The sequence below is a fragment of the Empedobacter sp. R132-2 genome, from assembly GCF_030324375.1.
Classification (GTDB): domain Bacteria; phylum Bacteroidota; class Bacteroidia; order Flavobacteriales; family Weeksellaceae; genus Empedobacter; species Empedobacter falsenii_B.
In genome coordinates this window covers 1-46791 of sequence record NZ_JACAGG010000023.1, presented here as the reverse complement: position 1 = coordinate 46791, position 46791 = coordinate 1, and the positions used below count along the sequence as shown (strand labels likewise).

At 31.2% G+C, this 46791-nt stretch carries 45 protein-coding genes, 7 tRNA genes and 1 pseudogene; 27 read left to right on the top strand and 26 right to left on the bottom strand.

Features of this window, described 5'->3' with window-relative positions:
- Positions 1–94 precede the first annotated feature (94 nt).
- Positions 95–235 carry a hypothetical protein gene (locus HXZ69_RS10945; RefSeq protein WP_219034750.1) on the top strand — a complete coding sequence of 47 codons (141 nt, stop codon included), beginning with the start codon at positions 95–97 and terminating at the stop codon, positions 233–235.
- Between the two features lie 67 nt (positions 236–302).
- Here HXZ69_RS10945 and HXZ69_RS10940 read toward each other — a convergent pair whose 3' ends face one another.
- From HXZ69_RS10940 to rlmH, 4 genes are read right to left on the bottom strand one after another with little or no spacing between them, the layout of a single operon-like run.
- On the bottom strand, positions 303–1223 hold the full coding sequence (locus HXZ69_RS10940; RefSeq protein WP_219034751.1) for a ribonuclease Z: 921 nt from the start codon (positions 1221–1223) through the stop codon (positions 303–305).
- A complete protein-coding gene (gene rdgB / locus HXZ69_RS10935) occupies positions 1220–1801 on the bottom strand; it encodes an RdgB/HAM1 family non-canonical purine NTP pyrophosphatase (protein WP_219034752.1) in 582 nt (193 codons plus the stop codon). The genes HXZ69_RS10940 and rdgB overlap by 4 nt, the downstream gene beginning before the upstream one ends.
- The gene (locus HXZ69_RS10930; RefSeq protein ID WP_219034753.1) at positions 1802–2635 is read right to left on the bottom strand and encodes a CPBP family intramembrane glutamic endopeptidase; all 834 of its coding nucleotides are present in this window, start codon (positions 2633–2635) and stop codon (positions 1802–1804) included. It lies immediately after the preceding gene.
- Positions 2628–3101: a 23S rRNA (pseudouridine(1915)-N(3))-methyltransferase RlmH gene (gene rlmH / locus HXZ69_RS10925; protein ID WP_115001348.1), complete on the bottom strand. Its 474-nt coding sequence runs from the start codon at positions 3099–3101 to the stop codon at positions 2628–2630. Before rlmH ends, HXZ69_RS10930 begins: the two co-directional genes overlap by 8 nt.
- Before the next feature lie 26 nt (positions 3102–3127).
- On the opposite strand from rlmH, the gene HXZ69_RS10920 reads away from it, so the two are divergent.
- Positions 3128–4099, top strand: coding sequence for a YihY/virulence factor BrkB family protein (locus HXZ69_RS10920; RefSeq protein WP_219034754.1), 972 nt, complete (start codon positions 3128–3130; stop codon positions 4097–4099).
- Here HXZ69_RS10920 and HXZ69_RS10915 read toward each other — a convergent pair.
- The gene (locus tag HXZ69_RS10915) at positions 4096–4971 is read right to left on the bottom strand and encodes an ion transporter (protein ID WP_286495960.1); all 876 of its coding nucleotides are present in this window, start codon (positions 4969–4971) and stop codon (positions 4096–4098) included. The genes HXZ69_RS10920 and HXZ69_RS10915 overlap by 4 nt on opposite strands.
- A gap of 45 nt (positions 4972–5016) precedes the next feature.
- Here HXZ69_RS10915 and HXZ69_RS10910 point away from each other — a divergent pair, with 45 nt between their 5' ends.
- The 3 genes from HXZ69_RS10910 (at position 5017) to HXZ69_RS10900 (ending at position 7846) form a co-directional block, all read left to right on the top strand.
- Positions 5017–5907, top strand: coding sequence for a TIGR01777 family oxidoreductase (locus tag HXZ69_RS10910; protein WP_221856027.1), 891 nt, complete (start codon positions 5017–5019; stop codon positions 5905–5907).
- A 70-nt stretch (positions 5908–5977) separates the two neighbouring features.
- The gene (locus HXZ69_RS10905; RefSeq protein WP_286495958.1) at positions 5978–6733 is read left to right on the top strand and encodes a DUF3857 domain-containing protein; all 756 of its coding nucleotides are present in this window, start codon (positions 5978–5980) and stop codon (positions 6731–6733) included.
- A gap of 6 nt (positions 6734–6739) precedes the next feature.
- Entirely contained in the window at positions 6740–7846 is a 1107-nt protein-coding gene (locus HXZ69_RS10900; RefSeq protein WP_219034758.1) for a DUF3858 domain-containing protein, read from the top strand.
- A 42-nt stretch (positions 7847–7888) separates the two neighbouring features.
- Here HXZ69_RS10900 and HXZ69_RS10895 read toward each other — a convergent pair whose 3' ends face one another.
- The 3 genes from HXZ69_RS10895 to HXZ69_RS10885 all read right to left on the bottom strand — a co-directional run bounded on the left by HXZ69_RS10895 (position 7889) and on the right by HXZ69_RS10885 (position 11146).
- The gene (locus tag HXZ69_RS10895; protein WP_286495957.1) at positions 7889–8872 is read right to left on the bottom strand and encodes a LuxE/PaaK family acyltransferase; all 984 of its coding nucleotides are present in this window, start codon (positions 8870–8872) and stop codon (positions 7889–7891) included.
- A gap of 208 nt (positions 8873–9080) precedes the next feature.
- Positions 9081–9470 carry a hypothetical protein gene (locus HXZ69_RS10890; RefSeq protein ID WP_115001331.1) on the bottom strand — a complete coding sequence of 130 codons (390 nt, stop codon included), beginning with the start codon at positions 9468–9470 and terminating at the stop codon, positions 9081–9083.
- A gap of 29 nt (positions 9471–9499) precedes the next feature.
- Positions 9500–11146, bottom strand: coding sequence for a Na/Pi cotransporter family protein (locus HXZ69_RS10885; RefSeq protein ID WP_219034760.1), 1647 nt, complete (start codon positions 11144–11146; stop codon positions 9500–9502).
- Between the two features lie 277 nt (positions 11147–11423).
- On the opposite strand from HXZ69_RS10885, the gene HXZ69_RS10880 reads away from it, so the two are divergent.
- From HXZ69_RS10880 to HXZ69_RS10860, 5 genes are all read left to right on the top strand, one after another.
- Positions 11424–11497 (top strand) — tRNA-Thr (locus HXZ69_RS10880).
- A gap of 17 nt (positions 11498–11514) precedes the next feature.
- Positions 11515–11595: transfer RNA gene (locus HXZ69_RS10875), tRNA-Tyr, on the top strand.
- Positions 11596–11602: 7 nt separating this feature from the next.
- A tRNA-Thr gene (locus HXZ69_RS10870) sits at positions 11603–11679 on the top strand.
- A gap of 41 nt (positions 11680–11720) precedes the next feature.
- Positions 11721–11794: transfer RNA gene (locus tag HXZ69_RS10865), tRNA-Thr, on the top strand.
- Positions 11795–11826: 32 nt separating this feature from the next.
- Positions 11827–11907: transfer RNA gene (locus tag HXZ69_RS10860), tRNA-Tyr, on the top strand.
- A gap of 98 nt (positions 11908–12005) precedes the next feature.
- Here HXZ69_RS10860 and HXZ69_RS10855 read toward each other — a convergent pair.
- Complete coding sequence (locus tag HXZ69_RS10855; RefSeq protein WP_280063251.1) at positions 12006–12764, bottom strand: 5'-methylthioadenosine/adenosylhomocysteine nucleosidase; 759 nt, start codon at positions 12762–12764, stop codon at positions 12006–12008.
- A gap of 218 nt (positions 12765–12982) precedes the next feature.
- Between HXZ69_RS10855 and HXZ69_RS10850 the strand changes: the two genes are divergently transcribed.
- The 3 genes from HXZ69_RS10850 to HXZ69_RS10840 all read left to right on the top strand — a co-directional run bounded on the left by HXZ69_RS10850 (position 12983) and on the right by HXZ69_RS10840 (position 14881).
- Positions 12983–13636, top strand: coding sequence for a hypothetical protein (locus HXZ69_RS10850; protein ID WP_286495955.1), 654 nt, complete (start codon positions 12983–12985; stop codon positions 13634–13636).
- Between the two features lie 74 nt (positions 13637–13710).
- Positions 13711–14037: a DMT family transporter gene (locus tag HXZ69_RS10845; protein WP_280051706.1), complete on the top strand. Its 327-nt coding sequence runs from the start codon at positions 13711–13713 to the stop codon at positions 14035–14037.
- Between the two features lie 19 nt (positions 14038–14056).
- Positions 14057–14881, top strand: coding sequence for a helix-turn-helix domain-containing protein (locus HXZ69_RS10840; protein WP_286495953.1), 825 nt, complete (start codon positions 14057–14059; stop codon positions 14879–14881).
- Positions 14882–15273: 392 nt separating this feature from the next.
- On the opposite strand, the gene HXZ69_RS10835 is transcribed toward HXZ69_RS10840, so the two are convergent.
- Genes HXZ69_RS10835 through HXZ69_RS10825 form a run of 3 tightly spaced genes read right to left on the bottom strand, consistent with a single transcriptional unit; the run spans position 15274 to position 18193 of the window.
- A complete protein-coding gene (locus HXZ69_RS10835; protein WP_115001321.1) occupies positions 15274–16626 on the bottom strand; it encodes a UDP-N-acetylmuramate--L-alanine ligase in 1353 nt (450 codons plus the stop codon).
- An 18-nt stretch (positions 16627–16644) separates the two neighbouring features.
- On the bottom strand, positions 16645–17529 hold the full coding sequence (locus tag HXZ69_RS10830; RefSeq protein WP_038334575.1) for a lysophospholipid acyltransferase family protein: 885 nt from the start codon (positions 17527–17529) through the stop codon (positions 16645–16647).
- A gap of 19 nt (positions 17530–17548) precedes the next feature.
- On the bottom strand, positions 17549–18193 hold the full coding sequence (locus tag HXZ69_RS10825) for an NUDIX hydrolase (RefSeq protein ID WP_115001319.1): 645 nt from the start codon (positions 18191–18193) through the stop codon (positions 17549–17551).
- Positions 18194–18418: 225 nt separating this feature from the next.
- Between HXZ69_RS10825 and HXZ69_RS10820 the strand changes: the two genes are divergently transcribed.
- The 4 genes from HXZ69_RS10820 to HXZ69_RS10805 all read left to right on the top strand — a co-directional run bounded on the left by HXZ69_RS10820 (position 18419) and on the right by HXZ69_RS10805 (position 22063).
- The gene (locus tag HXZ69_RS10820) at positions 18419–20527 is read left to right on the top strand and encodes a M3 family metallopeptidase (RefSeq protein WP_219034767.1); all 2109 of its coding nucleotides are present in this window, start codon (positions 18419–18421) and stop codon (positions 20525–20527) included.
- 95 nt (positions 20528–20622) lie between these two features.
- Positions 20623–21354, top strand: coding sequence for a YebC/PmpR family DNA-binding transcriptional regulator (locus tag HXZ69_RS10815; protein WP_219034768.1), 732 nt, complete (start codon positions 20623–20625; stop codon positions 21352–21354).
- Positions 21355–21439: 85 nt separating this feature from the next.
- Positions 21440–21847: a hypothetical protein gene (locus tag HXZ69_RS10810; RefSeq protein ID WP_219034769.1), complete on the top strand. Its 408-nt coding sequence runs from the start codon at positions 21440–21442 to the stop codon at positions 21845–21847.
- A 131-nt stretch (positions 21848–21978) separates the two neighbouring features.
- A tRNA-Ser gene (locus HXZ69_RS10805) sits at positions 21979–22063 on the top strand.
- 95 nt (positions 22064–22158) lie between these two features.
- Here the strand turns inward: HXZ69_RS10805 and HXZ69_RS10800 are convergent.
- The 5 genes from HXZ69_RS10800 to HXZ69_RS10780 all read right to left on the bottom strand — a co-directional run bounded on the left by HXZ69_RS10800 (position 22159) and on the right by HXZ69_RS10780 (position 27167).
- Positions 22159–23046 carry a Ppx/GppA phosphatase family protein gene (locus HXZ69_RS10800; protein WP_219034770.1) on the bottom strand — a complete coding sequence of 296 codons (888 nt, stop codon included), beginning with the start codon at positions 23044–23046 and terminating at the stop codon, positions 22159–22161.
- Positions 23036–25102 (bottom strand): polyphosphate kinase 1, encoded by a 2067-nt coding sequence (ppk1, locus tag HXZ69_RS10795; protein ID WP_286495951.1) that lies wholly within the window; start codon positions 25100–25102, stop codon positions 23036–23038. Before ppk1 ends, HXZ69_RS10800 begins: the two co-directional genes overlap by 11 nt.
- Entirely contained in the window at positions 25099–25584 is a 486-nt protein-coding gene (locus tag HXZ69_RS10790) for a SixA phosphatase family protein (protein ID WP_038336593.1), read from the bottom strand. The genes ppk1 and HXZ69_RS10790 overlap by 4 nt, the downstream gene beginning before the upstream one ends.
- A 93-nt stretch (positions 25585–25677) precedes the next feature.
- On the bottom strand, positions 25678–26109 hold the full coding sequence (locus HXZ69_RS10785) for an acyl-CoA thioesterase (protein WP_286495950.1): 432 nt from the start codon (positions 26107–26109) through the stop codon (positions 25678–25680).
- A gap of 23 nt (positions 26110–26132) precedes the next feature.
- Positions 26133–27167, bottom strand: coding sequence for an AI-2E family transporter (locus HXZ69_RS10780; protein ID WP_286495949.1), 1035 nt, complete (start codon positions 27165–27167; stop codon positions 26133–26135).
- Positions 27168–27281: 114 nt separating this feature from the next.
- On the opposite strand from HXZ69_RS10780, the gene HXZ69_RS10775 reads away from it, so the two are divergent.
- From HXZ69_RS10775 to HXZ69_RS10765, 3 genes are all read left to right on the top strand, one after another.
- Entirely contained in the window at positions 27282–28301 is a 1020-nt protein-coding gene (locus HXZ69_RS10775; RefSeq protein ID WP_286495944.1) for an isoaspartyl peptidase/L-asparaginase family protein, read from the top strand.
- A 36-nt stretch (positions 28302–28337) separates the two neighbouring features.
- The gene (locus tag HXZ69_RS10770) at positions 28338–29120 is read left to right on the top strand and encodes a hypothetical protein (RefSeq protein ID WP_280049999.1); all 783 of its coding nucleotides are present in this window, start codon (positions 28338–28340) and stop codon (positions 29118–29120) included.
- A gap of 84 nt (positions 29121–29204) precedes the next feature.
- Positions 29205–29780, top strand: a complete 576-nt coding sequence (locus HXZ69_RS10765) for a hypothetical protein (protein WP_125348839.1) — start codon at positions 29205–29207, stop codon at positions 29778–29780.
- A gap of 69 nt (positions 29781–29849) precedes the next feature.
- On the opposite strand, the gene HXZ69_RS10760 is transcribed toward HXZ69_RS10765, so the two are convergent.
- Complete coding sequence (locus tag HXZ69_RS10760; RefSeq protein ID WP_038333605.1) at positions 29850–30731, bottom strand: NifU family protein; 882 nt, start codon at positions 30729–30731, stop codon at positions 29850–29852.
- A 59-nt stretch (positions 30732–30790) separates the two neighbouring features.
- Here HXZ69_RS10760 and HXZ69_RS10755 point away from each other — a divergent pair, with 59 nt between their 5' ends.
- Together HXZ69_RS10755 and HXZ69_RS10750 are read left to right on the top strand one after the other, a co-directional pair.
- A complete protein-coding gene (locus tag HXZ69_RS10755) occupies positions 30791–31303 on the top strand; it encodes a gamma carbonic anhydrase family protein (RefSeq protein ID WP_286495943.1) in 513 nt (170 codons plus the stop codon).
- A gap of 442 nt (positions 31304–31745) precedes the next feature.
- Positions 31746–33002, top strand: a complete 1257-nt coding sequence (locus tag HXZ69_RS10750; RefSeq protein WP_286495942.1) for a DUF3748 domain-containing protein — start codon at positions 31746–31748, stop codon at positions 33000–33002.
- Positions 33003–33174: 172 nt separating this feature from the next.
- On the opposite strand, the gene HXZ69_RS10745 is transcribed toward HXZ69_RS10750, so the two are convergent.
- On the bottom strand, positions 33175–34686 hold the full coding sequence (locus HXZ69_RS10745) for a carbon-nitrogen hydrolase family protein (protein WP_219034775.1): 1512 nt from the start codon (positions 34684–34686) through the stop codon (positions 33175–33177).
- Positions 34687–34790: 104 nt separating this feature from the next.
- Between HXZ69_RS10745 and HXZ69_RS10740 the strand changes: the two genes are divergently transcribed.
- Entirely contained in the window at positions 34791–35828 is a 1038-nt protein-coding gene (locus HXZ69_RS10740; RefSeq protein WP_180904915.1) for a hypothetical protein, read from the top strand.
- 51 nt (positions 35829–35879) lie between these two features.
- On the opposite strand, the gene HXZ69_RS10735 is transcribed toward HXZ69_RS10740, so the two are convergent.
- The 3 genes from HXZ69_RS10735 to HXZ69_RS10725 form a co-directional block, all read right to left on the bottom strand.
- Positions 35880–36134 (bottom strand): hypothetical protein, encoded by a 255-nt coding sequence (locus HXZ69_RS10735; protein ID WP_180904914.1) that lies wholly within the window; start codon positions 36132–36134, stop codon positions 35880–35882.
- A gap of 26 nt (positions 36135–36160) precedes the next feature.
- The gene (locus tag HXZ69_RS10730; RefSeq protein WP_286495941.1) at positions 36161–39160 is read right to left on the bottom strand and encodes a RemA C-terminal-like gliding motility protein; all 3000 of its coding nucleotides are present in this window, start codon (positions 39158–39160) and stop codon (positions 36161–36163) included.
- Between the two features lie 181 nt (positions 39161–39341).
- The gene (locus HXZ69_RS10725) at positions 39342–40781 is read right to left on the bottom strand and encodes a glyceraldehyde-3-phosphate dehydrogenase (RefSeq protein WP_286495940.1); all 1440 of its coding nucleotides are present in this window, start codon (positions 40779–40781) and stop codon (positions 39342–39344) included.
- Positions 40782–41120: 339 nt separating this feature from the next.
- Here HXZ69_RS10725 and HXZ69_RS10720 point away from each other — a divergent pair.
- Positions 41121–41205 (top strand) — tRNA-Ser (locus tag HXZ69_RS10720).
- Between the two features lie 342 nt (positions 41206–41547).
- Here the strand turns inward: HXZ69_RS10720 and HXZ69_RS10715 are convergent.
- Positions 41548–42129, bottom strand: a pseudogene (locus HXZ69_RS10715) (DDE-type integrase/transposase/recombinase); the annotation flags it as partial.
- A gap of 44 nt (positions 42130–42173) precedes the next feature.
- A complete protein-coding gene (locus tag HXZ69_RS10710) occupies positions 42174–42365 on the bottom strand; it encodes a helix-turn-helix domain-containing protein (protein WP_286495961.1) in 192 nt (63 codons plus the stop codon).
- 662 nt (positions 42366–43027) lie between these two features.
- Between HXZ69_RS10710 and HXZ69_RS10705 the strand changes: the two genes are divergently transcribed.
- Positions 43028–44755: a M14 family metallopeptidase gene (locus HXZ69_RS10705; protein WP_286495938.1), complete on the top strand. Its 1728-nt coding sequence runs from the start codon at positions 43028–43030 to the stop codon at positions 44753–44755.
- Between the two features lie 171 nt (positions 44756–44926).
- Here the strand turns inward: HXZ69_RS10705 and HXZ69_RS10700 are convergent, their stop codons facing one another.
- Complete coding sequence (locus HXZ69_RS10700) at positions 44927–45130, bottom strand: YwbE family protein (RefSeq protein WP_286495937.1); 204 nt, start codon at positions 45128–45130, stop codon at positions 44927–44929.
- Between the two features lie 443 nt (positions 45131–45573).
- On the opposite strand from HXZ69_RS10700, the gene HXZ69_RS10695 reads away from it, so the two are divergent.
- Both HXZ69_RS10695 and HXZ69_RS10690 read left to right on the top strand, forming a co-directional pair.
- Positions 45574–45873 (top strand): cupin domain-containing protein, encoded by a 300-nt coding sequence (locus HXZ69_RS10695; protein ID WP_286495936.1) that lies wholly within the window; start codon positions 45574–45576, stop codon positions 45871–45873.
- 33 nt (positions 45874–45906) lie between these two features.
- A complete protein-coding gene (locus HXZ69_RS10690) occupies positions 45907–46359 on the top strand; it encodes a CopD family protein (RefSeq protein ID WP_286495935.1) in 453 nt (150 codons plus the stop codon).
- Positions 46360–46437: 78 nt separating this feature from the next.
- Here the strand turns inward: HXZ69_RS10690 and HXZ69_RS10685 are convergent, their stop codons facing one another.
- Complete coding sequence (locus HXZ69_RS10685) at positions 46438–46701, bottom strand: Lrp/AsnC ligand binding domain-containing protein (protein WP_502875745.1); 264 nt, start codon at positions 46699–46701, stop codon at positions 46438–46440.
- Between the last annotated feature and the right edge of the window lie 90 nt (positions 46702–46791).

The following is a 46791-nucleotide window of genomic DNA, read 5'->3' as shown; positions in this document are numbered from 1 at the left end:
CTTTTGTCTTTTTAATCATCATAAAGCTATATTAGTTTTTTACTAATTTAGTCTACGAGGATATGACGTACCCACATATAGAAATGGGTTGACAATGGATAGACGCTACCCTGGTACACATTTATCAGGAAGTAATCCATTATACACTATTCTTGCTACAGCAAATGAAGTAATTGAATATATTCCTGAACAACAAATTATTGTTTCTAAAGGAGTTTTAGTTCAAAATCCATAGGATTGAGAAACATTTGTAAAACTAAAATCCGTTCGACTATCGAACGGATTTTTTTATATTTTGATTACTAACTTTCTATTTTTATTGTTTTCAACAATTCTGGTAAAACGGTATTCGTAAATTCTTCTTGGGCTTCGATTAACAAAGGTTTATAATCGTGATAACGATTAGAAAAATGACCTAAAATTAATTTCTTTACATTGGCTTGTTTCGCAATCATTCCAGCTTCTTTTGCAGTTGTATGCCCTGTGTAAACCGCTAAATCTTTCAATTCGTGTAAAAATGTTGATTCGTGATATAACAAATCGACATCTTTTATAATTGGAACAATATCTGGTTTATATTTTGTGTCCGAACAAAACGCGTAACTCAAGGACTTTTGAGCATCAAATGTTAAATAATCATTCGGAATTATTTTTCCAGATTCTAACGTAAAATCTTTTCCATTTTTCAAATTTTGATAATCGCAGATTTCAATTTCTGGAAATTCCTCGATCGTATCCATATTCAATTTTCGAGGTTTTGGCTTTTCTCGAAAAAGATAACCATTTGTATAAACTCGGTGATTTAGCGGAATAGAATAAACTTCAACTTTATCATCTTCAAAAACTAAAACAGATTCTTTTGTATGCAATTCGTTGAAAATAATCTCGAATGAGTTATTAGATTCTGTTAAACGTAATTGTGTTGTAATAAATTCCTCAATTCCTTTCGGACCATGGATATGCAAAGGCATATCGCGACCAAGCAATTGAAGTGTAGAAATTAATCCAATCAATCCAAAAACATGATCGCCGTGCAAATGCGATATAAAAATGTGATTTATTCGGTTGAATTTTGCCTTCGCTTTTCGCAATTGTACTTGTGTTCCTTCTCCGCAATCAATCAAAAAATAGCGTTCTGCGATGTTTAATAATTGAGCGGTCGGATGCGTAAAAGCTGTTGGTAATGCTGAATTAAATCCTAATATTGTTAGTTGTAAACTCAATTTACGTTTAGATTAGTTAAAAAATCGTTTAATTTTTCGACAGCTTTTCCTCGGTGGCTAATTGCATTTTTTTCTTCAGGAGACATTTGTGCAAAAGATTTTGAAAAACCATCAGGAATAAAAATCGGATCGTAGCCAAAACCATTGTCACCCATAATTTCAGTTGCAATAGTTCCATTCACTCGTCCTTCGAAAAAATATTCCTTTCCATCCAAAATTAAACAGAAAATAGAAATAAAATACGCTTTTCGATTTGTTTTTCCTTCCAATTCTTTCAACGCTTTTGCAATATTATCTTCGTCTTTTCCTGTGCCAGCATATCGAGCAGAATATACACCAGGTGCTCCATTTAACGCTTCTATCACTAATCCAGAATCATCTGCAAAGATATTTTTCCCAGTTTTATCGAAAATAGTTTTCGCTTTTAATTGCGCATTTTCTTCGAAAGTTGTACCAGTTTCTTCAATTTCATCAAAGAAATTAATATCAGTCAATGATTTCATCGATAGGTAAGAAGGTAACATTTTTGTAACTTCTTTTACTTTATTGTTGTTATGTGTGGCAAAAATTAATTCCATTTATATTGTTTTTTGTTCTGTTTTTTTGATTAATAAATAGACAGATAAAATTCCGATAAGTGTCATTCCTCCAATTAATAAATAATCTCTTTGCGCAAAAACTTCGCCTTCCATATCGCCCTGCATTAGCATTAACGAGTACGAAAGAGTGTTGTTTAGGAAATGTAATAACATAGGTAAAAACAACGATTTTGTGCGATAATAAACTATTCCAAAAATGATTCCTAAAAGTCCAGCGCCTATAAATTGCCAAGGATTCATATGTGCACATCCAAAAATAAATCCATTGATTAAGATTGCAGTTGTAGGATTTACATTGAAATTTAGCATTCCTTTCAAGATTATTCCTCTGAAAATAATTTCTTCGAAAATTGGAGCCAAAATACAAATCATAATAAATCCAGCGATTTTGTAATCTAACATCATTTCAAAAGAAGCTTGAAAGATTTTATAGATTTCTTCTAAAGGTCCAGTTGTTGGAATTAAACTTGTTGCAACCTCGGCTAAAGGCAAAAGAAATAACCAACAAGCTATTGATAATATGAGCTGAATTGGAGTAAAAGAATGTTTGATATCTTTTAAAATTGATGCAAATTTAGTTTGTGTCAACATCAATAAAATAACAATTGCGCAAACCGTTCCTGTTAAAAATCCTAACGGTAAAAGTAAGTGATTAAGCGGTTTGTAAAAAAGTGCTGGAGCAGAAACAAGTCCGCCAGCAAACTGCATTATAATCACTGCAATTGCGCTATACAAAAGAGCTTTTCCAATACCAAAACTTAGTTTATTTTCTTGCTTAGGAACAAATTCTTCAAATGGAGAGGTGTTATTCATGATGATAAGGTTTACCCTGCAATATACTAAATCCTCGGTAAATTTGCTCAGTCAAAAATAGACGAACCATTTGATGCGTAAATGTCATATTGGATAAAGACATTTTTTTATTTCCACGATTGTAAACAGATTCGTCAAAACCATAAGGACCACCAATCACAAAGACAAGATTTTTGACAGATTGATTCATGTAATTCTGAATATCATCTGCAAATTGCTTCGAAGTAGGTTGTTTTCCTTTTTCATCCAAAATAATAACAAAATCTGTATTGATGATTTTATTCAAAATTTGCTCAGCTTCTTTTTGTTTTTGTTGAATTTCGGACAAATTTTTACGATTTTTGATGTCAGGAATTTCAATTCTTTGATAATTAATGTGCGAAGGCAATCGATTTTCATACTTTTGTAATAGCATTTCGATGGCTTTTTCGTCTGTTTTACCGATACAAATGGTCGTAATATTCATTCAAAATTATTTATTGAGACAAAAATATGCGCATTCTACAAGATTTTAAAACATATACAGGAATAAATTATTTTCGAGATTGGTCGAAAACAAAATTGATGAACAAAAATACGGGCATCACGGTATATGATTTCTTGAAAGTTTTTTGGATTCGCGTCATGAAAGGTAATTTTCCGTTGCGTTCGGCGGCAGTTTCGTGGATTTTATTTTTTAGTATGTTTCCATTTTTGCTTTTTTTGTTTAGTATTTTACCGCATTTGGTTTATTACCAAGAAATAAAAAACTTGCTATTTACACAACTTCTTCCTCAACTTTTACCTAAACATGTGAGCAATGAAGTGATTTCGTATATTGATAAAACGACGGCTGTACAAGGAAAACGTAAAGTGAATTATTTCTTGATTTTGATTACAATTTTTATGTCATCCAACGGAATACAAGGGATTATAAATGGATTTAATGTTTCGTATCAAGATGTTTATGTAAAGCGAAAAAACTCAAAATCGAGAATGATTTCGATAATTTTAACCTTGTTTTTTACAGTTTTTATTGTGTTACAAGTGTTTTTATCTTATTCGACATCAATTATTTGGAAATACTTAACCAACGTTTCATTTTTAAGTAAACTTGGACAATTTTCGTATTTAATCAACTATTTTTCGGTATTTATTTTTTATTTTGTTTCGATGTGTATGTTGTATTATTTCGGACCAAATCACAAAAAATCGCGTAGTACAGTTATTCCAGGGGCATTGTTAACTTCTGTTTTGTTCTTGTTAACTGTGATTGGTTTTAATTCGTATTTAAGTTATTTTACAAATATTGATTTGTTTTATGGATCGCTTGGATTAGTGATGATTATGATGATTTTTGTTTACATCAATGTTATTTTGATGTTAGTTGGTTATGAATTGAATATGTCAATTAATTACACCAAAAATTACGAATACGTTAATCATATTGACAATAATCGATTCATTAATTTGGATAAATTTTAAGGTTCATTTAAAAGATGCCCGCAGGTTTTGCAATAAATAGCACCATCTAGGTGGTAATCATCGCCACAATTGCGACATCTTTGCGTGTTTGTAGGAATATCTTCCTTATGTTTAGCCGCTTTATTCATTTCCATAGTTACAATACTTGTGGGAACAGCAATTACACCATAACCTATAATCATTACAACAGAAGCTAAGAATTGTCCTAAACCAGTGACAGGTGAAATATCACCATAACCTACTGTTGTTAAAGTAACAATTGCCCAATAAATACTAATTGGTATACTTGTGAAACCAGATTCGGGATGATCGTGTTCAACCATATACATAATCGAGCCAATTACAACAACAATTAATACTACAAATGATAAGAAAACGATGATTTTATCTTTACTTTCTTTCAGTCCTAACACCAACACATTTTTCCCACGAGTAAATCGAGTAAGGTTAAAAATTCTGAAAATACGTAGTAATCTTAAAATACGAATACTTGCTAGGTACTTACTTGTAGGTAAAACTAAACCAAGATAAAATGGTAAAATAGACAATAAATCAATAACTCCATAAAAACTAAAAATATATCGCCAACGATTTTTAACGCAATAGATTCTTAATAAATATTCTATAGTAAACAAAAAGGTTAAAATCCATTCTAAAGATACTAAAACTGTATGGTGTCTTGCGTTAATTGCCGGAATAGACTCCAACATAACTAAGCCAACACTCAATAAAATTAAAAGTAATAAAGAGATGTCAAAAAGTTTTCCATAAGGTGTATCAGCTTCAAAAACTATATCGAATATTTTTTGTTTTAGCTTCTTTTCTTCATCAGCTCCCATTCTTTTTAGATAAGGAAATCTACCTTTAAACATTAGTTTATATTTTTGGAATGAGCTAAATTAGGAAAAAATTTTAGTATGAATATTCTATTGACTGGTGGAAGTGGATTAATTGGTTCAGAATTAACAAAGATTTTAATTAAAAATGGACATCAAGTTCGTATTTTGACAAGAGAAAAAGAGATTGAACATCCTTTTTATCATTGGGAGAAAGATACAATTGATGAAAAAGTTTTTGAAAATTTGGATGGAATTATTCATTTGGCTGGAAGCTTAATTGCGAAAAGATGGACAAATTCTTACAAAAAAGAAATTTTTTCGAGTAGAGTTGATACAGCGAATTTACTTTTTGAGTATGTCAAAAAATTGAATATTGATTTGAAATTTTTTATCTCCGCGTCTGGAACTGCTTATTATGGACAAATTACTTCGAACAAAATTTTCAAAGAATCTGATGAACCGAATATTGATTTTTTAGGTAAAGTTTGTGTCGCATGGGAAAATGCTGCTTATCAGTTCGAAAAAATAGGTGCAAGAGTGGTTTGTCTTAGAACTTCTTTTGTTTTGTCTAAAAACGGCGAAGGTTTCAAATTATTAAAAAAACCTATTCAACTTGGTGTAGGAGCAAATCTAGGTAACGGAAAACAATGGATGCCTTGGATACATATTACAGATTTGATACAAATGTATGCGGAAGCTGTAGATAATGATAAAATAAAAGGAAGTTATAACGCATCTTCACCGCAATATATAAATCATTCGGAATTCAATCATACGCTAGCGAGAAAAATGAATAAACCTTTTTTTATTCCTAATATTCCTGCTTTTGTTATGAAATTAGCATTAGGTGAGATGAGTAGTTTAGTCCTAAATGGATCTAGAATTGACGCAACTAAAATTCAAGAAACAGGTTTCAAATTTCAATATCCTACTTTAGAAAAAGCGTTAGAAGAATTGATAGAAAAGTAACGAAAATTTTATTTAGATTATTCTTTATGTATTGTTGTGTATTGTACTTTTGCAGGAATTACAAATTGAAATGAAATTAAAAATTACTTTACTCTTTTTATTTATTGCATTATATACAAATGCGCAATCGAAAGATTTAAAATTCGGAAAAATTTCGGAGCAAGAAATTAACTTAACTCAAGTTCCTTTCGAGAAAAATGCAGATGCTGTTATTCTTTCGGAAGAAGGAAAAATGGATTTAACTTCGTCTAATTATTATTTGACTGTAAAACGAAGAATCAAAATACTGACTGATAAAGGACTTGATGAAGCAAATATACAACTGAATTATTACAGCAAGAATAGAAATGAATCTATAAGCGGAATTAAGGGAGGTACAATTAATATTGTAAATGGAGTAGAGCAAATGACTCCGATTGATGAAAAAGAGATTTTTGATGTTTCTATAAATGAATTGTATGCTGCAAAACGTTTTACTTTTCCAAATGTAAAAGTTGGTTCTATTATCGAATATACTTATATCAAAAGTAGCGAACACAATTTTTCTATTGATGCGTGGAATTTTCAACATGATATACCAACGCTTTCGAGCAAGTTTCGATTAAATAATCAGGCTTATGGTACATATTCGATTATTACAATTGGTGATGGTTTGAATACAAAGTATAAAGGTAAATCTAGTTCAACGGAATGGTTATTACATAATATCCAAAGTTATAATCAATTAAAATACGTTTATAATCCTGAAGATCAAAGTGAACGAATTAAAATTCAGGCAGCTAATTATCATACAGATGGAGCAAAGAAAACTACGATGAGCGCGTAGATAGATTTGATTCAAGATATAAATGCACAATATGATTTGTATCGAAATCCTTCTGCAATCAGAGATGTTGCGCAAAATATTCCGAATGGAAAAGATGAGGTAGAAACTTTGAAAAATGTGATTGAATATATTGATTCAAATGTAAAATGGAATAGATTTTATGGAATTATTCCAACGCGTTCGAACAAAACTTTATTGAAAGAAAAGTCTGGTTCTACGGCAGATATGAATCTTTTATTGAATGAAATTTTAACAGCTAAAGGTTTCGAAACTTCGATGGTTATGTTTAGTAGTCGTCATCATGGACAAATTTTGTTTTCTTATCCAATTGTCAATCAATTCAATTCTGTTTTAACAGTTGTGAAATTAAATAATGGTGCTTCAAATATTATCTTAGATGCTTCAAAATTAAATAAAGAACAAATCGAATTTGGACCTTTAGATGTGTTTAATTATCATGGAATTGTCATCAAAAAAGGTGAAGCTTCGTTTGTAAAGTTGAATCAAAAATTGTCTTATTACGAATCATCATTAAAGTATGATTTTATGAGTAATGGAAATTTAATTCTTTATCGTAAAGACAAATTCAATGATTATTTTTATGATGATGCTGCAGACGAAGAAAATGTTTTGAATAGATATTTGACTGAATCTTTAGATGTGCGTTTAGACGAAGAAATTAATGATAAAACGGTTTTTGATACTGATTCTTACGTTAAAAATTATAAAGCAAAAGCTGTAATTCCGAATGCTCCATTTTATACATTTATAAATCCTTTGCGCGAATTTCTAAAACAATATACTTTTGAAGATAAAAATCGTCAGCGCAAAATAGAATTTAATTATCCTTATTTGTTTAATATTCAGGTGAAATCTAAAATTCCAGATGGTTACGAAGTGATAATTGATGAAAAATACAAAGCACATCACAAAACTGAGCTTGGTTTAGAGTATTATCAGGAAGCAAAAGTGAAAGATGGACAATTGATACTAGCAATTCAATTTTTATTGCCAGAAGGTGTTTATGAAGCGGATAAATACAATGAATTGAAACAATTTTTTGAGAAAATAAAAACAGAATCTCTGAAAGAAGTTTTAATGAAAAAGAAATAAATAAAATCCCGCACTGAATTTTTCAGTGCGGGATTTTATTTATTATTCAATCACCATCAAATTACAACCTCGCACATCCGAATGATCGAAACGTCCTAAGATTTCAAATTGATTGTGAGTTATTTTTTTACCTAAATCATCAGTTGCAATAAAACTAATCGAATTGTAATTTGCCAAATCAATCACATTCACGCCACCTGTTTTTCCCTCTTCAACATATTGGAAAGGATCTTCGGTTTCTCTGATCAAAATTCGCATCCAATTTGGCGATTTAAACGTCAAATCTCCTCGAGAATAACCTTGCGAAAGCAATTCCGTCATTCCATATTCCGAATGAATTTCATTTGTTCCGAAACCATTTTTCAAAATTGAATGCAATTCTTCGCGCGTAATTTCTTTCTTGCGACCTTTCATTCCGCCAGTTTCCATCACAATTGTGTGCTGCAAATTCATTTTATAATTTTCGACAAAATCTAATAAAGCAAATGAAACACCAATCAAAATTGCTTTCTTGCCCGTTTTTTCGTGCGCAATAAGATTTTCGTACAATTCATCGTGATTATACAAATAGAAACCACTTTTATCGCTACCAGATTTCTCAATCCAATACTCCACCATATCAATCAAAGACGAACCTGTACGCTCCAAATACGAAGGCAAAAGCGCGAAAATAGTATAATCGGGAAGTGGACCATAAAATTGTTCGAAACATTTTTCTAAACTGTAATGATACAATGCCAAATCCGTTACCAAATGTTTACTTGTCGCCATTCCAGTTGTTCCCGAACTTGTAAAAACCTTTTCCACTTCACGATTTCCCGAAATCAATTTAAATTTCTTAAAAAACTGAATCGGTAAAAAAGGAATTTCGTTGGTGTGTTTTACAGTAGAATAATCAACGTTCAAGAAATTTAAGAAGTTTTTGTACACCTCATTTTCTTGCGCTTGATAACGGAAAACTTCCAATGCAACGTTTTGGAAATCTTCTTCGGATTGAATAGAAAAAATTTGCTTTGAATCAAACATTTTGCAAAATTACAAAATAGAGTAGAAGTGAGCGAAGTAATTATATTATTTTATAAATAAAACCGTCAATTCGAGTGAAATTCGTTTAGAATTTTGTGTCGAGAATAAGGTTTTAGAAGATAAAATTCATCTTAATTCTCGATACAATTTTTAGAAATATATTTCTAAAAATCACTCGAATTGACGAATTTTAATTCAAGACAAGTTATTATTTAAAATATTCATCAAAATGATGTTTGAATAAAGTTGACATCGTTTCAGATTCTAAACCATATAAAGTAATTTCAAATTCAAATACGTCATCAGAAATTTCAATTCCAGAAATAGAACTTCCCCAACTTTTTAATTCTTCTTTAAAATCATTATAATAAATTCTAAGATTTGGAATAATCGCTGTGTCTATCAATCTTTCTTTTTCAGAATCATAATTTATATGGATGTTATTTGCTAAACAATAATTTTTGAATAATAAATAAGGAGATTCAATATCTATAAAATTTATTTTGCCATAAACAACTCCCATCGGAACATCTGCAAATTCAAATTCTGTAGTTCCAATAATTTGTTCTTCAAGCTTTATTGTAAATGTAGTAGCCATGCAATAAATTTCTTTAAACTTACAAAAATCTACTGATTTTTTAGCTTAACAATTGTTGCATTGGCTTTGTAAAGATGATCGCCAAGAATTTCGTAATTCTGAATTAGATCTTTGTAGAAAAGCGCACTTGTAGTCAAAAGTTTCTCTTTTTCGATCGTCTTCATTAAATTTGCTTCGGCTTCTTTGTAAATTGTATTAATCGTTTTTTCGATAAACTCCGCTTGTTTGATAGAAACTTCTTCTTGTGTTTCGTTCAAATTTTGATTTAGAATACGCGTTGTTTGATCCAAATTATTTTGAAATTCGACCAAATACGTTCTCATTTTTGGTGTAAAATAACTATTTGTCATTCTACGACGACGATGAATAGAAGAAATCTTAATCGCAATATCGCCCACACTTTCCAGATGATGACAAAGTGTAATTAGTTGATGAATCGCAATTGTATTTTCGTTTGGTAAATCTAAATCAGCAATTTCATTCAAAAATTCATTGACTTCTCTCTCCAATTGATCACCTTCTTTTTCCAGTTCCAAAATTCGTTCACGAAAAACCAAAATCTTTTCTTCATCACTTTCAGTAATCATTCGCCCAAGCGTATAAATCGTTTGTTTCGTTGTAGAAGCGAGTTTCAGAAGTTTTTTGTTGGCTTCATTTTTATATAGGTCAGAATTTGTTCCGAATGGAATTGCATAAAATTCTAATTTATTGTCTGCTGATTTTACAGAGAAATATTTTTTCTGACAATAGAAAGCTATTTTATTGATAAAAGGCGTAAACAAAATGACCCCGACGAAATTACTAATAGTATCAAAAGTAATCAGTTGAACAGCGATATTTGATGAAATTGTTGTTCCAATAAATTTTAAAACAAAATTTGCAATCAACATAAAAATCAACGCAATTACAATATTGAAAAATGTATGAAATGCTGCGACAACTTTCGTGTATTTATCTCCAATTGCGGCAACTAAATGCGCTGTAAAAGTTGTTCCTATATTTGCTCCCAAAACAATCATTGCAGCTAATTCGATAGGTAAACCTTTGCTCGCTAATAAAATTGCAATCGTAATTGATGCTGATGAAAAGTGGACTAAAACCGTTAGTAATATTCCAAATAGAATAAATAACAAATTAGTCAAAAAACCATAATGCGATAATTGCTGAAAGAATTCTTGTAACTTCTGATGACTTTCGATAGAAGGTAAAAAAGTTTTCAGGAAATAAAGCGAAAGAAAAAGTAAGGAAAGCGAAAATAAAATTCCACCTACTTTTCTTTGGTTACGTTTTTTCGATAAATAAAATGGAAAAGCCACCAGTATAAGAGGCAATGCAATTTGTACCAAATCGAATTTCATTCCGAAATAGACCAACCACAATGTAAGCGTAGTTCCGATATTTGCGCCTAATATTAAGCCAAATGCTTTTCGCAAATTAATCAATCCAGCATTTACAAATCCCAATATAAACACACTTGCAGCCGAGGAAGATTGTATGGCTGTTGTAAAAAAAGTACCTGTAACAATTGTCGATAAATTGTTTTTGGTTAATTTGTTTAGAGTACGTTTAAAATTCGATCCAGATAACGCTTGTAAATTTTCGCTTAATAGTTTTATCGCAAAAATGAACAAAGCAATTGCTCCGAAAAGTTGCAAAATTTGTATGATAAGATGCATTAATGATTAATTGACTACAAAAATAGGGACTCTAATGTAAATAGAATATTATCTTTTTTACTTTTATTGAAAAAAAGTTTAATTTTTTTTTGAATTCTAAAATTCTGATTTTCAAAATTGAAGTAAATTTTTAGAAAAAACTTCTACTTTTTTTTGAAAAAACATTTGCGAGTTTCGAAAAACTGCCCTAATATTGCACCACGAAAAAGGAACAACACTTCTTTCGAGAAATGAATCTCCTGTTTTCAATTTGAAATATTCAAATAATAATATTTTTGCCGATGTAGCTCAGCTGGCTAGAGCAGCTGATTTGTAATCAGCAGGTCGTGGGTTCGAGTCCCTCTATCGGCTCAACAAAAATATAGGTCGGGGAGATACTCAAGCGGCCAACGAGGACGGACTGTAAATCCGTTGGGTAACCTTCGCAGGTTCGAATCCTGCTCTCCCCACTAAAAAGCCGATGTAGCTCAGCTGGCTAGAGCAGCTGATTTGTAATCAGCAGGTCGTGGGTTCGAGTCCCTCTATCGGCTCCAAAAAAGTTTATATTTTACTTTTAAAACAAAAATAAAAAATCGCCGATGTAGCTCAGCTGGCTAGAGCAGCTGATTTGTAATCAGCAGGTCGTGGGTTCGAGTCCCTCTATCGGCTCTTCTTTTTTGAAGAATACTTTATTATTAGGCGGGGAGATACTCAAGCGGCCAACGAGGACGGACTGTAAATCCGTTGGGTAACCTTCGCAGGTTCGAATCCTGCTCTCCCCACAATCCATTTTAAATATTTGGAAAGCAAATCATCAAATCTTTTGATGATTTTTTTTATTAATGTGTGCATCATAAAAAAGCCCTTTTTAAAGGACTTTTTACTTGATGATGTTCTTAATAATCTCTATTGAATATACATTCGAAATTTTTTCTATAAAACTATTAAAATCTAATGTAGAATGATCGTCGGCATCGTCTGATATTGTTCTGATGATGATAAAAGGAATATCAAATTCATAACAAACTTGTGCTACAGCAGCGCCTTCCATTTCGACACAAAGCATTTCGGGTAAGTTTTGTTGTAATTTTTCTTTCTGAGAATTTGTCGAGAAAAATAAATCTCCAGAACCAATTAAGCCAACATGTAGTTGAGGTTGATGAATATTAAATTTATCCAAATCTTTTTCAGAAATCACATTATGCAAATGTTGTTCTTCTAAAATTTCTAAAATAGCTGTTGTCGCAACTTCTAATTGAGAAGAATCAGCCTCAAAATAAGCCTTTCCTAACATTGGGATTTCATATGCAGGAAAAAGAGGTTGTGCATTCATATCATGTTGAATCAAACTTTGTCCTAACACAATATCTCCAATTTTTACATCAGCATGAATTCCACCTGCAACACCTGTAAAAATCAATTCAGAAACTTTGAATTCAAGGATTAAAGTTGTAACTGTAGCAGAGGCAGCAACTTTACCAACACGAGAATAAACGACCACAACTTTTTGATTGTTTAATTCTCCAGTAAAATAACTTCTTCGACCAATTTTATGTTCTTGCTTGTTTGTTAATAAATTGACTACACCGTTTATTTCTTGCGGTATAGCGCCCATTATTCCTATTATTCTTTCGCTCATCTTTTCAATTTGAAAGCGAAGTTACCAATTTATTTTCTGTATTTGTAAACCGAACAATAAATCTCATAAATTAAGATAAATGGCAAACAAATGATAATCAAACATGTATTTAGAAGATTTTTTATCATGTTACAAAAGTAGAGTTTTTTCAGAATATGTTAAAAATCAATTGTGAATTAGTCTTGGCTTGTTGTACTTTTGTAGCATAAAAGTTTGAAATGAAAAAATTATCTACAGCGATTATATGCTGTGCATCAGTAATGCTGATGAATTGTACGAATAAAACAGAAGAAAAACCAGTTGAACAACCTGCTAAAACTGCTGTTACAGTGGAAGAACCAACGGAAATTGTAGAAGGTGTAATTAGAAAATCTGGAGTTGAGTGGACCGCTTATAAAACGACAGAAAAAGTGGCTGTTTCAGGACGTTTTGATGTTGTTTTGGTGAAAGACGCAAAAGAAGATGGAAAAACGCCTCAAGAAGTTTTAGAAGGTGCAAATATTATTGCGACAGTTGCGACATTAAATTCTGATCAAATTGATCGTGACCAAAAATTGAAAGATATTTTGTTCGGAAATATGATTAATACAAGCGAAATCAAAGGTCAATTACATTTCAGAGATGGTAAAACTTTTTTGAATTTAACATTGAATAATGCTTCTAAAGAATACGAAGTAAAATCGAAGTTTGAGAACAATGTTTTCACAATTGAAACAGATGTTGATTTGATGGATTTTAATACAGGAAAAGCCATGGAAGCTCTTAATCAGGCTTGTTTCGAATTACACAAAGGTGCAGATGGCGTTTCTAAAACATGGAGCGAAGTACACATCAAAGGTCAAGTAGAATTTAGCGATAGTTTCGGTAAATAATTCAAAAAATAAATAATTAATTTTAAGGCTACAATTTTTTGTAGTCTTAATTTTTATAAACAAATCAGTAAAAAATGAATTGGGTAATTTTACTAATCGCAGGATTGTGCGAAGTCGGTTTCGCATCATGTCTTGGAAAAGCAAAAGAAGCAACCGGAAATGAAACGTATTTATGGTATGGTGGTTTTTTATTTTTCTTAACGGTGAGCATGGTTTTGTTGGTAAAAGCAACGCAAACATTACCAATCGGAACGGCTTATGCTGTTTGGACGGGAATTGGAGCGGTCGGAACAGTTTTGGTCGGAATTTTTATTTTTAAAGAACCAGCAAGTTTTTGGCGTGTTTTCTTTTTAACGACTTTAATCTGCTCAATTATTGGATTAAAATTTGTGTCAAATTAACTGAAAATTGTGTTGATTTATGGAGAGTTTTAATGTTTTTGATCAAGAGGAATTTATTCAGCAAACTGTCGAGAATAAACGTTTGAAAAAAGATTTGATTCAAACGATTTTTATTCAACATGGTTATTTAATTATTTTTCAAAATGATCAAAAAATTAAACTTAAACAACACGATGTTTTCTTCCCAGAACCTAATAAATCTTATCAAATAATTTCAAAATCATCTGATTTAGAATTATTGAGTTTAGTCTTAACCAAAAAGATTTTAGATACGTCGATTATCGATTTGAGTGGTTATGAATATAACCAATTTTTTGGTGAAAGTAGAGTCAATAATTATCATTTCAATGAAATAGAATTTTCTGCTTTAATAGAACTTTTATTGCAGTTAAAGTTGCGTTTGCAAGAGAAATCGACCAAATTCGTGCGTTATTTACAATTCAATTTATTTTATGCGATTGTTTACACAACGTTTAGCGAACTTTCAAAACAACAAACAATTACTGTAAGAAAAGGAACGCGAAAAGATGATGTTGTAAAGCGTTTTTTGAATGACTTAAATAAGGGTTATACAGAAAATAGAGATGCAAAATATTATGCAGATAAACTGAATATTACAGTTAGATATTTAACTGAATGTTGCAAATCAATAACTGGTAGAACGACAAAAGAATTAATCAGTTCTGTTGTGATTCGCGAATCGAAAGTATTGTTGAGTGAAACAACTAAAACAATCTCAGAAATTTCGAATGAGTTAAACTTTTCTGACCAATATTCATTCGGAAATTTTTTCAAAAAACATTTAAAAATTAGTCCAACTCAATTTAGAAAAAATTTACAATAACTTCCGTTTTGGACATCTTTAGGCTACTTTTTAAACTTTTTTTTAATCTTGATTTTTATCATCTTTGTTACTATCAAAATGGTCACTATAATTTTATAGTAAAAACAGAGTTGTTTTTTGATGGGGAAAACTAACAAAAGTGAGTAGAGTATTACTAAAAGTTTATATCACCTCTGTTTTTTTCTAAAATAATGTTTTTAAAATTAATAGTTCCGAAAAAGTTTAAAATAGTTCTAAGTTTACTGATATTTGAAAAGAAGTAATCCAAAACCCAAAATGATTATTTTGACCATTTGACAAAAAATAAAAAGAGAACCTAAAAAATTAAGTTCTCTTTTTCTATATTTTATAGATATTTAAGTGGAAATCACCTTTCAAAAAAAGGTGATTTTTTATGCTTTAAATAATTCATTCAAGTTTACTCCACCAAAGTTTCCTGAACTCATCATCAAAAATACTTTATCTTTTTTATCTAAACTTTCGATATAATCTTGCAATTGTTCACCATTTGTAAATACCAAAATAGAATCATCTCCAAAGGCTTTTTTGATATCTTCTGGAGAAATCATTTCCATACGTTTTATTTCTAATGCTTCTGGGCTATACATTACAATTTTGATATCAGTTTTGTCTAAAGCACCTTTGTATTGCACCAAAAACTCAGGATTCAAAGACGAATAGGTGTGGATTTCTAAACATCCTACAACTGTTTTATCTGTATATTGTTCTTTTACTGCATTCGTAACTGAAGTTACTTTACTTGGCGCATGGGCAAAATCTTTATACGCAACAAAATCAGAAGTACGATTAATTAATTCCAAACGTTTAGATGCTCCTTTGAATGATTGAATTGCTTCGTTGAAATCATCATCCATTACACCTAATTGTTTACAAATTGCACGAGCACCTTCTAAATTCATCAAGTTATGATTACCAAAGACTTCTAAGGGAATTGGTCCATCTTCTGTTTCGATAAAAGTGATTCCATTTTCGATAAAATGTTCTGGTAAATGATAAGGGAATTTCTTGATTGCTTTCTCCGTTTCTTCTACCACTTTAACAACTTCTTCGTCTGTTTCGTTGTAAATTAAAGCACCTCCATTCACGATAGATTCTACGAATTTTGAGAATTGAGAAGTGTAATCTGCAAACGTTGGAAAAACATTGATATGATCCCAAGCAATACCTGAAATCAACGCAATATTTGGTTGATACAACAAGAATTTTGAACGACGATCTAAGGCAGATGATAAATATTCATCACCTTCCATAATCATAAATTCGTTGTCTTCTGTCAATTTTACCATCACATCAAAACCATCCAATTGCGCACCAACCATATAATCAACATCGATATTATGATAATGCAAAACGTGAAGAATCATTGATGTAATTGTCGTTTTTCCATGCGAACCACCAATTACAACACGCGTTTTATCTTTTGATTGTTCGTACAAATATTCTGGATATGAATAGATTTTTAAACCTAATTCTTGAGCACGTAACATTTCAGGATTATCAGCGTGAGCATGCATTCCCAAAATCACAGCATCTAAATCTGTTGTAATTTTTTCTGGAAACCAACCCATTTCTTCTGGTAAAATTCTACGTTGGTCCAAACGTGTTTTCGAAGGTTCGAAAATTGCGTCGTCAGAACCTGTTACTTGATATCCTTTTTCGTGCAAAGCAATCGCCAAATTGTGCATTGCACTTCCACCAATTGCAATAAAATGAACTTTTTTCATTTTGTATGTTGTATTCTTTTAGTCTTTTTTATTTTCTTCGTCGTAGCCCATTTCTTCGAAATCATCAAACTCTTCGTCGTCTTCATTCAAATAATCATCCAATGATTTTTCACTATTTTCAGCAAGAATTTCGTCCATTGGTCGAACTTTATTAAATTCTGGTGCTTGCTCAATTGCATTCATAATTTTTTTCATGATTGCATCACTCGAATCATTTTCATAATCGATTTCCAAAGGCTCTTTGAATGTCATTGTCGCATTAATTCCACGTTTTTTAATACGCAAACCTTTTTTATCAAAAGCTCTACGAAAACCATCAATTACAACTGGAATTACAATTGGTTTATTTTTCTTGATTAAATGTGCAGTTCCACGACGACCAGGTGCAAACGCAGTTGTAGTCCCTTGCGGAAATGTTACTACCCAACCACTTTGCAACGCAATATCAATATTGTTAATTTCGCTTAAATCTACTTTTCTATTTACATTTTCTCCTTTTGCACGCCACGTTCTTTTTACGGTAACCGCTCCTGTGTAGGCGAATAATTTCGTCAAAAGATTATCTTTCATTGTTTCTTCAGCGGCAACGTAATAAAAGTCAATCTTAGGATTAAGTAAATAAATTGGATTTTTGATGGTATCAATAAAACCATTTTTTACACTACAAAATACATGATACATCGCGAAAACATCAGCAAAATAAGTTTGATGATTCGAAACGAATAATACATTTTGAGCTGGCAAATGAACCAAGTTTTTTGTACCGCTAACTTTTAATTTATTAAAACCATTGTAACGGTTATAAGTAAATGATCCTAATAAGAAAATTAACGTCCTTTTTAGGAAATATAAATGTCCAAATGAATCGCGAAATGCGTTCTTTTTCTTTGCTTTTTGAGACACGAGTTCTTAATTGTTTAAGTTACAAATTTAATACGATTTTTAGATAATCTTTAAATTCTTCTAAAATCATTGCCGTTGCGCCCCAAAGAAATTCATCATCACCAATGTTATAACCAGGAATTTCGACAACTTGACCAGAAAATTCTCTCTCAAAAACTTCGTAATCAGCATTCAAAAAAGCTTCCAAATTTAATGGAACAACGTATTGTACTTCGCGCTCATCTGGATTGAAATGTGGTTCTCCATGATAAATTCCGATGTAAGGATAAACCAAGAAATTACTTGGCGGAATATACATTTCGCTCAATTGTCTTACAATCTCAATGTTTTCGTACTCTACACCAAGTTCTTCCATAGTTTCGCGAATAGCAGTTTCGTCAAAACTAATATCTTGTTCTTCAAATTGTCCACCTGGCAAAGAAAACTGATGCGAATGCGCTCCTTCGTAAGAAACACGCATGGTTACTGGGAATTCAACTTCTCCATCTTCGTTTTGATACAATAAAATCATCACAGACGCACTTCTAGGATTGGTACGTTTTACATATTCTAAATCAAATTTTTGACGATATGGAGGTGAAAGCTTTTGGTGTGATTCCCAACTTGGCAATTCTTCAACACTTTCAGCTAATAAATATTTTAATTCTTCTAAATCTAAATACAAAATGGATTGATTTTTAGGGTAATAAAAAAGAGTGAAATTTTTCCTCACTCTTTTTCAAAGATAATTATTTTCGTTGAAGAAAATTCAACCTTTTCGGTAAGGTTTATTAATTATTTAACTTTTAAGATTTAGCTTAAATATTTCCCATTGTTTGAATGAAAAATTGAATATTTTTGAAATTTAACATTATAAGTTTTAACTTCGTTAGGTCTAAAAATTATAAAAATGTTTAATAAAAAACTTTTTTACGGAATGATGGTTGGATCGTCAATCCTAACCACTTCTTGTAGCGAAAAGTCAACAAATAGTATGTGGAACGATAAAAATCCTTTTTTTGAAGTGAGCACTTTGCCTTATCAAACTGCTGATTTTTCGAAAATTAAAAACGAAGATTTCAAACCTGCTTTGTTGCAAGGAATGACTGAACAATTAGTCGAAATCAATAAAATTGCGAATAATTCTGAAGCACCAACTTTCGAAAATACATTAGTTGAGATGGAAAAATCGGGTCAATTATTAACACGAGTTAATCATGTTTTTGGATTATTGACTGGAGCAAATACAAACGAAACGTTGCAAGCAGTTGAGGAGGAAATGTCGCCTAAATTTGCGGCTCATAGCGATGCCATTTATTTGAATGATAAATTATTTCAACGTGTAAAAACTTTACATGACAATAAAAAATCATTGAATTTAGATAAAGAGTCATCTCGTTTGTTAGATGTATATTATCAACGATTTGAATTGGCTGGCGCAAATTTATCTGCTGCACAAAAAGATGAATTGAAAAAATTGAATGGAGAAATCGCTTCTTTAGAAACTAAATTCTCCAATCAATTATTAAAAGGAACAAAATCTGGTGGCGTTACTTTTACGAAAGAAGAATTAGCTGGTTTGAGTGATGCTGATTTAGAGGCTTTCAAACAAGCTGATGGTACATATTTAATCAGTTTATTGAATACAACGCAACAACCTGAATTACAAAATATGACCAATGCAGTTTCAAGAAAAAAATTATTTGATGCAGCTTGGATTAGAACAGAGAAAAAAGACGAAAATGATACACGTTATACAATTTTAACTTTGGTTAAAAAACGTGCGGAGAAAGCTAAATTATTAGGTTTTGCAAATTATGCAGAATGGAATTTGCAAGATCAAATGGCGCAAAATCCTACAGCAGCAAAAGGAATTTTAAATCAAATGATTCCGGCAGCAACTGCAATGGCACAAAAAGATGCAAAAGAATTTGAAGCCTTAGCGAAGAAAGAAAATCCAGCAAATACATTAACAGCTGCGGATTGGAACTATTATGCGGAGAAAGTTCGTAAAGAGAAATATGATATCGACGAAAATGAAATGAAACCTTATTTCGTTTTAGATTCAGTTGTAGAGAATGGAATTTTCTTTATGGCGAAAGAATTGTACGGAATTTCATTCAAAAAACGTACAGATATACCAACTTGGCATGAAGATGTAAAAGTGTACGAATTGTTTAATGAAGATGGTTCGCAATTGGGATTATTTTATACAGATTATTTCAAAAGAGATTCTAAACAAGGGGGAGCTTGGATGAGTAATATCGTGGAGCAATCGCACTTATTTGGCACAAAACCTGTTATTTATAATGTCGGAAACTACACAAAACCTGCAAATGGTCAACCTGCATTGATTTCGTATGATGATGTGGTAACAACTTTCCACGAATTTGGACATGCATTGCACGGTTTCTTTGCGAATCAAAAATATCCAACTTTATCTGGAACAAATGTTTCAAGAGATTTTGTAGAGTTTCCATCTCAATTTCACGAGCATTATGTAACGGAGCCATCTATCCTAAAAAATTATGCAAAGCATTATCAAACAGGAGCTGCGATTCCTGATGTGTTGGTAGAAAAAATGAAAAAAGCATCTAACTTTAACAAAGGTTATACGTTAACAGAATTACTTTCTGCTGCGGCTTTAGATTTATCTTGGCACACTGTTTCTGTCGATAAAACAATCACAAGCGTAGACGATTTTGAGAAACAAGCCTTAATTGATAATAAAACAAATTTACCACAAGTTCCGCCTCGTTACCGTTCTTCTTATTTTAGCCATATTTTTGGTGGAGGATATGCAGCGGGATATTTTGCATATATCTGGGCAGAAATGTTAGACCATGATGCCTACGAATGGACAATAGAAAATGGAGGAATGTCACGTAAAAATGGTCAAATTTTGAGAGATAAAGTATTTTCTCAAGGGAATTCGGATGATTTGAATGTGATTTACAAAAATTTTAGAGGTAAAAATCCTTCAATTGAACCAATGTTGAAATACCACGGATTGAAATAATTATTCTAAAATATTAACAACTTAAAAATCCAAGACATAGTTCTTGGATTTTTTTCGTTTTATGAATAAATTTGCAACTATTAAAACAAGTATAAATGGGAAGAGCATTTGAATTTAGAAAAGGACGTAAATTAAAACGTTGGGCAGCAATGTCTAAAGCGTTTACTAAAATTGGGAAGGATATCGTAATGGCAGTAAAAGCAGGAGGACCTGATCCGCATTCAAATTCTCATCTTCGCGCGGTAATTCAGAATGCGAAGGCTGTAAATATGCCTAAAGATAATATCGAACGCGCAATCAAAAAAGCATCTGATAAAAATACAGAAAACTATAAGGAAGTTATTTTTGAAGGTTATGGACCTCACGGAATTGCCGTTTTAGTTGAAACTTCTACAAATAACAACAATCGTACAGTAGCTAACGTTCGTTCTTATTTCAGTAAATGTAATGGACAATTAGGAACGCAAGGTTCTGTTGAATTTATGTTTGATCATATCTGTAATTTCAAGATTCAAAAACCTGAAAATCTAGATTTAGAGGAATTAGAATTTGAAATGATTGACTTTGGAGTAGAGGAGATTTTTGAGGATGAAGATGGAATTGTATTAATTGCACCTTTTGAGAATTACGGAACAATCTTCAAATCTTTGGAAGAAAGTGGATATGAAATTATTTCATCAGAATTTGAAAGAATTCCACAAACAACAAAAGAATTAACAGAAGAACAAAAAGCTGACATCGAAAAATTGTTAGAGAAATTTGATGAAGATGAGGACGTAAATAACGTTTATCATACGATGAAAGAAGACGAAGAAGAGGAAGAATAATCTTTTTTGAAAAGAATAATATGAAAACCGTTTAATTTATTTTAAACGGTTTTTTTTATCTTTAACTATAATTGAATTTTTGAGAATGATAAAAATTTTTACTTTACTTGGTTTGATATTGCAATTTCTTGCATTTTGGATGGCTGCGCCAGAAATTCTTGGAGCTGATTGGTTAAGTAAAACCGAAGAAATGATTCGGAAAGCAATTAATCAGTTGCCACAATTAATATTAGCTGTATTAGGAATGGCGATGGGAGTGATGTTTTATCATTCGATGAGTTCTTTTTTTGTATTTGTCGTTGTTATAATGATTATAATTTTATTATTGATTTTCTATAAAAAAGTAGAAAAGCTTTTGGACGAAAAAATCTCGAAACCATTGGTCAATAAATTAATCTTGAATGAAACTTTTCGTTTTACTTTATTGAAGTTTGCCGCTTTGTTTTTTACGCTTGGTTTCCTTATTCAGATAGCTTTGGTCGTTATTGTATAATTTTTTTTAAAATATTTATTTGATACTGAATAAACTATGTTTTTGTATTAAAAAAACTTTAAATTAAGGTTTGCAAATTCGAAAAAGCGTTCTATATTTGCACTCGCAATACCGCAGTAGACTGCGTTATTGGAGAGTTGGCAGAGTGGTCGAATGCGGCAGTCTTGAAAACTGTTGAGGGTCACACCTCCGGGGGTTCGAATCCCTCACTCTCCGCTGAAAGCTTGAACATTTGTTCAAGCTTTTTTTTGTTTTATAAAATTTTAATCAAAATAAAAGGCCAGATTAATCTGACCTTATAATAGAAGTATTTATTTTTCTAAATCTTTATATACTTTTCGAATAATTCCGTCCGAAAGTCCAATTTTCGGAACATGAATTTTCTTTGCATGCGACCATTTTAGTACATTACTATAAATTTCTAATGCATAAACCACTACATCAGCACGGTCGGGTTTCATATTGAAATTCTGCATACGTTCTTCAGCAGTCATCGTTTGTAAAATTTGATAATGTTTTTTGACATAAACACTACTCAAAGGCATTCCCAGTTTTACGCCTGAATATTTGTATACATGGTTAATATTTCCACCAGAACCAATTAATTCGACTTCATCATCACCAATGTTTTCGTGAATCCATTGTTTCATTTCGTTAAAAGTATTTGGTGAAACTTTATTTTCCAACAAACGTACAGTTCCTACTTCAAAAGATTTTGACGTAAAAACCTTATTATCTTTTAATAATGTTAATTCGGTACTACCACCACCAACATCTACATACAAATAGATTTTTTCGTCTTGTATAAAATCACCTAATTCTGTATTAAAAAGTAATTCAGCTTCGGTTTTTCCATCTATAATCTCGATGTTAATTCCAGATTTTTTAATCACCTTTTTTACAACATCTTTTCCATTTTTGGCTTCGCGCATGGCAGAAGTTGCATAAGCTTTATAGATTTCAATATCATAAACCTTCATCATCAATGCATAAGACAACATAGCATCGCAGATACGATCTATATTTGTTTCGGAAATTTGTCCATCAATAAAAACATCGTGTCCCAAACGAATAGGCATTCTCACAATACTGGTTTTATTAAAAATTGGCGCACGACCTTCTTCTTCGTAAACATAATTAATCAACAATCGCATGGCGTTAGATCCAATATCTATTGCTCCTAATTTTCTAATCTTCATTTTCTTGTTCGTTTAATTTTTTAAAATATTCATAGGTCATAAACTGAGAGCGGTTTGGTTTTTTATTGTTTCGTTTGTATTCTAAAGAAGATTCAGCCATTATTTGGCGACCTTTTACGTTATCTTCAAAACTCAAATTAAACGTATCCATAACTATTTTTTTGAATTTATGATCGTAAATCGGACACGCTACTTCCACACGATTATCCAAATTACGTTCCATCATATCTGCAGAGGAAATATAAACTTTGTCATCGCCTGCATTCTTAAACCAATACACACGCGGATGTTCCAAAAATTTATCAATAACGCTGACACATTCAATATTTTCGGAAAGATTTTTAACTCCAGGAATCAAACAATTAATTCCACGCACAACCAAACGGACTTTTACTCCTTTTTGAGAAGCTTTATACAATAAATCAATGATTTGTTTATCGCTTAAACTGTTTAGTTTCATGTTGATTTCCGCAGGTAAACCAGCTTGATGATTTTTGATTTCTCGTTTAATCATCTTGACAATTTTTTTACGTGTTCCATAAGGTGAAACCAATAAATGATTGTACGTTAAGTTCAAATAATTAGCTCCGAAAAATTTAAAAATCTGTTCAACATCCTTTGTTATTCCCGGATTGGTTGTGAAATACGTATAATCTGTATAAATTTTTGCTGTTCCTGCATGAAAATTTCCTGTGCTAATAAACACATATTTCTGCGCCAACATTCCTTCTGGTTTACGTTCGATATAACCAATTTTCGAATGTACTTTCAGTCCCGGAACCCCAAAAATAACATTCACACCAGCTTCTTGCAATTTTTTCGACCACATCGCATTATTCGATTCATCAAATCGCGCACGAAGTTCCAAAACAGCTGTTACTTCTTTTCCATTCATCGCTGCGTTTATCAACGAATGCATCACTTGCGAATCCTTTGCAACACGATAAATTGTAATTTTTATTTTGGTTACTTTAGGGTCAATTGCAGCTTCTCGAAGAAATTTTAACAACAAAGAATAATCGTGATAAGGCGCCATCATCATTTCCTCATTTTCCGTAAAAGCCTGAAAATAACTGTTATATTCAAAAGGTTTTTTCTGAATAATTGGTTTTATTTTTTCGTACGTTAAATTTGGAATGTCAAAGCTTGGAAAGCTCATCAAATCTCGTTTGTTGTGATATTTTCCACCCGGATTGATACTATCATATTCATCTAATCGTAATTTTTTCAAGAAAAATTTCAACGTATCTGGTGCAATTTCAGCATCATAAACCAATCGGACAGGAACACCTTTTTTACGATTTTCTAAACTATTGATGACTTTTTCTAATAAACTATGTTCTAAATCGTTATCAAAATCAAGTTCGCTATCTCGTGTAATTTTGATGGAATGTGCTTCAATTGTTTCGAAATCAAACATTTTGAAAATATCTTTCAAATGAAAACGAATAATGTCTTCCAAATACATGACATACGTATTTTGATCATACTTTGGAAGCACAATAAAACGCGAAAATAAATGCGTTGGAACAATCAAAAGTGCATATTGAACTTTGTCTTTTAATTGCATTTTCACCGCTAAATAGAACGATCCATCGCGTAAAGGCGGTGCTTTTTTAATATCATCTAAAATAAAAACTCCAACCGTATGAATAAATTCGTTGTAAAAATATTCGGAAATAAATTCTAAATAATTCTCAGGAATCGATGTATCATCTATCACAAAAATATTGTGATTCTCTAATTCTTTGAATAATTGATTATGCAAATCATCGTACTGGACTCGCTGCTGACGCACAATTTCATTGATTTCATCGATCAATTCTTCGTCCGTTTGATCTGGTACAATATTTTGATAAACAATTTCTACATCTTTGAACTGTATCGAGCGCAAAATTGTAGAATATCGAACCGAATAAAATTCATCTAAATTGTTCGAATAAATTCCTAAAAAACGAATTCGTTCTAACAACGGAACTGTTTCGTCAGAAGCCTCTTGCAACACGCGCGCATTGAAAGAAAGCCAACTGATTTCGCGGTTTATATATTTTTTCATTTAATTTCTTTAGGTAAAATTATTTTTATAGTTTTTCCTTTTTGAATCGATTTCCAATTATCAGAATCAAACTGTATCCAGACAAATCCAGAAGTCGAAAGATTGTAAATCATTTCATTTCCTAACTGATTGGTAATATCTGTAAACGCAGGATTATGTCCAAAAATAAGAACATTTTGCAATTCATTATCCAAATTTCTAATCCATTTGTCTAATAAATAATGCGAAAAAGTATACAAATCATCTTCGATATGAATGGTTTGATTAGGAAATAAAATAGGTTTGACAAGTAGAGAAGTTTCTTTTGCTCGAACTGCTTTGCTCGAAAATATTTGATCAAATTTCAATTCAAAATTTTGATGAATATAATTTGCTACTTTCTTCGTTTTGAATTCACCAATCTCTGTGATAGAACGAAATTGATCTGAAACATTTTCGTTCCATTTACTTTTTGCATGACGCATTAAAAACAAATTTTTCATAACGCAACGAGTTTAAAAAGAAAAAGTAGTTAAATCTAATCATTATCTAATGAAAAGACTTAACTACTGTTGTATTTTTTTTAGGATTATTTTCTAAAGATTACCTTCGTAATTCTTAAAATCATTTTTTACCCAATCTGGCAATTCCATCGATTTTTTCTCTTCCATATCGTACATTACTTGTGTACTTTTTCCGATACAATGAATAACATCTTCGCCATTTTCGCTTTTACTTGTGACAATATATTCAAAATCGAAACTCTTATTTCCTAATTTTGTAACTCGTACACCAATACGGGGCTCTATCACATTTGGACGTAATTCTTTTTGATAACTCGCTTCCATATGCGCAATAACAAACATGTGTCGCGTCCATTGCCATTTTTTACTCGAAGCCATCATATAATAGGCTCTACCGATCTGGAAATATTCGAAATAAAATACATTATTTACATGACCAATTGGATCAAAATCACTCCAACGTGGTTCTAAAGGTTTAAAGAATTTAAAGTTTTCTATACTCATTTTTAATTGGTTTTTAATAATAATTAATCTTCAGGATTTGGATCAATAAATTCGTATTTGTACAATTTGACTAACCAAAAGAATACTGAAAATAAGATAGGTCCAAATATAATTCCGATAAATCCGAATAGATTTAAACCAACGATTACCCCAAAAATAGTAATTAATGGATGAACATCCGCCATTTTTTTCTGTAAAACTAAACGAATCAAATTGTCTGATAATCCAACAATAACAAAACAATAAATCAATAATCCGATCGCTTGCCCTGAATCACCTTTTGCTAATAGAAATAATGCTAAAGGAACATAAATTAATGCTGCTCCAACTACTGGCAACATCGCCGCAAAAATTGTTAGAATAAACCATGTAAAGGCATCATCAACTCCGAAAATAAGATATCCAATGTAGGCAATAATTGCTTGTAGAAAGGCTGTTAACGGCATACCTACTGCATTAGAAATGACCAAATCTTTCAAATCTTTGTTCATCTTCACTAAATTACTTGTTTTAAGCGGAATAGTTCTGTAAAACCAATTTTCAAGTTTTTGATGATTCATCAACATAAAATACAAAATAAGGAACGCAACCCCCAACTGAACTGTCATATCCATTGAAGCATTCAGTGTTTTTTCTAATAATTTACCTCCAACTTGTGTTATTTTTTCAATGTTTGTTGCACTAAACACATCGATATGAAATTTGGTTTGCAACATTTGAATAATTTTATTGACATCTGTTTTAATTTGAGCTGTGTCATTTAATAGTACCATTACTTTATTCGTTAACATTTGAATTAATAAATAAAGAGTTCCAATAATCAAAATCGCGCTACTAATCATTAAGATAATTACACTTGCTAATTTGTTCCATTTTTTTACTTTTACTAGCCATTGCAAAGGATTTAAAAGCAAAACATACAAACACAAAGCACCGAGAAATCCAGGGAAAAATGCTAAAAGATTTTTGGTAATTAATCCAAAAACTAAAAGTATTATTGCAATAAATGCTAACTGTAACAAGACATTGTTAGAAAGATAGTGTTTATTAGAGTTCATAGGTAATTTATTTGTTTATTAACAGTTGTTGATATTTCGTTATCAAATTCAATGCTAAAAATAGTTAATTTCTATAAACTTTTCTATTTTTAGACGTTGAATAAAATTTTACACATGAAAAAAATAGTCGGTTTAATCTTATCAGTTTTGACAATCTCTACATATGCACAAACGAAACAAGACAAAGTTGTTTTGGTAATTCATGGTGGTGCTGGTACAATTCTGAAAAAAAATATGACACCCGAAAAGGAAAAAGCGTACCGAGATGCTTTAGCTGAATCTTTGACAAAAGGTTATGAAGTCATCAAACAGGGTGGCGAAAGTGAAAATGCAGTGATAGAAGCCATAAAAGTAATGGAAAATTCACCTTTGTTTAATGCAGGAAAAGGAGCGGTTTTTACGCATGAAGGTAAAAATGAATTAGACGCTTCGTTGATGATTGGAAATACAATGCAAGCAGGTGCTGTGGCTGGAGTTACAACGATTAAAAATCCAATTTTAGCAGCAAAAGCTGTTTTACAAAATTCTGCTCATGTGATGATGGTTGGAAAAGGAGCAGAAGAATTTGCTCAAACTCAAGGTTTAGAAATTGTTGATCCAAGTTATTTTAAAACTGAGGAACGCTTGAATTCTCTTCAAAAAGTTTTGGAAAAGGATAAAGAAAAAATGGAATTAGACCATGATGCTAAAACACAAGCGTATGTTCCATTCAATTTTGTTGACGAAAAATTTGGTACTGTAGGCGCAGTTGCTTTGGATAATAAAGGTCATATCTCGGCAGGAACTTCGACTGGTGGAATGACAAATAAACGTTTTGGTCGAGTAGGCGATTCGCCAATTATTGGTGCTGGAACGTATGCAAATAGCGAAGTTGGTGTTTCGAGTACGGGTTGGGGCGAATATTTTATAAAAGCTGTTGCGGCATATGATGTTGCGGCTTTGATGAATTACAAGAAACTTTCTTCGAAAAAAGCTGGTGAAGAAGTTATTAAGAAAATTGGTGATTTAGGAGGCGATGGCGGAATGATTATTTTAGATAAAAATGGTCAAGCAAGTTTTCCTTTTAACACTGCCGGAATGTATCGCGGAAGTATTACACAATCAGGTAAGATAACTATCGAAATTTATCAATAAATTTGGAACACATTTTAAAATAAAGATATACAATACATGATAAAACAAATTTTACTTACAGCCACTGTTGTTCTTGCAAATTTTGCAACAGCGCAAGTAACCTCTATGATTAATGATAAAAATGTAGATGCTTCGACAAAAGTATATGGAATGGCTCCTTTAAGCGATGAAACAAAGGCTTATGAGAAGTTTAATTTTATGTTAGAAAATGCTGCGGCTATACAATTAGGAAAACCAATTTTGGAGTATGGATATCAATCATCTACTTTTCAAGCACAAGATAATGGAGTAATGATTTATATGGTAAAAGATAAGAAAATTGTCGATCAATGGTTGGTAAATCCTGCCTTCTACAATGTTTTTCATGACGGAATTCCGTATTCTTATGATACCGATAAATTAGCTGTTCTTGCTGATAAATATCCGTTGATTTATAAAGAAGAAAAACGTCAATATAAAACTGAAAAAGAATACCAAAAACAGCGTCCAGCCTTGTTTGCTGATCCTTATAATTTGATTATTACAGAACCAGATTTTACATACGAAGGATATTTTGATGTGCAATTTCCACAAAACGAACAATTCAAAAATTCTGAAGCTGCTATAGCTTATTTAAAACCAATTGTAGAGAAATTGACAAAAAAGAAATTTGATATTAATTATACAATTACTGAAAAAAATATTTTAGATCGTACACAATTTACAATAACAGTTGCAGGAGAAGAAAATATCTACAAAAAAATAAAATTAGATAATCTGCAAAAAGGAGATTGGCAATCATTAAGTTATGAAGCTTCGATTTTCCGAAAAGCGAATTAATAGAAAGAAAAGGTTTTTGAAATAATCAAGAACCTTTTTTTTATCCACAAAGATTCGTAATTTGACTTTTTAACCCAAAGAAATATGAATTCTAACTTCTATAAAATATTACAACACTCAAAAGAAAATCAATCAATTATTGCCGTTTACAATGATCCCGAAGGAGATAATTTTTGGGCTGGATATATTTTAGATTTTAATGACGAATTTTTTACGATGCAACACATTTCGAAATATGGTAAAAAAGATGGAATTTTAATCGAACCTTATTTTAAAATTAGTCGAATAGATGTTGATGATTACTGCAAATGTCTCAATTATTTGAAAGAACATCACACCGATTTGGATCAAGAAAATCCAATCACATTTAATGCAACAGCAGAAGAAAATTGGGTTCGTCAAATTTTAGGCGAAATAAATGATCAAACCGAATATGTATCACGTATTCAATTAAATAACAATAGTCGTTTTGCAGGTTTTATTCGGAATTTAACTGAAGATGATTTCGAGTTAAAATGTATTGGTTCGGAAGGAACGGACGAAGGCTCTTTGTATTTTCAGATTGATGATGTTTCGTCGATTCGTGTCAATGATTTAGAAGCTCGCAGAAGGTTATTTTTTTATAATTATCGTCGTTCTATCGACTTTTTTGATGAATAATCGAGAGATATTAAATAAAAAAATCCAACTCAAAACGAGTTGGATTTTTTTGATACTATGTGTTTAATCTTATCCGTTTACAGCTTCAACGTTGTCTACAACATCAGGCATCATTTGTTTTAAAATACCTTCGATACCATTTTTAAGCGTTGCTGTAGAAGACGGACAACCAGAACAAGCACCTTGTAATAACATTTTTGCTGTTCTCGTTTCTTCATCAAATTCAATTAATTCGATATTTCCACCATCATTTGCAACTGCTGGTTGAACATATTCGTCTAAAATAGCTTTGATTTGTTGTTCAACAGAAGAAAACTCTTCAGCAGATTTTACCACAACATGCTCAGGAGCTTCTGTTGTGAATTCATAAAATTCATCAAAAACAGGACCTCCAGCTTGTAAATAATTCGTAATAAACGAACGAACATCCATCGCCCAAAGTGACCAATCTTCTGTTTCGTTTTTCGTTAAAGAAACATAATTATCAACAATAAAAACTTCTTCAACAAAAGGATATTCTTTGTAAATCGCAACAGCTAATGGAACTCCAGCAGCTTTTTCTCTCGATTTTATCTCGATGATTTCTGGCGCTAACATAGAATTTGAAACGAATTTCATCGCAGCAGGATTAGGCGTCATTTCTGCATAAATAGAAATAGGAGCCTTTTTCATTGGTGCTAAAATTGCATTTTCTTCTAAATGTTCATTGATAATTTCTTTCAAATCTTCTGTAACATCAGCCCAATCAACAGCATCTATTTTTTCTATCGCAACAAAATTCGCTGTGATAAATATTTTTTGAATAAATGGTATAGTCAATAAAACTTGCGCTAAAGGAGATTCGGTAGCTGTAGATTCTTTATCGAATTCCACGCCACCTTGTGTTAAAGTCTCGTCACAAACGAACTTCATCACGTTATTATTTGGTGTAATTTCTTCGTATACTCTCATAGTTCTACAAAAATACGCTATAAAAATGTATCTTTATCATTAGAATTATAGATTTTGTTATGGCAATAATTAAAGAATTAAATGGGCATACGCCAAAGTTCGGTGAAAACTGCTTTTTAGCGGATAATGCTGTGGTTGTAGGAGAGGTAGAAATGGGAGATGATTGCTCAATTTGGTTTTCAGCAGTTGTGCGTGGAGATGTACATTATATCAAAATGGGGAATAAAGTAAATATTCAGGATAACGCAACGATACATGCGACGTATCAAAAATCGCCAACAACAATTGGAAATAACGTTTCGATAGGGCATAATGCTATTGTACATGGTTGTACAATACATGATAATGTTTTGGTTGGAATGGGCGCAATTGTAATGGATGATTGCATTGTTGAATCTAATTCTTTGATTGCTGCTGGTGCAATTTTAACCAAAGGAACGCATGTAAAAGAAGGAGAATTATGGGCTGGAATTCCAGCGAAAAAAATAAAAGATGTTCCAAAAGAATTGAAAGAAGGCGAAATAGAAAGAATCGCCAATAATTATTTGATGTATAGTAGTTGGTATAAATAAAAGAAAGCTCAGTCTGTAACTGAGCTTTTATTTTCTACTTCCAGAAATTCCAAACTTTACCATCAAAAAAGGCAATTGTTTTGGATAAGGAGAAATAATATCATTGACAACATGTCTATACGAGGTAAAATTATTCAATTGTTGTTATCATTTCCAGATTGTGGAACATATTGCGAATCAATTCTGGTTGTAGATTTTCCAAAATCTTCATTAAATATTACCTTTGTTGTTTAAGGTTTAACAAAACTTATACTAAGGAAAATAAAAACATTGAAAAAAGTATATTATTAATCATAATTAATCCAGACAAAAAAAATAAAATGCAGTTTTGTAACAAATTTTTATAAAGAATGTTGAAATGTTTCTAGTAATCAAATAATTACGTTTTTAGTTGCTTGTTAAATGTTTATTAAGTAAATAAAATATTATTAAACAATACGATATGGTAAAGCAGTTAACTTATGATGATTTTGGACATACGCTTCATCATAGTCAAATTCAATCGGTTGATGGTAATTATCTTGTTTTTGATAGACGAAATGATGATACAAAAATTGGAGAAACTTCTTCCATTTGTTTACTTCATACGAGAACTTACGAATCCGAAATTATTTATACAACAAATAATCAAACAGAGTTTGGTCCTGGAGTAGGTGCAGCCTCTTTTTCACAAATTGAGAATAAAGTTATTTTTATTCATGGTATTCGAAATGCGAATCAAGCAAATCCGTATTCGGCAACAAGAAGGACAGGTGTCGCAATTGATTTAGAATTTCCAAATCAGCCTATTTTTATGGATGCTCGAAATATAAATTTTCCCTTTACAAATGGTGCTTTGCGTGGAGGAACACATTCGCATTCGTGGCAAAAAGAGAAGAATTGGATTAGTTTTACTTACAACGATTATGTCTTGGAACAAGAATCCAAACACAATTCTAGTATAAAAGATCAGCGAGTGGTTGGAATGATGTTTCCCAAAAAAGTTGAGGTTGATTTTGATAAAACATTAGAGAATAATTTTGGTGAAATGTTTTCGATTATCGTTTCTAGAGTAGTGATAAATCCTAAAAATGGAAGTGATGAAATCGAAAAAGCTTTTGATGAATGTTGGATTAACTCAACAAACAATATCGCATTTCAGGGACATGTGCGTGATGAAAAAGGGAATTTGAAAACGGAAATTTTTATTGCTGAAATTCCAAATGAAATAAGGTTTGATGAAAACGATAATTTAAAAGGAACTTTAACTACTTTGCCAGATGTGCCAAGTTGTATTTCGCAGAAACGAATCACTTTTACTCAACATGGAATTAGTAATTTTAGACATTGGTTACGTTCTTCTCCTGATGGGAAAATCATCTATTTTTTGATGGAAGATGAATTTGATAAGACGCAATTATTTGGTGTAAATTTAGTTTCGAATGAAATTATTCAATATTCTTTTTTAGAAAATTCGATTACCTCTCCATTCAATCTTTCACCAAACGGAAAATATGCTATTTATTTTGTTAACGATAAAATATATCTAAATGATTTAACCGAAAAAAAATCTAAACAAATCTATCAAGTTCAAAAAATCAATAATGAATTAACGGGAATTCCGCATTTTTCTAACGATGGAAAAAAAATCTATTTTAATCAATTTGTTTCAAATAATTTCAATGAAAAGTTTATTCAAATCTTCGAATTAGAGTTATAAAACAAAATTGAAATATGTTAAAGTTCAAAGTTTTCTAAAAAATATTTGTCCCTTATAAAAAATATTTCTAATTTTAGTACAGATACTTAACCGAACCTAAGGTCTATGCTCTTATTCGAGTCTAACTAATGGGAATAAGAACTAAAAAAAACCTCCAATTTGGAGGTTTTTTTTATGTTTTTATTAGTCTTACTTCATACAAATCCTTGCGTCTGTCTTTCATCGTTTTTACAGTTCCATACTCATGCAACTCTTTTAGAAGATAAAGATCAACATCAGAAATCAGTACCATTTCTGTATTCGGAGTTGCTTCTGCTTTAACTCCATTGTTTGGAAAAGAGAAATCTGAAGGTGTGAAAACTGCCGATTGTGAATATTGAATATCCATATTATTCACACGCGGTAAATTTCCCACAGAGCCTGCAATAGCCACATAACACTCATTTTCTATTGCACGAGCTTGCGCACAACTACGTACTCGCGTATAACCATTTTGCGTATCAGTCATAAATGGAACAAATAAAATTTCCATTCCTTGATCGGCTAAAATACGGCTCAATTCAGGAAATTCGACATCATAACAAATTAGTAAACCTACTTTTCCGCAGTCGGTATCAAAAACTTTTATTTCATCGCCACCATTCAATGCGTAATATTTGAACTCATTTGGTGTAATGTGTATTTTACTATACGAATCTAATTTCCCCGAACGATGACATAAAAATGACGTATTATATAGTTTTCCTTCCTTTAGATGAGGCATAGATCCTGAAATAATATTGACATTATATGTAATTGCAAATTCTTGAATTTTCTTCACAATATCGTCCGTCATCGTTGCTAATTGATGCATCGCTTCAATCTCTTTCAAATGATTATATGGACTCATCAACGGCGAATTGAAAAATTCTGGAAACATAATAAAATCAGAGCCATAATCGCTTACCGCACTTACGAAAAACTCAATTTGATCATAAAAATCTTGTAAACCATTAAATAAACGCATTTGCCATTGCACCAAACCAAGACGAATAGTACGTTTTGTCGGTGAATTAGATTTCAATTCAGGTTCGTAATAGATATTATTCCATTCTAATAAAGTGGCGTATTCTAAGGATTCTTTATCATCTTTCAGATAATTTTTCAAGATTTTTTTAACATTAAAATCATTCGAAATCTGAAAAGCTAAAGTTGAATCATAAATTTCTTTACTTTTTACTTTTTCTATATATTGTCTAGGAGATAATTCTTGCGAATATTTATGATAATTTGGAATACGTCCACCAGCTACAATTGATTTTAGATTCATTTCTTCACAAAGCGCTTTACGTTCGTCATATAAACGTCTTCCCAAGCGCAATTGACGATAATTTGGATGAACAAAAACTTCAATTCCATACATTACATCACCTTCTGGATCATGTTTTAAAAATTTACCATTAGATGTTATCGTATCATAATTCGATTCGATATTCGTTTTTTTCGAATTAACCACAATACTTAATGCCGAAGCAACAACTTTTCCATCCACTTCAACACAAAGTTGACCTTGCGGAAAAATAGCTAATAATTCTTTAATTTCGTCGACAGTCCAAGTTCCAAGCTGATTGTGATAGGCTTCTTTTGTAGATTCAGTCAAATCACTATAATCTTCAAGAGTCAAATTTCTGACCTGAATATTCATTTTATTTAGATTTAGATTATGTTTGAATTTAGCAAATATTAATCCAATAAACAATTTTAAAAAATAAATTTAGACCTATCTTCGTATAGACTAATAAGCATGAAATGAAAGATGTAAAAATAGAGTTTAGAAAGCCTATTTATCCTGTGAGTGACGAATTAAATCATTATTTAGAGAAATATCATCGCAAAACAAAAGCGAGTGTAGAATATGATGATTTGATGCGTTTTTCGGGTTGTGTAGCATTGGAAGATAAGGAAGGAAATGATACGCATTGGTTAGGTGTTTATTATACCGACTCGGAACATCAGGAAATTCAAGATAGTCTAAACAGAATTTACACCTACTTACATTCAGACGGAGATGAGGAGTCTTTGCCTTATCTTGTTGTTGATTCTATTGATTATTGTACGTTCGGAAATTCGAAACCTTTTCGTATTCGGGTTCGTAATATTTTGAATGATAATTATACCAATTTTTACATCAAAAAAGCAGATGCTTCGCGTATTTATGGTTTAGAATTAGAAGATATTTTGTCTCCACATCGAATCAATTTTTTGGTCTACAAAAATACATTGATTGAAGAGCATATTTTAGGAATTCCAGGAGATGTTTTTATCAAAAATTATTTGGATAAATGTAATGATTTAGAGAAAAATCAGATTGCAAAAGAGTTTGTAAAGTTCAATGAACGCTGTTTTATTGGTCTTTTAGGTGATATGCGATCGTATAATTATGTGGTGATTCCAATTCACGATTTTGATCAAGTTATCTATAGAATTCGACCAATAGATTTCGATCAACAATGTTATGAAGGAAATTTAAAAATTTATCGACCACAGTATTTCAAAGAAAATAAAATTATGGTTGATTTGGTGAATAATCGCTTGAAACCAAATTCTGTCGATCAATATAGAAAAGAAGTAAAATCCTTGATTTCGAAAAGAATTTCGAATAGTTCGAAACGTTTTCGTGATTTAATGAAAATCATGAAAAATGATCATATTTCTAAACCAGAAAATGTTGCACAATTACGAACTGGTTTTGCAAAGTTTTATAAAGATCAATCTTACGAAAATTGTGAAAGAATGGGTGAAGTTCTATATAAAGCAATTGCGAATAGTTTGGAACAGATAAAATAAGAAAAGCTTCTCAAAAATAGAGAAGCTTTCTTTTTTTATATAATTTAGAAATTAGTTTTTTAATAACTGCTTTCTGAAACGTAAAGCAACCAATCCTGCCCCTATTACCAATAATGGTAAATAATCATCGATTGGTGCTGGATCAGCATCTTCAACATCTGTTCCACCACCACCGGTTCCTGGTCTAGCAGAACTTTCATTTTGATTAGTTGATTCAAAGAACGAAATCTTATTTTCTTGAGCAGATAGACCTATTGAACAATGCAAAACTCCTGCAACTAAGATAATTTGTTTTATATTTTTCATATTGTACTATTTTATTAGATGTTAAATTATTTGTTTACAACTTTTTGAGTCTTAACTTTTCCGTCTTCAGTCAGAACTTTTATAACTAAAATTCCTTTTGCAGAAGATTCAACTTGGTAAACACTTGCACGAATGTTATTTTTCACAAATATTTTTCTTCCTTGAATATCATACAACTCTACCGAAGAAATTTTATTTTGTTTTGCATCCACTACAATTGTATTGTTTTTAGTATAAACAATAACATTTTCTTTTGACAATTCATCTGTACCTAATGTTTTATTTGTATACACAAGTTCAAAACGAGTATCAAATATTCCTGCTTTAGAAGTGAATGAATAAGCTGATTCTGATAAGTTATGTACTTGATTTAACTCTTTATCTCTTAAATAAACAATCTGTCCTTTTTCAAACAACCCATCAGCTTTCTCTATATTGATTGTGTAATTTCCTTGCTCTAAAGTTTCAAAACCTAATTTTACGACATCATCAGTTTTAAAAGGTAAGCTGCGTCCTTGGATTGCATATGCTTCATTATTAATCAATGAGTAGATTGCTGAAGATCCTCTTTGCATCACTTTTGCATCAATTTGATTATCCGCATCGTTTGTAGCTCCATCCATATAAGCTAATAAAATTTGGCTAATTGTTTTACTTTCTTTTGATAAACTTAACCAAATTCTGTTTTTCTCTGCAATTGAATTTTTATAGAAAAATGCATCTTGCGAAGTTCTCATTGTATTGTTAAAATTAACTGTAGGTGTAGCTTGAGAAAGTCCTACGATAAATCCTTGTCCAACAGAAATGTTTGACAAATCAGGAATAACACCACCTACAACGTTGAATGCGGCATAATTATTTGCATATTCTGAAGAACCAACAGGGAATTGATGTGTCCAGAAATATAATGAATTAACATTCTCATTTGCTAATAAGAATTTTTCCACATTAATGTTAGAAGCATAAGGGTTACCAACTAAATTGTATCCATTTGCTGTAAATTGAACAGGAACTTTTATATCTCCATTGAACGGAACACCTAAAAATGCACCATTATGAATTGTATTTTGCCCTGTTGGTAAAGTGTTTTTAACACGGATAGAAACCCCTTTACCTGGTTCAAATAATTTTGAGTCTGTATCTGAAGTTAAAATCTGAGTAAATTCATCTGTTGTTTCATTATATGTCCAAAAACGATTGTATAATGTTTCCGGAGAGAATGAACGTATAGTTTGTTGCGATGCTTCCTGCTGAACCGGAGAAGACCAGAACGTCATATCATTACGAACCATCGATTTACTATCGCGGTTAACTGTAATTGCTCCTGAGTTAGCAACGTTTTGATTTTGGATTAAATTACCACCATTTTCTACAACTAATCCTGTAAGACCAGCTTGATTGTCGATCTTCCCATCAACGATTAAACGAGCACCTGACTTTACGACAACTGAACCTCCAGCATCTGAAACTGTAAACGTTTTAGCTTCTAATTGCGTATCAACTGTTACTTTACCTTTGATGATTACATCTTTTGTAAGATCCGGCGTTCCATTAGACCATGCAGTTCCGTCCCAAGTTGTAGAGTTTTCAGCTGTTGAACATTGAATTTTAACATTGTCAATAAATGCTCTTTTTGCCGATGTTTCTAATTTTAAAGTAGAACCAGCAGCTACGTTTTCAAAACTTACAGTTTGTGTTTCGAAATTATCTGCCATTTTCGCTGTATAAACAACATTTTTAGTTTCTGAACCTAATGTAACATTGACACTTCCTTCAATTGCTGTCCAACCTTTTACATCAAAAGAAACTATTACATTACCAGCTATTTGATCTAACACTTTTGATGTTATCCCCCCTTTGTTATTACTTGAACCTAACCTAATAGCATTTCCTGCTTGATAAACAGTAACTACAGTAGGAAAATTAGAATTCCCATTCCAAGCCTTATTAGATCCTGCAGTACTTGTATTATTACCATTTAAACCATCAAATGTTTCCTCAAAACAATAAGTAGCATTAGGATCTGTTACTGAAACATCAAAAGTTGTACTAAATTCGTTATAATTATTATTACTAACGGCAGTTGCATTAATAGTTGTAGAACCAATACCATCAAATGATAAGCTATTTCCGTTTATAGAAACAATAGAATTATCAGCAGAAGTATACACAATATTTAACCCTTGATCTGTTTGTGATGGTAAACCAGAAAAAGTGGTTCCTTGGTTTTGAACTAAAGCTTCAAAGTTATAATCTACTGTTTGGTTTGCTTTTGCAATTTCAAAAGTTATAGTAGCCGGATCAGAAGTTCCATATTGATTTGTGGCTGCTACCTGTGCTGTAAATGTTCCTGCTTGTTCAGGTGTACCTGAGAAAACGCCATTATCAAATGTAATTCCTAAAGGTAAAATACCTGTTTGAGTCCAAAAGGTAGGATTATTAGTTGCTGTCACAGCTCCATCAGGCAATAATACACCATAAGTTCCTGTAATTGTTCGTGGAGACACAACTGGTTTTTCCGTTGCTATTCCAGCGGCAGTCCAAGAAATATTATCTAAAGTAAGTTGTGGTCCTGCATTTCTAAATGTAATAACAGCTGCCTCTGACTTATTTATTTCTACTTCAAATGAATGAATAGTAGCATCCGTTTGTGCTTTTCCAAATGTTGGTGAAGTGTAAACAACTACATTATCTACTAATACTTCAATCTTTCTATTATTTGAACCTCCAGTAAAAGCTTTTCTGACATCAAAAGATAATTTTCCGATTCCATTAGAAATTGTAGTTTCTAATGTATTTCCTGAAGCTTGAAATAGGATTCCTTTATTTGTGATTGGATATGTACTTTCATTTCTTGCATTTGTATAATTCCATACAATTCCTCCTGTTTCTCCAGTAAATGATCCTGTTGCATAAGAACTACTTAATGCTGTTTGGGACTCAAAAGTTTCTGTTCCCTGTCCAAAAGCAAATCCTGATAACAATAATGTTAATAAGGATGATTTAAAAAAGTAAAGTTTTTTCATACGATAAATTGTTTTAAGTTTTTTTTAAAAAAAGTTAATTTTCTAAACTAATATTAATATAACATTAACAAAAATAATACATAAAATTTACTTAAGTATTTTTAAATGAATATCCTACAAAAAAAATCCGCTAACAAATAAATGTTAACGGATTAATTTTAAATAAAGGGAAAAAATACTATTAATAGTATGTATATCTTCTAACACCTGCAATGTGTTTTGCTAAACGCATTACTTGGTGACTGTATCCATATTCGTTATCATACCAAACATACATCACAACATTTTTACCATCGGCAGAAACAATTGTCGCATTACTATCGAAAATCGACGGAGCAGAAGTTCCAACAATATCCGAAGAAACCAATTCATTGTTCAACGAAAATTTAATTTGCTCAACTAATTCTCCGTTCAATGCAGCATCTTTCATCAAATTGTTTACCGCTTCTACAGAAGTATCTTTACTAACTTCTAAATTCAAGACAACCAAAGATCCATTTGGAACAGGAACACGAATTGCATTCGAAGTTAATTTACCTGCTAAACTTGGTAAAGCTTTTGCTACAGCACTACCAGCACCAGTTTCAGTAATTACCATATTCAAAGCAGCAGCACGTCCACGACGATATTTTTTGTGCATATTATCAACCAAATTTTGGTCGTTTGTATAAGCATGAATTGTTTCTAAATGCCCTTTTACAACACCTAAATTATCTTCAACAACTTTCAAAATAGGTGTAATTGCATTTGTTGTACAAGAAGCAGCTGAGAATATATTTACATTTTCTGGGCTATATTCTTCATGATTAACACCGTAAACAATATTCGGAACACCTTTTCCTGGCGCTGTTAATAAAACTTTATCAGCACCAACAGATTTTAAATGACGAGATAACGCTTCTTCATCTTTAAAAACACCTGTGTTATCAATAATTAAAGCATTATTAATTCCGTAAGTAGTATAATCAATTTCTTCTGGCTGAGCTGCAGAAATCATATAAACAGAAACTCCGTTGATGATTAAAGCATTATTTTCGTGATCAGCTACAACGTTTCCGTCAAAATCACCATGAACAGAATCATGACGTAACAAAGAAGCTCTTTTTTCTAACAAAACAGGATCGTTTTTATCACGTGTTACAACAGCGCGTAATCTTAATTGTTGACCTTTTCCCATTTGAGAAGCCAACTCACGAGCTAATAAACGTCCGATACGACCAAAACCGTATAAAACAACGTCTTTTGGTTCAACACTTTTTACATTTTTGCTTGCACCTAATTTCTCTTCAACGAAAGCTTCTGCCGAAGCGTAATTCCCAGAAATATATTCTTTAGCTAATTTTCCAACATCAAGTCTAGAAGCTGGTAATTTAGCTTCAGAAATAGCTTTAGCAATCGCTAATGTATCGTCGATAGCAATCTTTTTTTCTACAAATTCCTCAGCATACTGATGTAGATTTACGATGTCACTAACGTTTTTATCAACTAATTGATTACGGAAAATTACCAATTCAACAGATTGATCATACCATAAATCTGAAACAATTTTAATGAATTCTACAACCTTTTTGCTCATTTCATTGAAAGATGCAAGTTGTTGATCATAAGAAGAGTGGTTCATTTAATAAATGTTTATTTGTGTTTATTTACTTAATTCTTGGCAAAAGTAATCAATTATAACGATTTCGTACATTTTTTTTACAAAAACTAATTATTGTCATAAAAACACAACTATTCCTACGAAAATACTAAAATATAGAAAAAAAATAAATTTTTAATAGGAAATTTTAAATTTTATGAATACTAATAAGTAGCTATTAACCATTATTTTATTGTTTAATTTAAATTGAATTGAATTTTACGAAAACGTTTTCGTAAAATAATTGTTAAAAATTTTTATTTGCAAATTCGAAAAAGCGTTCTATATTTGCACTCGCAATACGGCAATAAACGCTGTGTTGGAGAGTTGGCAGAGTGGTCGAATGCGGCAGTCTTGAAAACTGTTGAGGGTCACACCTCCGGGGGTTCGAATCCCTCACTCTCCGCTGAAAGGGATTCTATTACTTAGAATCTCTTTTTTTGTATAAATAAAAAAGTTTTCTTCCTTTATTTTCAAATGGTTACTCGAAAATAAATCCATCATTGTAGGTATTTGATAAATCCCATTTTCATAGTGTAAACTGCTGTCGAACACTATGTTTACAAATTCTTTTTTCTGTAAAGTATTAGCTTTAGAATAAACAAATGACCCGGTCCTAAAATAACTATACATGTTTTTAAATAAATCCTGTTATAGTTACACACCAATTGATCTTAATCCTAAATTTACTATACAAAGGAGTTTTGATTATTAAAACTTCTATTATAGTTTTCCATCTTTTCTTTAATTTTTCTGACTGCAAATGCGCAGCATTTGGAGTTAAATAATCACAACTTGTATGTGGTCTTAATTCATTATAAGTTTTAATACTATTAGTAATTTTAATTTTTGTCTGATCAAAACCTAATGTGCTTTCATATAAATTAAATTCCATTTTAATTATTCCATTAACCCTTTCTGCCATTGTATTTTCATAGGGATCACCTTTTTCTGTCATACTTATAGCTATGTTATTTGAGAGTAATAAATCTACATATTTATGTGAGCAATACTGCGATCCTCTATCAGAATGATGAATTATAGATTCATTATAAAGCCTGTTATTTACTGCCATGTTAAGCGCTTCAATACAACCATCAGCTGATAAATCTTCACGGAAGCAATACCCCATTATTTTTCTTGAATAAGCATCTGTTATTAAACTCAGGTAACCCCATTGAGTGCCTAGTCGAACTTGTATACCGTAGTGTTTTTGGGCTTGTTTATACGTAAAGCCGCCTTTTTCTACTTGGCGTACAACAGCTAACTTAAAGCCTAAGGTGTAATCGCGTTGTGTACGCTTTTCTCTTTCTAAGTATGATTCTTTCATGATAAGTTGATTTGGTGTCAACTTATTTTAGGATAAGACATTCTTTAACAAAAAAGGCTCTTATCCAAGAATTTTATATTAAAGAAATGTTTTGGGAAAAAGTACTTTTTACCGAGCTTAAAACAAGGAATCGTCTTGTTTCTCCTCATGCGATACAACGTTTTTTCACTAACGTTAAGTAGCCTTTGCACATCTGCACTGTCGTAGAATTCGTGAACTTTGTTATATGTTTTAATTTATTTAATTTCAGTAATATACGAGTTAATTAAATAAAATAAATGATAAGAGGAAGTAGGGATAGGGTGATTCTATATTTCTTCTTTTCATTTTTTTGTTCATCCAAAAAAAACGAAACAAAAAAAGATGCCGACAGTAGTCTCTCAATGATTCAACTAACTAAATTATTTTCATAAAGTTGTCAACTCGTTCCACTCAGACACTCCAACTTTTTTTATTCCAATAATTTAGAATTGAATTTCATTTCGATACTAAATCGTCGGATTTTTAATTCCTTTTTCAATATTCAAATTCACTTATAATAACGAATTTTAAAGCTGTCATTGCTGAAGAGTCGAGTGTCAATTCTACGTAGTGAGCGTTAAAAATGATTTACTGTTCACATTTTATATGTGAATAATTTAAAGCATTTAGCGAGTAGTCGTTATTGACCGACTTGTAGGCACGGACTTGATTTTTTTTGGTTCGTTTTTTTTATCAAGAAAAAAAATGAACATATAATTTATTAATCAACTTGTAACAAGTTTACCTAAGCTCCACAAGAGCTTCTCCTTATAATTTCAAATGTTTTTTACTGTATGTAGAAGATTATTTTAGAAAAATAATTCATTTTCATGTTGAATCTTTTGTATTCTCTCTATTTTAGTAAGAAATTAATGATATGAATTTTAAAATACTGTTTTTATTTCTTACTTCTACACTACTTTTTGGTCAAAATAATTTTATAACTCCTTACGAAAAAGGAAATAAAAATCAAACTACAACCTATGATGAAATGAATGTGTTTTATCAAAATTTAGCGGAAAATTTTGAGACAATACAGTATGTAAAAAAAGGAGAAGACGATAATGGAAAGTCAATTTATGTAGTTGTTTATAATCCATTTAAAGAAAAAGATATAAAAGAATTACGTAAAACAAAAGCAGTGCTTTTCGTAAACAATGGAATTCATCCTGGAGAACCGGACGGAATTGATGCGACGATGATGTTGATGCGAGATTTGGCAATGAAAAAAATTAAACCGCTTAAGAATTTTATTATTGCTGCGATTTCGGCCTATAATGTAAGTGGTATGTTGAATAGAGGGGCTTTTTCGCGCGCAAATCAGAATGGACCTGAACAATATGGTTTTCGTGGAAATGCCAGAAATTATGATTTGAACAGAGATTTTATTAAAAATGATTCAAAAAATGCAAAAAGCTTTCAGACGATTTTTCATTGGTTGAAACCTGATGTTTTTATTGATAATCATGTAAGTAATGGGGCAGATTATCAGTACACATTTACCTATATTTCGTCTTTTAAAGCGCGTGTAGGAAATGTTTTGGGCGATTATTTTTATACGACATATCAAGCAAATAATCTAGCCGAAATGCAAAAAAATGGTTACGAAAGTACGCAATATGTGAACATACATGGCGATGTTCCTGATATTGGTTTTGCAGCTTTCGAAGATTCTCCACGCTATTCTACAGGTTATACAACATTGTTTAATGCACTAAGCACAATGCCCGAAACACATATGTTAAAGCCTTATGAAAACCGTGTAGACGCAACGTATAAATATATGTTGGTAAATCTAGAAAATTTAGATAAAGAATATTTGACAATCAGAAATTTACGAAAAGAAAATCTAAAACAATATCAGGTCGGAAATCAATATGGAATTCGTTGGAAAATAGATTCTACTCAATTTACAACAATGAATTTTAAAGGATTTGAAGCAGGATACAAGCCAAGTGCGGTTTCGGGAAAAGATAGATTGTACTATGATCGATCGAAACCATTTACAAAAAAAATTAAATTATTCAATTCTGCAAAACCAATTAGTTACATTACAATTCCGAAATATTATGTTCTTCCACAAGCTGAATATCGCGTTGTAGAAGCTTTGCAACGAAATGATATTCAAATGAAACGAATAGAAAATGATACATTAATTAACGTCGAATCGTATAAAATATCAGATTTTAAAACCAATAAAAATGCATATGAAGGACATTATAATCATTACGAAACGGTGGTTACAAAATCGATGAAATCGCTTAAATTTTTTGAAGGAGATTATATTGTGCCAACACAACAAGATGGAGTGAAATATATTCTTGAAACCTTAGAACCAGAGGCATTGGATTCGTTCTTTAACTGGAATTTTTTCGATGGAATATTAGGTCAGAAAGAATATTATTCGGCTTATATTTTTGAGGATACAGCTGCTGAATTATTGAAAAATAATGTGGTTTTGAAAACCGCATTTGAAGCAGAAAAAGCATTAAAACCAGAGTTTGCTAATGATGGCGAAGCACAGTTGGATTGGGTTTATAAAAATTCGCCTTATTTTGAGAAGAATACTTACAGACAATATCCGATTTATAGGATTCTTAATTAAAACCAGTTGTGCATTTTGAAATAAAATTATTCAAATAGATGGTTTAAGTTGTTATAACACACAATTTGTTAATTAAAATCTATTTGTTGAAATAGAAAAGGCAAAGGTGAAAAATTGTAAAAAGCTCTTATCTGTATTGATAAGAGCTTTTAATTTATAGTTTGATGCATTCTAAAAATCGTCTTCAATAATTTCTTGCACACGTCCAATTTGTCCATCCGTCAAACGAACTTTTATACCACGATGATGATAAGGCGCAGAAGTCAATAAATCTTTCACGATACCCTCAGTCAATTCGCCAGTTCGTTGATCCTTTTTCAATACAATATTAACCAGCATACCAGGTTTTATATTTGCTCTTGTTTTACCATCCATATTACAAATATCTTAAAATAAATGGAAAAGATATTCATTCTATCGTAAAGGAAATTAAAAAATACATTCATCTGGAAGGTAAAAATGAAATGGGATTGAATATGAAATTTATGAATTTTCTCTTTTATTATTTTATTTACAACCCAGCTGAAAAAATTTGAGATTGAATATAAAGGCAAGAATAACAAGAATACAACTTTCTTTTATTGGAGAGGGGTTGAGGTGAAAATCATAAAACTAGAAATAGGATTTGTTCGAGTGTTGTTCGATAATGTTTCGGAAAAAGTGGGCGAACAAAATAGGGGAGAAGTGAAGTGATTTTTATTTGAAATGGTAATTGATTTAAAAATTAATTATTACTGAGTATAAATAAGAAAATATAAGATAGATTTGGTCGAGTATTTAATTGATTTGGAATAAATTTAGAAGATAAATAATTCATTATGGAAAATTTACCAAATTTAAATAGTATTCATGATACTGATAAAAGCGTTGGAGCGATAAGTATTTTCAAAGGCGAATCTAGTAATGTAACATCAATTCAATTATTAGAAAAAAGTGTTTTAAAAGAGCACAGTACAAAAATACCTGCTTTGCTTTTATGTGTTACTGGAAAAGTAGTGTATTCAGATGAAAATGAACAAACAATAGAATTAAGCTCTAGTGACTATATAACGATAGAACCAAATGTTATACATAAGTTAGAGGCTTTAGTAAATAGTCAGTTGATTTTAGTAAAATAAGATCATCAATAAAATGAATTAATATTTCTTGATATGCACGAATTACATCTATTATTAATTTTCCATTTAATAGGCGCTACGATATGGGTTGGTGGACATATTATATTAAGTTTGGTTATTTTACCACAAGTATGGAAAGAAAAATCGATAGAGAAATTGTTCTCTTTTGAAAGTAAATACGAACGAATAGGACTTCCAGCTTTATTAGTTATGGTTATTACAGGAGTAAGAATGTCTTATATCTACACGATCAAGATTAGTAATTGGTTTCAATTCGAAAACCCCATTGAAAGAGTTGTCTCATTAAAACTGATAGGCTTAGCAACAATTGTATTATTGGCTTTGAGTGCTCAATTTTATGTGCTTCCTCGTTTAAAAACAGATGATACAAAACTTCCTCTCATGACATTTCATATTATAGCGGTGACAACGATTAGTATAATCATGTTAATACTAGGTAGCTTCGTACGATATGGTGGTATTTAGATAAATATTAGTAGTTTAGCCTATCTATTTATTAAATTTCTTGTTATAGTTTAGTAGAGAACAATAGTAACAAAGTAGCTATGAATCATTCTTAGGTAATGGTATTTGTAATCCAGTTTTAACTGTATGCATGTTGACAAAAGTTTTAAAACGTCGTATATTCGAGTTACTAAAAAATAATTTTCGAGTCAAGGATTCGTATTCTCGCATAGTATTAACCACCATAATCAATGCAAAATCTACTTCACCTGTTACATAATAACATTGCTGAATTTGAGGAGTTTTATTGAAAGTTGATTTTATTTCATCAATAAATTCAATTTTATCTGTATCCAATTCAATTTCTACGAACAGCTGTCGTACTTCATGACTTCGTAGACTTTAAATATAATTATTTTAGTTTTAATTTTAGTATTTCATAAGGAGTTTTTC

Excerpts from the sequence above, each read along its gene's own strand:
- HXZ69_RS10945 (WP_219034750.1), top strand. The coding sequence starts at position 95 with ATGGATAGACGCTACCCTGGTACACATTTATCAGGAAGTAATCCATTA.
- rdgB (WP_219034752.1), bottom strand. The coding sequence starts at position 1,801 with ATGGAATTAATTTTTGCCACACATAACAACAATAAAGTAAAAGAAGTT.
- HXZ69_RS10930 (WP_219034753.1), bottom strand. The coding sequence starts at position 2,635 with ATGAATAACACCTCTCCATTTGAAGAATTTGTTCCTAAGCAAGAAAAT.
- rlmH (WP_115001348.1), bottom strand. The coding sequence starts at position 3,101 with ATGAATATTACGACCATTTGTATCGGTAAAACAGACGAAAAAGCCATC.
- HXZ69_RS10920 (WP_219034754.1), top strand. The coding sequence starts at position 3,128 with ATGCGCATTCTACAAGATTTTAAAACATATACAGGAATAAATTATTTT.
- HXZ69_RS10915 (WP_286495960.1), bottom strand. The coding sequence starts at position 4,971 with ATGTTTAAAGGTAGATTTCCTTATCTAAAAAGAATGGGAGCTGATGAA.
- HXZ69_RS10910 (WP_221856027.1), top strand. The coding sequence starts at position 5,017 with ATGAATATTCTATTGACTGGTGGAAGTGGATTAATTGGTTCAGAATTA.
- HXZ69_RS10905 (WP_286495958.1), top strand. The coding sequence starts at position 5,978 with ATGAAATTAAAAATTACTTTACTCTTTTTATTTATTGCATTATATACA.
- HXZ69_RS10895 (WP_286495957.1), bottom strand. The coding sequence starts at position 8,872 with ATGTTTGATTCAAAGCAAATTTTTTCTATTCAATCCGAAGAAGATTTC.
- HXZ69_RS10890 (WP_115001331.1), bottom strand. The coding sequence starts at position 9,470 with ATGGCTACTACATTTACAATAAAGCTTGAAGAACAAATTATTGGAACT.
- HXZ69_RS10885 (WP_219034760.1), bottom strand. The coding sequence starts at position 11,146 with ATGCATCTTATCATACAAATTTTGCAACTTTTCGGAGCAATTGCTTTG.
- HXZ69_RS10855 (WP_280063251.1), bottom strand. The coding sequence starts at position 12,764 with ATGAGCGAAAGAATAATAGGAATAATGGGCGCTATACCGCAAGAAATA.
- HXZ69_RS10850 (WP_286495955.1), top strand. The coding sequence starts at position 12,983 with ATGAAAAAATTATCTACAGCGATTATATGCTGTGCATCAGTAATGCTG.
- HXZ69_RS10845 (WP_280051706.1), top strand. The coding sequence starts at position 13,711 with ATGAATTGGGTAATTTTACTAATCGCAGGATTGTGCGAAGTCGGTTTC.
- HXZ69_RS10840 (WP_286495953.1), top strand. The coding sequence starts at position 14,057 with ATGGAGAGTTTTAATGTTTTTGATCAAGAGGAATTTATTCAGCAAACT.
- HXZ69_RS10835 (WP_115001321.1), bottom strand. The coding sequence starts at position 16,626 with ATGAAAAAAGTTCATTTTATTGCAATTGGTGGAAGTGCAATGCACAAT.
- HXZ69_RS10820 (WP_219034767.1), top strand. The coding sequence starts at position 18,419 with ATGTTTAATAAAAAACTTTTTTACGGAATGATGGTTGGATCGTCAATC.
- HXZ69_RS10815 (WP_219034768.1), top strand. The coding sequence starts at position 20,623 with ATGGGAAGAGCATTTGAATTTAGAAAAGGACGTAAATTAAAACGTTGG.
- HXZ69_RS10810 (WP_219034769.1), top strand. The coding sequence starts at position 21,440 with ATGATAAAAATTTTTACTTTACTTGGTTTGATATTGCAATTTCTTGCA.
- HXZ69_RS10800 (WP_219034770.1), bottom strand. The coding sequence starts at position 23,046 with ATGAAGATTAGAAAATTAGGAGCAATAGATATTGGATCTAACGCCATG.
- ppk1 (WP_286495951.1), bottom strand. The coding sequence starts at position 25,102 with ATGAAAAAATATATAAACCGCGAAATCAGTTGGCTTTCTTTCAATGCG.
- HXZ69_RS10790 (WP_038336593.1), bottom strand. The coding sequence starts at position 25,584 with ATGAAAAATTTGTTTTTAATGCGTCATGCAAAAAGTAAATGGAACGAA.
- HXZ69_RS10785 (WP_286495950.1), bottom strand. The coding sequence starts at position 26,109 with ATGAGTATAGAAAACTTTAAATTCTTTAAACCTTTAGAACCACGTTGG.
- HXZ69_RS10780 (WP_286495949.1), bottom strand. The coding sequence starts at position 27,167 with ATGAACTCTAATAAACACTATCTTTCTAACAATGTCTTGTTACAGTTA.
- HXZ69_RS10775 (WP_286495944.1), top strand. The coding sequence starts at position 27,282 with ATGAAAAAAATAGTCGGTTTAATCTTATCAGTTTTGACAATCTCTACA.
- HXZ69_RS10770 (WP_280049999.1), top strand. The coding sequence starts at position 28,338 with ATGATAAAACAAATTTTACTTACAGCCACTGTTGTTCTTGCAAATTTT.
- HXZ69_RS10765 (WP_125348839.1), top strand. The coding sequence starts at position 29,205 with ATGAATTCTAACTTCTATAAAATATTACAACACTCAAAAGAAAATCAA.
- HXZ69_RS10760 (WP_038333605.1), bottom strand. The coding sequence starts at position 30,731 with ATGAGAGTATACGAAGAAATTACACCAAATAATAACGTGATGAAGTTC.
- HXZ69_RS10755 (WP_286495943.1), top strand. The coding sequence starts at position 30,791 with ATGGCAATAATTAAAGAATTAAATGGGCATACGCCAAAGTTCGGTGAA.
- HXZ69_RS10750 (WP_286495942.1), top strand. The coding sequence starts at position 31,746 with ATGGTAAAGCAGTTAACTTATGATGATTTTGGACATACGCTTCATCAT.
- HXZ69_RS10745 (WP_219034775.1), bottom strand. The coding sequence starts at position 34,686 with ATGAATATTCAGGTCAGAAATTTGACTCTTGAAGATTATAGTGATTTG.
- HXZ69_RS10740 (WP_180904915.1), top strand. The coding sequence starts at position 34,791 with ATGAAAGATGTAAAAATAGAGTTTAGAAAGCCTATTTATCCTGTGAGT.
- HXZ69_RS10735 (WP_180904914.1), bottom strand. The coding sequence starts at position 36,134 with ATGAAAAATATAAAACAAATTATCTTAGTTGCAGGAGTTTTGCATTGT.
- HXZ69_RS10730 (WP_286495941.1), bottom strand. The coding sequence starts at position 39,160 with ATGAAAAAACTTTACTTTTTTAAATCATCCTTATTAACATTATTGTTA.
- HXZ69_RS10725 (WP_286495940.1), bottom strand. The coding sequence starts at position 40,781 with ATGAACCACTCTTCTTATGATCAACAACTTGCATCTTTCAATGAAATG.
- HXZ69_RS10705 (WP_286495938.1), top strand. The coding sequence starts at position 43,028 with ATGAATTTTAAAATACTGTTTTTATTTCTTACTTCTACACTACTTTTT.
- HXZ69_RS10700 (WP_286495937.1), bottom strand. The coding sequence starts at position 45,130 with ATGGATGGTAAAACAAGAGCAAATATAAAACCTGGTATGCTGGTTAAT.
- HXZ69_RS10695 (WP_286495936.1), top strand. The coding sequence starts at position 45,574 with ATGGAAAATTTACCAAATTTAAATAGTATTCATGATACTGATAAAAGC.
- HXZ69_RS10690 (WP_286495935.1), top strand. The coding sequence starts at position 45,907 with ATGCACGAATTACATCTATTATTAATTTTCCATTTAATAGGCGCTACG.